Annotated in this window: 74 protein-coding genes and 1 pseudogene (1 of these 75 running past the window's edge); 74 read left to right on the top strand and 1 reads right to left on the bottom strand. The window is 33.9% G+C overall.

What is annotated here, in order from left to right:
• The 57 genes and pseudogenes from LIX58_RS00375 to LIX58_RS00095 form a co-directional block, all read left to right on the top strand.
• Positions 1-29: the final stretch of a helix-turn-helix domain-containing protein gene (locus tag LIX58_RS00375; protein ID WP_226385983.1), read on the top strand. 703 nt of this gene lie to the left of the window's left edge; 29 of the gene's 732 nt are visible here — the last part of the coding sequence; its start codon lies off the left edge, out of view; the stop codon is at positions 27-29.
• A 30-nt stretch (positions 30-59) separates the two neighbouring features.
• Positions 60-827 carry an ATP-binding protein gene (locus tag LIX58_RS00370; RefSeq protein WP_413470810.1) on the top strand — a complete coding sequence of 256 codons (768 nt, stop codon included), beginning with the start codon at positions 60-62 and terminating at the stop codon, positions 825-827.
• On the top strand, positions 824-988 hold the full coding sequence (locus LIX58_RS00365; protein WP_226385982.1) for a hypothetical protein: 165 nt from the start codon (positions 824-826) through the stop codon (positions 986-988). The genes LIX58_RS00370 and LIX58_RS00365 overlap by 4 nt, the downstream gene beginning before the upstream one ends.
• A complete protein-coding gene (locus LIX58_RS00360; protein ID WP_107641304.1) occupies positions 978-1,220 on the top strand; it encodes a hypothetical protein in 243 nt (80 codons plus the stop codon). Before LIX58_RS00365 ends, LIX58_RS00360 begins: the two co-directional genes overlap by 11 nt.
• Positions 1,221-1,230: 10 nt before the next feature.
• Positions 1,231-1,635, top strand: a complete 405-nt coding sequence (locus LIX58_RS00355; protein WP_226385981.1) for a RusA family crossover junction endodeoxyribonuclease — start codon at positions 1,231-1,233, stop codon at positions 1,633-1,635.
• On the top strand, positions 1,635-1,829 hold the full coding sequence (locus LIX58_RS00350; RefSeq protein ID WP_126565298.1) for a hypothetical protein: 195 nt from the start codon (positions 1,635-1,637) through the stop codon (positions 1,827-1,829). The genes LIX58_RS00355 and LIX58_RS00350 overlap by 1 nt, the downstream gene beginning before the upstream one ends.
• 4 nt (positions 1,830-1,833) lie before the next feature.
• Complete coding sequence (locus tag LIX58_RS00345) at positions 1,834-2,004, top strand: hypothetical protein (RefSeq protein ID WP_168210209.1); 171 nt, start codon at positions 1,834-1,836, stop codon at positions 2,002-2,004.
• Positions 1,979-2,230 (top strand): hypothetical protein, encoded by a 252-nt coding sequence (locus tag LIX58_RS00340; protein ID WP_053027753.1) that lies wholly within the window; start codon positions 1,979-1,981, stop codon positions 2,228-2,230. The genes LIX58_RS00345 and LIX58_RS00340 overlap by 26 nt, the downstream gene beginning before the upstream one ends.
• 4 nt (positions 2,231-2,234) lie before the next feature.
• On the top strand, positions 2,235-2,699 hold the full coding sequence (locus LIX58_RS00335; RefSeq protein ID WP_413470798.1) for a DUF3310 domain-containing protein: 465 nt from the start codon (positions 2,235-2,237) through the stop codon (positions 2,697-2,699).
• 1 nt (position 2,700) lies between these two features.
• A complete protein-coding gene (locus LIX58_RS00330; RefSeq protein ID WP_226385980.1) occupies positions 2,701-3,003 on the top strand; it encodes a hypothetical protein in 303 nt (100 codons plus the stop codon).
• A gap of 2 nt (positions 3,004-3,005) precedes the next feature.
• Positions 3,006-3,470: a nucleoside 2-deoxyribosyltransferase gene (locus LIX58_RS00325; RefSeq protein ID WP_226385979.1), complete on the top strand. Its 465-nt coding sequence runs from the start codon at positions 3,006-3,008 to the stop codon at positions 3,468-3,470.
• Positions 3,467-3,664, top strand: a complete 198-nt coding sequence (locus LIX58_RS00320; protein ID WP_226385978.1) for a hypothetical protein — start codon at positions 3,467-3,469, stop codon at positions 3,662-3,664. The genes LIX58_RS00325 and LIX58_RS00320 overlap by 4 nt, the downstream gene beginning before the upstream one ends.
• Positions 3,651-4,058 carry a hypothetical protein gene (locus tag LIX58_RS00315; protein WP_226385977.1) on the top strand — a complete coding sequence of 136 codons (408 nt, stop codon included), beginning with the start codon at positions 3,651-3,653 and terminating at the stop codon, positions 4,056-4,058. Before LIX58_RS00320 ends, LIX58_RS00315 begins: the two co-directional genes overlap by 14 nt.
• Positions 4,058-4,426 (top strand): hypothetical protein, encoded by a 369-nt coding sequence (locus LIX58_RS00310; RefSeq protein ID WP_226385976.1) that lies wholly within the window; start codon positions 4,058-4,060, stop codon positions 4,424-4,426. Before LIX58_RS00315 ends, LIX58_RS00310 begins: the two co-directional genes overlap by 1 nt.
• Positions 4,419-4,595, top strand: a complete 177-nt coding sequence (locus LIX58_RS00305; protein WP_017175567.1) for a hypothetical protein — start codon at positions 4,419-4,421, stop codon at positions 4,593-4,595. Before LIX58_RS00310 ends, LIX58_RS00305 begins: the two co-directional genes overlap by 8 nt.
• Positions 4,596-4,943 (top strand): MazG-like family protein, encoded by a 348-nt coding sequence (locus LIX58_RS00300; RefSeq protein WP_226385975.1) that lies wholly within the window; start codon positions 4,596-4,598, stop codon positions 4,941-4,943.
• Complete coding sequence (locus tag LIX58_RS00295; RefSeq protein WP_226385974.1) at positions 4,936-5,763, top strand: hypothetical protein; 828 nt, start codon at positions 4,936-4,938, stop codon at positions 5,761-5,763. The genes LIX58_RS00300 and LIX58_RS00295 overlap by 8 nt, the downstream gene beginning before the upstream one ends.
• A 5-nt stretch (positions 5,764-5,768) precedes the next feature.
• The gene (rinB, locus tag LIX58_RS00290; RefSeq protein WP_226385973.1) at positions 5,769-5,939 is read left to right on the top strand and encodes a transcriptional activator RinB; all 171 of its coding nucleotides are present in this window, start codon (positions 5,769-5,771) and stop codon (positions 5,937-5,939) included.
• Positions 5,940-6,013: 74 nt separating this feature from the next.
• The gene (locus tag LIX58_RS00285) at positions 6,014-6,433 is read left to right on the top strand and encodes a transcriptional regulator (protein WP_037570310.1); all 420 of its coding nucleotides are present in this window, start codon (positions 6,014-6,016) and stop codon (positions 6,431-6,433) included.
• Positions 6,434-6,652: 219 nt separating this feature from the next.
• Positions 6,653-7,120 (top strand): terminase small subunit, encoded by a 468-nt coding sequence (locus LIX58_RS00280; protein ID WP_226385972.1) that lies wholly within the window; start codon positions 6,653-6,655, stop codon positions 7,118-7,120.
• Positions 7,107-8,387 carry a PBSX family phage terminase large subunit gene (locus tag LIX58_RS00275; RefSeq protein WP_226385971.1) on the top strand — a complete coding sequence of 427 codons (1,281 nt, stop codon included), beginning with the start codon at positions 7,107-7,109 and terminating at the stop codon, positions 8,385-8,387. Before LIX58_RS00280 ends, LIX58_RS00275 begins: the two co-directional genes overlap by 14 nt.
• 13 nt (positions 8,388-8,400) lie before the next feature.
• Positions 8,401-9,897, top strand: coding sequence for a phage portal protein (locus tag LIX58_RS00270; protein WP_226385970.1), 1,497 nt, complete (start codon positions 8,401-8,403; stop codon positions 9,895-9,897).
• A gap of 6 nt (positions 9,898-9,903) precedes the next feature.
• Positions 9,904-10,854, top strand: coding sequence for a minor capsid protein (locus tag LIX58_RS00265; RefSeq protein ID WP_226385969.1), 951 nt, complete (start codon positions 9,904-9,906; stop codon positions 10,852-10,854).
• Entirely contained in the window at positions 10,851-11,030 is a 180-nt protein-coding gene (locus LIX58_RS00260; RefSeq protein ID WP_226385968.1) for a hypothetical protein, read from the top strand. Before LIX58_RS00265 ends, LIX58_RS00260 begins: the two co-directional genes overlap by 4 nt.
• A gap of 13 nt (positions 11,031-11,043) precedes the next feature.
• On the top strand, positions 11,044-11,322 hold the full coding sequence (locus LIX58_RS00255) for a hypothetical protein (protein WP_226385967.1): 279 nt from the start codon (positions 11,044-11,046) through the stop codon (positions 11,320-11,322).
• Complete coding sequence (locus LIX58_RS00250) at positions 11,323-11,472, top strand: hypothetical protein (RefSeq protein WP_180525245.1); 150 nt, start codon at positions 11,323-11,325, stop codon at positions 11,470-11,472.
• Between the two features lie 169 nt (positions 11,473-11,641).
• Positions 11,642-12,253: a DUF4355 domain-containing protein gene (locus LIX58_RS00245; RefSeq protein WP_226385966.1), complete on the top strand. Its 612-nt coding sequence runs from the start codon at positions 11,642-11,644 to the stop codon at positions 12,251-12,253.
• Positions 12,254-12,268: 15 nt separating this feature from the next.
• A complete protein-coding gene (locus LIX58_RS00240; protein WP_226385965.1) occupies positions 12,269-13,210 on the top strand; it encodes a phage major capsid protein in 942 nt (313 codons plus the stop codon).
• A gap of 22 nt (positions 13,211-13,232) precedes the next feature.
• On the top strand, positions 13,233-13,502 hold the full coding sequence (locus LIX58_RS00235) for a hypothetical protein (protein ID WP_103366860.1): 270 nt from the start codon (positions 13,233-13,235) through the stop codon (positions 13,500-13,502).
• 1 nt (position 13,503) lies between these two features.
• Positions 13,504-13,833: a phage head-tail connector protein gene (locus tag LIX58_RS00230; RefSeq protein WP_226385964.1), complete on the top strand. Its 330-nt coding sequence runs from the start codon at positions 13,504-13,506 to the stop codon at positions 13,831-13,833.
• On the top strand, positions 13,830-14,132 hold the full coding sequence (locus LIX58_RS00225; protein WP_174694738.1) for a hypothetical protein: 303 nt from the start codon (positions 13,830-13,832) through the stop codon (positions 14,130-14,132). Before LIX58_RS00230 ends, LIX58_RS00225 begins: the two co-directional genes overlap by 4 nt.
• On the top strand, positions 14,132-14,488 hold the full coding sequence (locus LIX58_RS00220; RefSeq protein WP_053028459.1) for an HK97-gp10 family putative phage morphogenesis protein: 357 nt from the start codon (positions 14,132-14,134) through the stop codon (positions 14,486-14,488). Before LIX58_RS00225 ends, LIX58_RS00220 begins: the two co-directional genes overlap by 1 nt.
• 10 nt (positions 14,489-14,498) lie before the next feature.
• Positions 14,499-14,888, top strand: coding sequence for a hypothetical protein (locus tag LIX58_RS00215; RefSeq protein WP_226385963.1), 390 nt, complete (start codon positions 14,499-14,501; stop codon positions 14,886-14,888).
• Between the two features lie 46 nt (positions 14,889-14,934).
• Positions 14,935-15,480: a phage major tail protein, TP901-1 family gene (locus tag LIX58_RS00210; protein WP_053019812.1), complete on the top strand. Its 546-nt coding sequence runs from the start codon at positions 14,935-14,937 to the stop codon at positions 15,478-15,480.
• Positions 15,481-15,545: 65 nt separating this feature from the next.
• Entirely contained in the window at positions 15,546-15,911 is a 366-nt protein-coding gene (locus LIX58_RS00205) for a tail assembly chaperone (RefSeq protein ID WP_196306352.1), read from the top strand.
• Positions 15,912-15,952: 41 nt separating this feature from the next.
• Positions 15,953-16,309 (top strand): hypothetical protein, encoded by a 357-nt coding sequence (locus LIX58_RS00200; protein ID WP_226385962.1) that lies wholly within the window; start codon positions 15,953-15,955, stop codon positions 16,307-16,309.
• Between the two features lie 4 nt (positions 16,310-16,313).
• Positions 16,314-20,087 carry a phage tail protein gene (locus LIX58_RS00195; protein WP_226385961.1) on the top strand — a complete coding sequence of 1,258 codons (3,774 nt, stop codon included), beginning with the start codon at positions 16,314-16,316 and terminating at the stop codon, positions 20,085-20,087.
• 12 nt (positions 20,088-20,099) lie between these two features.
• On the top strand, positions 20,100-21,047 hold the full coding sequence (locus LIX58_RS00190; RefSeq protein WP_226385960.1) for a phage tail domain-containing protein: 948 nt from the start codon (positions 20,100-20,102) through the stop codon (positions 21,045-21,047).
• 10 nt (positions 21,048-21,057) lie between these two features.
• On the top strand, positions 21,058-22,392 hold the full coding sequence (locus tag LIX58_RS00185) for a phage tail protein (protein ID WP_226385959.1): 1,335 nt from the start codon (positions 21,058-21,060) through the stop codon (positions 22,390-22,392).
• Positions 22,385-24,259 (top strand): M14 family metallopeptidase, encoded by a 1,875-nt coding sequence (locus LIX58_RS00180; RefSeq protein WP_226385958.1) that lies wholly within the window; start codon positions 22,385-22,387, stop codon positions 24,257-24,259. The genes LIX58_RS00185 and LIX58_RS00180 overlap by 8 nt, the downstream gene beginning before the upstream one ends.
• 11 nt (positions 24,260-24,270) lie before the next feature.
• Positions 24,271-25,509, top strand: coding sequence for a BppU family phage baseplate upper protein (locus tag LIX58_RS00175; RefSeq protein WP_226385957.1), 1,239 nt, complete (start codon positions 24,271-24,273; stop codon positions 25,507-25,509).
• 17 nt (positions 25,510-25,526) lie between these two features.
• A complete protein-coding gene (locus LIX58_RS00170; protein ID WP_154837979.1) occupies positions 25,527-25,943 on the top strand; it encodes a hypothetical protein in 417 nt (138 codons plus the stop codon).
• Complete coding sequence (locus LIX58_RS00165) at positions 25,930-26,322, top strand: hypothetical protein (protein ID WP_154837977.1); 393 nt, start codon at positions 25,930-25,932, stop codon at positions 26,320-26,322. Before LIX58_RS00170 ends, LIX58_RS00165 begins: the two co-directional genes overlap by 14 nt.
• Positions 26,323-26,372: 50 nt before the next feature.
• Positions 26,373-28,331, top strand: a complete 1,959-nt coding sequence (locus LIX58_RS00160; protein WP_226385956.1) for a glucosaminidase domain-containing protein — start codon at positions 26,373-26,375, stop codon at positions 28,329-28,331.
• 57 nt (positions 28,332-28,388) lie between these two features.
• Complete coding sequence (locus tag LIX58_RS00155) at positions 28,389-31,001, top strand: SGNH/GDSL hydrolase family protein (protein ID WP_226385955.1); 2,613 nt, start codon at positions 28,389-28,391, stop codon at positions 30,999-31,001.
• A gap of 54 nt (positions 31,002-31,055) precedes the next feature.
• Complete coding sequence (locus LIX58_RS00150) at positions 31,056-31,541, top strand: phage holin (protein WP_226385954.1); 486 nt, start codon at positions 31,056-31,058, stop codon at positions 31,539-31,541.
• On the top strand, positions 31,519-33,000 hold the full coding sequence (locus LIX58_RS00145; protein WP_226385953.1) for an SH3 domain-containing protein: 1,482 nt from the start codon (positions 31,519-31,521) through the stop codon (positions 32,998-33,000). The genes LIX58_RS00150 and LIX58_RS00145 overlap by 23 nt, the downstream gene beginning before the upstream one ends.
• Positions 33,001-33,538: 538 nt before the next feature.
• Positions 33,539-33,697: pseudogene (locus LIX58_RS00140) on the top strand (DNA-binding protein); the annotation flags it as partial.
• 836 nt (positions 33,698-34,533) lie between these two features.
• Positions 34,534-34,668, top strand: a complete 135-nt coding sequence (locus LIX58_RS00135; RefSeq protein ID WP_103297428.1) for a beta-class phenol-soluble modulin — start codon at positions 34,534-34,536, stop codon at positions 34,666-34,668.
• Positions 34,669-34,708: 40 nt separating this feature from the next.
• Positions 34,709-34,843: a beta-class phenol-soluble modulin gene (locus LIX58_RS00130; RefSeq protein WP_126565413.1), complete on the top strand. Its 135-nt coding sequence runs from the start codon at positions 34,709-34,711 to the stop codon at positions 34,841-34,843.
• Between the two features lie 70 nt (positions 34,844-34,913).
• A complete protein-coding gene (locus tag LIX58_RS00125) occupies positions 34,914-35,048 on the top strand; it encodes a beta-class phenol-soluble modulin (RefSeq protein ID WP_154837853.1) in 135 nt (44 codons plus the stop codon).
• 63 nt (positions 35,049-35,111) lie between these two features.
• Positions 35,112-35,246, top strand: a complete 135-nt coding sequence (locus LIX58_RS00120; protein WP_126565415.1) for a beta-class phenol-soluble modulin — start codon at positions 35,112-35,114, stop codon at positions 35,244-35,246.
• A gap of 62 nt (positions 35,247-35,308) precedes the next feature.
• The gene (locus tag LIX58_RS00115) at positions 35,309-35,443 is read left to right on the top strand and encodes a beta-class phenol-soluble modulin (RefSeq protein ID WP_135789018.1); all 135 of its coding nucleotides are present in this window, start codon (positions 35,309-35,311) and stop codon (positions 35,441-35,443) included.
• A gap of 67 nt (positions 35,444-35,510) precedes the next feature.
• A complete protein-coding gene (locus LIX58_RS00110; RefSeq protein WP_126566450.1) occupies positions 35,511-35,645 on the top strand; it encodes a beta-class phenol-soluble modulin in 135 nt (44 codons plus the stop codon).
• A 67-nt stretch (positions 35,646-35,712) separates the two neighbouring features.
• Positions 35,713-35,847: a beta-class phenol-soluble modulin gene (locus LIX58_RS00105; RefSeq protein WP_103330025.1), complete on the top strand. Its 135-nt coding sequence runs from the start codon at positions 35,713-35,715 to the stop codon at positions 35,845-35,847.
• Between the two features lie 65 nt (positions 35,848-35,912).
• Entirely contained in the window at positions 35,913-36,047 is a 135-nt protein-coding gene (locus LIX58_RS00100) for a beta-class phenol-soluble modulin (RefSeq protein ID WP_103330025.1), read from the top strand.
• Between the two features lie 138 nt (positions 36,048-36,185).
• A complete protein-coding gene (locus LIX58_RS00095) occupies positions 36,186-36,881 on the top strand; it encodes a YjjG family noncanonical pyrimidine nucleotidase (protein ID WP_154837849.1) in 696 nt (231 codons plus the stop codon).
• Between the two features lie 106 nt (positions 36,882-36,987).
• Here the strand turns inward: LIX58_RS00095 and LIX58_RS00090 are convergent, their stop codons facing one another.
• Positions 36,988-37,437 carry an N-acetyltransferase gene (locus tag LIX58_RS00090; RefSeq protein ID WP_126566455.1) on the bottom strand — a complete coding sequence of 150 codons (450 nt, stop codon included), beginning with the start codon at positions 37,435-37,437 and terminating at the stop codon, positions 36,988-36,990.
• 193 nt (positions 37,438-37,630) lie between these two features.
• Between LIX58_RS00090 and bshC the strand changes: the two genes are divergently transcribed.
• From bshC to ileS, 17 genes are all read left to right on the top strand, one after another.
• Entirely contained in the window at positions 37,631-39,244 is a 1,614-nt protein-coding gene (bshC, locus tag LIX58_RS00085) for a bacillithiol biosynthesis cysteine-adding enzyme BshC (RefSeq protein WP_154837845.1), read from the top strand.
• A gap of 141 nt (positions 39,245-39,385) precedes the next feature.
• Positions 39,386-39,817: a division/cell wall cluster transcriptional repressor MraZ gene (gene mraZ / locus LIX58_RS00080; protein WP_103298734.1), complete on the top strand. Its 432-nt coding sequence runs from the start codon at positions 39,386-39,388 to the stop codon at positions 39,815-39,817.
• A 14-nt stretch (positions 39,818-39,831) separates the two neighbouring features.
• A complete protein-coding gene (gene rsmH, locus LIX58_RS00075) occupies positions 39,832-40,767 on the top strand; it encodes a 16S rRNA (cytosine(1402)-N(4))-methyltransferase RsmH (RefSeq protein WP_154837843.1) in 936 nt (311 codons plus the stop codon).
• 13 nt (positions 40,768-40,780) lie between these two features.
• Positions 40,781-41,182 carry a cell division protein FtsL gene (gene ftsL / locus LIX58_RS00070; protein WP_126566466.1) on the top strand — a complete coding sequence of 134 codons (402 nt, stop codon included), beginning with the start codon at positions 40,781-40,783 and terminating at the stop codon, positions 41,180-41,182.
• A complete protein-coding gene (locus LIX58_RS00065) occupies positions 41,163-43,454 on the top strand; it encodes a penicillin-binding protein (protein ID WP_126566469.1) in 2,292 nt (763 codons plus the stop codon). Before ftsL ends, LIX58_RS00065 begins: the two co-directional genes overlap by 20 nt.
• 274 nt (positions 43,455-43,728) lie before the next feature.
• On the top strand, positions 43,729-44,694 hold the full coding sequence (gene mraY, locus LIX58_RS00060) for a phospho-N-acetylmuramoyl-pentapeptide-transferase (RefSeq protein ID WP_154837841.1): 966 nt from the start codon (positions 43,729-43,731) through the stop codon (positions 44,692-44,694).
• A gap of 1 nt (position 44,695) precedes the next feature.
• Entirely contained in the window at positions 44,696-46,045 is a 1,350-nt protein-coding gene (gene murD, locus LIX58_RS00055) for a UDP-N-acetylmuramoyl-L-alanine--D-glutamate ligase (RefSeq protein WP_126566474.1), read from the top strand.
• 15 nt (positions 46,046-46,060) lie between these two features.
• Positions 46,061-47,317: a cell division protein FtsQ/DivIB gene (locus LIX58_RS00050; RefSeq protein ID WP_226385952.1), complete on the top strand. Its 1,257-nt coding sequence runs from the start codon at positions 46,061-46,063 to the stop codon at positions 47,315-47,317.
• 103 nt (positions 47,318-47,420) lie between these two features.
• The gene (gene ftsA, locus LIX58_RS00045; protein ID WP_154837839.1) at positions 47,421-48,854 is read left to right on the top strand and encodes a cell division protein FtsA; all 1,434 of its coding nucleotides are present in this window, start codon (positions 47,421-47,423) and stop codon (positions 48,852-48,854) included.
• 29 nt (positions 48,855-48,883) lie between these two features.
• A complete protein-coding gene (ftsZ, locus tag LIX58_RS00040) occupies positions 48,884-50,065 on the top strand; it encodes a cell division protein FtsZ (RefSeq protein ID WP_126566481.1) in 1,182 nt (393 codons plus the stop codon).
• 256 nt (positions 50,066-50,321) lie between these two features.
• Positions 50,322-51,116, top strand: a complete 795-nt coding sequence (pgeF, locus tag LIX58_RS00035) for a peptidoglycan editing factor PgeF (RefSeq protein WP_126566483.1) — start codon at positions 50,322-50,324, stop codon at positions 51,114-51,116.
• A 179-nt stretch (positions 51,117-51,295) separates the two neighbouring features.
• Entirely contained in the window at positions 51,296-51,964 is a 669-nt protein-coding gene (locus LIX58_RS00030) for a YggS family pyridoxal phosphate-dependent enzyme (protein WP_126566486.1), read from the top strand.
• An 11-nt stretch (positions 51,965-51,975) separates the two neighbouring features.
• Positions 51,976-52,560 carry a cell division protein SepF gene (locus LIX58_RS00025; protein ID WP_126566488.1) on the top strand — a complete coding sequence of 195 codons (585 nt, stop codon included), beginning with the start codon at positions 51,976-51,978 and terminating at the stop codon, positions 52,558-52,560.
• 12 nt (positions 52,561-52,572) lie between these two features.
• Positions 52,573-52,869, top strand: a complete 297-nt coding sequence (locus LIX58_RS00020) for a YggT family protein (protein ID WP_126566491.1) — start codon at positions 52,573-52,575, stop codon at positions 52,867-52,869.
• Positions 52,870-52,986: 117 nt separating this feature from the next.
• A complete protein-coding gene (locus tag LIX58_RS00015) occupies positions 52,987-53,760 on the top strand; it encodes an RNA-binding protein (RefSeq protein ID WP_413470809.1) in 774 nt (257 codons plus the stop codon).
• 56 nt (positions 53,761-53,816) lie between these two features.
• A complete protein-coding gene (locus LIX58_RS00010; protein WP_126566495.1) occupies positions 53,817-54,479 on the top strand; it encodes a DivIVA domain-containing protein in 663 nt (220 codons plus the stop codon).
• A 227-nt stretch (positions 54,480-54,706) separates the two neighbouring features.
• A complete protein-coding gene (gene ileS / locus LIX58_RS00005) occupies positions 54,707-57,457 on the top strand; it encodes an isoleucine--tRNA ligase (RefSeq protein ID WP_154837831.1) in 2,751 nt (916 codons plus the stop codon).
• The last annotated feature ends 214 nt before the right edge of the window (positions 57,458-57,671 follow it).

Raw genomic sequence — 57,671 nt, 5'->3', positions numbered from 1 at the left:
CTGTGAACATGGGCAACGTGCCGTTTTAAAGGAGTGATAACGTGCAATCATTTAGCGATATAGCTAGACCAACTAGCTTTAAAAGTAAATTAGTTAAACAAGAGTATGGTTTGAAATGTGAAAGTTGTGGTCGTAAGTACGATTATTACGAATTTGATAACGGTCAAGTAGTTAAAGACGGTTGCGATTGCGAGATGATCGCACTAGCTAAACAATCGACTGAAAACTATCACAAGAAGCAACGACGTAGAAAAGCAGAGCGTATATTCAACCAATCTATTATGAATGAAGATTTAAAAAATGCGTCATTTGATAACTATGAACCTACTAATCAACAACTAGAATACGCTAAGCAGTTATGTAAACGATACGCAGATAACTTCAACCTAGATAATAAACAATCGTTACTAATACAAGGTTCATTTGGCACAGGCAAATCGCACCTATCAATGAGTGTCGTCAAAGAAGTTAAATCCAAAGGTTACACAGTCCTTTATATGAACGTACCACAACTGATTTCAACGATAAAAAACACTTACAGCAATCAATCAAGCATGACTGAACAGGAACTAGCAAGAATAGTAAGCGATGTTGATTTAATGGTATTCGACGACTACGGCATCAACATGAACGATTTTGCTACCAGCAAGATGTTCGAGTTAGTCGAAAGTAGAGTAGGCAAGCACAACATCTTTACTACCAACCTAGACGAAAAGGAAATGGCTAGGAATAAAGATTTACAACGAATATTTAGCAGAATAATGAGTAACACAACGCTAATCAAAATGGACGGTCAAGATTACAGAACTAGGGGGCTGAAATTTTGATTACATTAGACGACATCAAACTTAATCTTGAGTGTTCAGATGTGTATGCTCAGAAACTCGTAGAATACGCACAGGGCGACCAAGACAAGTTGGAGGATATATACTTCCAGAAACTTGCAGAACGTCGTGTAAGGAAGGGTGTGGTCGAATATGGGACTTAGAGAAAATCAACCTAACGCATATAGCCTATATGAAAGCGACGGTTGGGAAATGCTTAGGGTTCTGCCTAGAGATGACGGTACTTTCTATCTCGCTAATAAAGGTGGAATGAGTGATAAGCATTTTAAAGCATCTGTAACTAAAGATGAGTTAGCAAAGATGAAACGAAAACATAAATTATTTAGAAAAGAAGAATTACAACAGCAGACAACAATAGATGAATTCTTATTCTAGGAGTGACAACGTGCAGATAGAAATTAACTTTAACGAAACGTATGAGGCACCTATTGGCTCGCCTCGTCCACGTTTCAGAAATACAGGTAGATATGTTCAAACGTACATGCCAACGTCATATACAGCGCATAAGAAGTTTATACAGAGCCAGTTACCTAAAAAGATGTTGAATACGCAACTTAAGGTATCGCTTTACTTTTATTTTAAACCACCTAAGAGTTGGTCGAAAAATCAGAAACTAATAGCGATAGGTCAGTACAAACGTACTAAGCCAGATATAGACAACTTAATCAAGACTGTGTTAGATGCAGCAAACGATCATCTATGGAAAGACGATAACCAAATCGTTGAAATACACAGTTTTAAGCAATATGCAGAGGAACCGAAAATTATTTTAGAAGTGGAGGAAGTGTAATGCAGGAAGAAACACTAAAACTCACATTCGATTTAACTGTGGAAGTGGAACAACCTATTTGGATAAATAATCATGCAGATAGAGAAAACTATATCGAACATTACTCTGATAGATATAAAAATGACCCTTACAATTTACTCGATAATATCAAAAACATTACTGACGTTAGTGTCAGTTACGCAGATTGGAAGTGACACCATGATAAAAGTGAATTTAAACGGTAAACGTTACAGATTGTGTGATGTGTACAAATATTTTGATGTATCAGATAGTACGGTTCGTAAGAGATATGACGAAGGATTGCGTGGTCCAGAATTAATACATGGTAAGGGAGTATATCAATATGGTGCAGATGTACGAAAGAAATGAAAAGCAATTAACGGCTAAGCAGTTGTATGAGATACAGCAAGCTGAACTTAGACACGAAAGAGCGTTGAAACGTAAACGTAGAGAAGAACGTATTGCTAGGGCTAAACGTGCAGAGCGTGAAGTGGCTAAACACAGAGTGAATACTAGGTATTTTAAAAATCTAGTACAAAACAATCTTATGGTTAAAGTCAAAACAGATCAATACGGCAATGTTCAGAGGGGGTAACGGAATGGAAAATGTAAGAATAATTGATTTGAAAGTAGATAATATTGTTCAGTTCCAAGCAACATTTAAAGGTGTTACGGCTATGCAAACGGCCATAGTCAATCGTGTGTATGCAAAAGAAAAAGGTTTGAAAACAGTTTGGTATGCAGAGGTAGAGAATGCAGGTGGTTATAAATTCACACTTACAGATAACGATGACTTTGTGAGAGTTGATGAGCCATTCACACGTAAGGTGGATATGAAGGAAGGACAAGACGTAGTAAATAAACCAAAGCATTACACTTACGGAGATATTGAAGTCATTGATTACATTGAACAAGTAACTAAGAATTACAAACCAGAATTAGCGTTTGCGATTGGTAACGCAATCAAATATATCAGTCGTGCTAATCATAAGAATGGTGAAGAAGATTTAGATAAAGCACGTTGGTATTTAAATCGTGCATTTGAGAAATGGGAGGCAGAATAGAATGGCATATGATGTAGATTTTTGGTATATCTCACAAAACGCTTGTGAAATAACTTCAACATTTACTCCGTTTTCTGAAGGCGAAGAAGAATGTATTTATATGGACAACGAAGATTTCTTTGCAATGGTCGATCAATATAGTGATGCCACTATGATGTATGAAGCTTGGAGAACATTAAGAAGTCAATTAGAAGGAGAAAGTAAACAAAAAATGTTAGAGATCGAAGACAATTTAGGAATTGATGTAGATAAGGAATTAAAAAATATATATGAAAGGTCAATGGAATGGCGAATGGAGGACTAATAATGATCTATTTAGGTGGTGACATGCTAAGTATAGGACAACAAATGCGTCGTGAGTGGGAGAAGCAAGAGTTACAACGATTAGGCTTTAAAGTCTACGCACCACATGACGACAAAGACATAAACGATAAAGCGAATGCTAATCAAGATAAATTAGCAGAACGCATTGTGTTTAATGACACATTAGGCATGGAAACTAGCAGTATTATGATATTCGACTACTTACCTCATGCACAAGGGACAATTTGCGAAATGGGGTACGCACAGCGCCTTAAAAAAGAAAGTGAGAAGGATATTAAGATTTATGTTCAATGCACTGACATTAGACAAGGGACAGGACATATTTCGGAAGAACAAGATCGTGCAGAGTTCAGTATCAATCAATATGTGTATGGCGTAATCATAGATATTACAGACGGTAGAGGTATCCAAACATTTGATGAGATATGTGAGGAGTTAGTCTCATGATACTTAGCGATACAATCAACCAACGCTATCGCTATGCTACACAAGGCAAGACACCTACACAGATACAACAGGAATTACGCAAGCTAGGTGTCAACGGCTTTGTGGTTAAGGTAGCAGGAAGTAGAGTGACGATGTTGGTAAGTGAGAACGATATTAAAAGGAATAGGGAGTGTGTAAGGAATGACAAAGATTAAACGTAAGGTAGAGATGACATTACCAGAATTAATTGAGTGGGCGTGGGAGAATGAAGTTAGTGATAAGGCTTTTTATAGCAATCTTGATGGTGGTTCTGTGTATTTCGATAAAATTCAAAATTTGTCGATAGAGTATGAAATTGCTATAAATGAAACTTTCACAGTAGAAGTTGAAGAAGATATTACGGAAGAAACTCAAATATATAGACTTTTAGAATTAAGAGATAGTTTTAAATTTAAAGATGGTGGTTGGAAGGATTTAAATATATTGAAATCTTATATCTATAGTAATCGCTCTATTTCAGAAGTTAAAAATGAACATAGCGTTGCTATTTACATCTTAAACGATGATATGACGATAACTTTACTGTGGAAGGACGGTGCTATGGTGTAATGACAGTAACATTATCACAAAAAAGTTATGACGCATTGCTTGATGACCTCGAAAGATTGCGCAAGTGCAATATAGATTTGGAAGAAAAATTGAATAAAGAGATTAAATTAAGTTATGAAATAGAAGGTAATTTATATGATGTATCAAAAGAACGTGACAAGATAATCAATGATATGGCAGAAGTGAAAAGAAAGGCAGAGGCGTGGGATAAGTTAAAGGAATACGTATTAGACAGAAATGAGGCCTTTAGTGATAGAAAAGATTATGCACAAAGTCCACAACAATTTGAATACTTTGAAAACTTATCAACTGCATTTAAAGTTATAAAAACTAAAATGAACGATTTGGAGCGTAGTAGCGATGAGTAACGAATATAGAGAGCAACAAATCATCAAACATGCTTTGCAATATTATATTCAACGTCCTAACGCTAGTGAGTTAGATAAAAAACGTGAACAAAAAGTGTTGGATAAAGTTACTGATGAAGTAAAGAGAATGCAAAAACAATGGGATATACCTACTAAGGAGGAACAATAAATGAACACATTAGGACAATCAAAAACAGAAAACTTTGGCAGTTTAGATCAATTAGTAGAACAAGTACAACAATGGAGTATTGATAAAGATTTACACAAAGGTAATTCAGATAGACAAGCACTTAAATTCTATGAAGAAGCAGGCGAAGTTGCAGCAGCATTATCTCGTGGGCAAATGGATGCATTAAAAGACGGTATAGGCGATACAGTCGTTACATTAATTATTTTGGCACAACAACATGATATGACGTTACAGGAGTGTTTACAGTATGCATATGATGAGATAAAAGATAGAACTGGCCGTACTGTGAACGGTACATTTATTAAGGCAAGTGATTTGAATGGTTAGAGTACATTCAAATGTTGATGACTTTCCTTTAGCTGAAACGCCTACAAAAATGAAAGTTAATATTTTAGGACAAGTTTTTGGGAAATTAAAACCAGTTGAAAGGATTGTAAAAATAAGACCTAATGGTAAAAAAGTAATCTGTTACGATTGCGAATGTGAATGTGGTAACACCGTACTATTTCCTATGCAATATTTAACATCCGGAAGAAGAAAAGATTGCGGTTGTGTTAAACGAATTGTTCATTTAGATATTGTAGATAAAATATCTAAAGGCAAAGATTACCACAAGAATTATAGACGTGAATATACAAAAACTGAGTTTGGTTTTTTGAATAAATTATACTATGCAATGGCGTCAAGAAACAGAGAAAAAGGGTTTGGAGAATTACCGTTCAGCGTGCAAGAATTTACTACAAAATTTATTAAACATTATTCGTTTGTGAAGCTATTCGAAAATTATAAAAATAGTGGGTTTGATAGAGGTTTAGCGCCGAGTATAGATAGAATTAACCCTAATTTAGGTTATTTTTATGAAAATATGCAATTTGTTACTTCTAAAGAAAATGCAGAAAAAGGATTGCAAGAGTTTAAATTAGTTAAAAGTAGACCTATATCTATGTACGATTATAAAACTAAAGAGTTGATTATGAAATTTGATTGTGTAAAAGACGCTGTAACATACACAGGTTTACAACAAGGAAATATAAGTAAAGTTTTAAATGGCAATAGAAATAAAACGGGTGGTTATTATTTTGAATATGATCAGAAAGAAGATAGCGATGTACTAACTAAAATTAAACAAATGCTAGGTAAGGAGTGAACGTAATGATTAAACGTACACTAAAAATATGGTTCATCATCGCAATATACGAACTAAGTAAATATATAACTAACGAACTTATCGTTAAGTTGCAGAGCGAAGACGATATTGATACTGCACCTTCAGATTACGCTTTAAATGGTGATCAAGCAGATTTGAATGGAGTAAGACGATGACAGGTTGGATAGTATTGATACCTATTGCCTATCTCATTTGGATAATAGTTAAAAGCAAAATGGAGGAATGAATTTTGACGTTAAGACGATCTACACAGATTTATTTAGAAAGCGAATTAAGTAATTACAAGTATATTGATAAAGATATCGCGCGTGTACGTGAAGAAGTACTTAATCCATGGCAACCTACTGATACAAATATCGGTGGAGAACACGTACACAGTAATATAAGCGTTACAGAGATTAAAGCGACTAGAGTAGTTAATGATAGACGTTTATCACAATTAGCCAGAATGAAATCTGCTATTGAAGTAGTATATCATTCCAGTACGCCGGAAGTTCAAAAGTTAATGGAACTATATTACTTCAAAAAACCTAGAACGTTAAATCTTACAGGTGTAGCACAAGAGATATGCGTTAGTAAGTCGACTGCGTATGATTTAAGAAAAGATTTATTAACTCGTTTAGCTGATGAGTTAGGGATTATTCATTAAGTTTGGAAAAGTTCTGGAAAAATAACGTCAACTTAACCTATATAATGATATTGTGGCTACGGAAATAGTCATAACATACTCCTTTCTATATAGTTACGTGGGAAAGTCTTCCTAAGCTTTTCAAATATTGATGCCTATCTGAGAGAACACTCAGGTAGGTTTTTTGTTGTATAAAAAATAAATTAAATGAGCTTATCGTGAGAGTTGGTGATATATGAGATGAAATTAACCAAAAAACAAGAGATGTTTGTCGAAGAATATATTATTGATCTAAATGCTACACAAGCAGCAATTAGAGCAGGATATAGTAAGAAGACAGCTGGGCAAATCGGAGAGCAAAACTTGAAAAAACTTGAAATTCAACAAGCTATTAACGAAAAGCTCGCTGAAAAGAAAGAAAAGCTTATTATGAAACAAGATGAGATACTTGAACGACTAACTCAACAAGGTAGACGTGAAGCAACTGATTATCAAGTAGTAATTACTGAGAAACCAGTAACGAATGAAAAAGGTGATGTAGTTGCTATTGAGAAGTTACCAGAGATAGTTGAAGTACCTACCCAAAACAAAGATGTGATTAAAGCGTTGGAAACATTAGGTAAATATTATGTTATGTGGACTGATAAGCAAGAAGTTACTCAACGCAATATAGAAATTAACATAGGTGATTACAATGACGAACCTTAAACTTAATTTTAATCACCCAGAAAAAGTATTCAACAAGAATATATTTGAGATATTAACGAACTACGAAAATTTCACTGAAGTACATTATGGTGGAGGTTCAAGTGGTAAGTCACATGGTGTTATTCAAAAAGTGGTACTTAAAGCATTAATGAAGTGGCCTATTCCTAGACGTATGTTGTGGTTAAGAAAAGTACAATCGACAATCAAAGATAGTTTATTTGAAGATGTTAAGAGCTGCTTAATTGATTACGGTATATGGGATATGTGCCAATGGAATAAAACTGATAATAAAGTAGTGCTGCCTAATGGTGCTACATTCTTATTCAAAGGTTTAGATAACCCAGAGAAGATTAAATCAATTAAAGGTATTTCAGACATCGTTATGGAGGAGGCGTCAGAATTTACATTGAATGACTATACACAACTAACATTGCGTTTAAGAGAACGTAAACATGATTTTAAACAGATATTCTTGATGTTCAACCCAGTATCTAAATTGAATTGGGTATATAAATATTTCTTTGAGCATGGCGAAGATATGGAAGGCGTTATGATACGCCAATCTAGTTATAAGGATAATAAGTTTTTAGATAAAATCACTCGTGAAAACTTAGAGTTATTAGCTAAACGCAATCCAGCTTATTACAAAATATATGCGTTAGGACAATTCGCTACTTTAGATAAATTAGTATTCCCTAAGTATGATAAACGATTACTCAATAAAGATGAGTTAAGACATTTACCTTCGTACTTCGGACTTGATTTTGGATATGTGAATGATCCTAGTGCTTTTGTTCATGTAAAAATAGATAAAGAAAATAAGAAGCTATATATCATTGAAGAATATGTTAAGACTGGAATGTTAAATGATGAAATTGCTAAAACAATAAAGCAATTAGGTTACGCTAAAGAAGAAATTACTGCCGATAGCGCAGAACAAAAAAGTATTCAAGAAATTAAAAAACTAGGTATTGAACGTATTAAGCCTACAAGAAAAGGTAAAGGCTCGGTTGTTCAAGGGCTTCAATTCTTAATGCAGTTCGACATAATAATAGATGAACGTTGCTTCAAAACTATTGAAGAATTTGATAACTACACATGGCAAAAGGATAAAAATACAGACGAATATCTGAATGAGCCAGTAGATACTTACAATCATTGTATAGATGCACTCCGCTATTCAGTAGAACGTTTTTATAAACCACAAACAAATAAACGTTCAAATATTAGAAAAAGTATTAGCGCTATTAAATCAATGGGCTTATAAGGAGGGATAACGCTTGTTAAAAGTAAATGAATTCGAAAGAGATGCGGAATACCGACAACATCGAGATAAGATATATAGACGTGACGCAGTAGAAACATATCGTTACGACGGTACATTAAGCGAGATACTAGATGATTATGATTTCATCAGTGAATGTATTAGTCATCACTTAGATGCACAAGTACCTAGATTACAAATGCTTGACGATTACTATCAAGGACTTAACTACAACATCATGCGTAATCGCAGACGTAGAGAAAGACACTTAGCAGATAATCGTGCAGCACATGATTTTGCATCATACATCGCAGACTTTATTAATGGTTATTGCTTTGGTCATGCAATACAAGTACAAACAGAAGATGAAAGTACACAAGAGAAGATTAACGGACTACATAAGCTAAACGACATCGACACGCATAACCGTTCAATTGGATTAGACTTATCTATCTTTGGTCGCGCTTATGAGTACATTATCCGTAATCAAGATGATGAAGTGAGATTATATAAATCTGATCCACGTAATACATTTGTGATTTACGATAATACGATTGAACAGAATAGTTTGATTGCGGTTAGGTACTGGCAAACGTCAACAAGAGAATATGATGACACAGATATTTACAATGTAGACATCATTACACCTAATGCGACTAATTTCTTTATTGCGAATAAATCCACTAATTTGAAATTGCAAGAACGTAGACCAGCAGAACCACACTCATTCGGCAAAGTGACAATCACAGAGTTTAGCAATAATGAAAAGCGTCGTGGAGACTTTGAGAAAGTTATTCCACTTATCGATTTATATGATAATGCACAATCAGATACAGCTAACTATATGAGTGATTTAAACGATGCGATGTTACTTGTTATCGGAAACATGGAACTTGATAGCAATACTGCGCAATTACAAAAAGACGCTAATGTATTCCACCTAGTCCCGCCAGAATATACAACAATGGATGAGAGAACGACTGAAGGTAATGTGGATGCTAGATACATCTACAAAGAATACGATGTAAATGGTGTTGAGTCTTATAAAGACAGAATTAGTCGTAACATTCATATGTTCACTAATACTCCAGATATGAGCGACGAGAATTTTGCTGGTCAGACCTCTGGTGAGGCCATGAAATATAAGTTATTCGGACTAGAACAACGTACTGCAATCAAAGAAGGTTTATTCCGAAAAGGCTTGCGTAGACGTTACAAGTTAATCGGTCAGATTATGAGTATCAATCGTGAATTAGATAAAGATGCTATTCAAGATTTAACATTCACGTTTACTCGTAACATTCCTAAATCAGTGAAAGATGAAATGGATATGTACTTACAAGCAGGTGGGGAAATCAGTCAACAATCATTGATGTCTCTTGTATCGTTCATTGATAACCCACAACAAGAAATGGAACGTATCGAGAATGAAGAAGATATCCAACTTCAAAAATCAGATGAACGAATGTACAACTTAGAGGGTATGGATAATCAAACCAATATTAAGGAGTGATAGTCCATGACCTACTGGGAAGATAGAGCAAAGGAAATCATTGATGAAGAAAGTAAATCGGATTATGAGATTGCTAAAGAAATACAACGTATTGTCGATGAAATGAACGCTGATATCGAAGATGAGATTAATCGTTTTTACGCAAGATATGCAATTAACGAAGGTGTTTCTTTCATCGAAGCTAAGAAGAAAATTGACGCAGTAGATGTACAACAATTCTCTCAAAAAGCTAAAGAATATGTAGAAAACAAAGACTTTAGCGAGAAAGCAAATCAAGAATTGAAAGCCTACAATACTAAGATGTATGTAAGTAGAGAGAAACTACTACAAGCACAACTAGGACTGATTGTTACTTATGCTTATGCTCAGATAGAACAATCTATGTATAACTACATGGAGAGTGCTTATTACAGAGCATTAAAGCAACAAGCAGGTATCTTAGGAGAAACACTCCAAGTATCTATCAATGATGTTAAAACAATCGTATTCACACCGTTTGAAGGGCATAAATGGAGTACAAGACTTTGGTCAGATATGGACGTGGTAAGACGACACGTACAAAAGACCACACGTCATGTATTATTACGTGGCAGACACCCTTATGAGTTTGTGAAAGACTTGCGCAAAGATACAGGGGCAACAACTTACAACATGAAACGCCTATTACTTACAGAAACTGCTAGAGTTCAAACAGAAGCGTCTAAACGTCATATGCTAGACCAGCATGGAGAAGATGCGGAGTACGAGTTTGTAGCAAAAATGGATAGCAAGACTACGAAAACATGTAGGAGTTTGAATGATAAAACATTTAAAGTAAAAGACATGGTTCCGGGTGTAAATGCTCCACCTATGCACCCATTTTGTCGTAGTGCGGTCGTTCCACACGTTGATGAAAATAGGCGTGATAAATTCTTCGAAGAACGTAAAGGTAAATATTTTGGAGGTGTGGTTAAATGAGTAATCAAGAACAATATTTAAAAGAAATTACCAATGAGTTGAAGTTGATTAGAAAACAATTAGAAAAGACGAATGACAATAATACTGTGAAAATTGGAATGGATGTTAGTCTTAAAGATTTAACAACTATTGTGAATGAGGTCAATGCGTCTAGAGATGCTAAATTTACACTTTAGGAGTGATTAAATAATGGGACAGTTTACTACTGAAGCTTTAATTGGTTCGAAGTATTTATATCAATCATTAGCAAATAAAGGCATTCAATTGATATCAGGTGAACATTTCAATCAATTAAACGACTACGTAAAACATGAAACTTTTTATCAATGCGGAAATTGCGGAAGTCTAAATGTAGAAGTAATTAGAATGACAGTGCCAAAAGGTTATGTAGGTCACCAAAGAGAATGTGCAGATTGCGGCACATATGAAATATGCGAATTTGTGAACGAAGAAAAAGGTGATGATTAGATGTTAAAAGCACTCGAACGTATCGCTGACGCTTTAGAACACATTCATGTAGAACTGAAGCGTCTGAATGATACAAATCCTAGTAACCAAGCACAAGCGAAACCTAAGCAAGATAAAAAGAAATCATTCGAGCCAAAGAATTTTATTTAAACTATGACCTAAGTAAGTCATTAAACTGCTAATAACGCAATCAACTGGATTAATACAATGTAATAAACATAGATATCAGCACACTTTATTGGGCTTAAACGCACTATAATGGGTGCTTTTTTTATGCGTAAAATCATTCGTGTTAAGACTGTTTGAAAGGACGATATAAATGAATGAAATTAAACGATTAAAGCTAAATTTACAGCATTTTTCTGAAGATAATCCCAATGATCCTGAAGGAAAAGATAAACAAAGTGGAAATGACCAAGGCGATGATGACAAAAAAGTTTTTGAATTAACTCAAAATGAGTTAGATAGTCAAAAGCATAAAGCTGTGAATAAAGCACTAGCAAATCAAGAAAAGAAATTTGAACAAAGATTAAAAGAAGCTGTTGAAAATGCACGTTCCGAAGGTGAAAGCTATGCCAAATTAACTCAAAAAGAAAAAGAAGAAAAAGCATTATCAGAACGTGAAAAAGCAATTGCTCAACGTGAAAAAGCACAAGCACTTAAAGAACTCAAATCTGATGTAGTTGATGACTTGAAAGAACAAGAACTTCCTACATCATTTGCTGATGCACTCATCAAAATTGAGGATAACGAAGAAATTAAAGACGTTATTCGACAAATCAAAAAAGACTTTGATAGTGCTGTTGGAGAAAAAGTCAAAGAAGCTACTCGTCAATCTACTCCAAGCAATCAAAGTAGTAGTTTTGGCAATCAACAAACAAGTGGCAAGTCATTTGAAGAACTTGCTAATAAATATCGAATTATAAAATAACGGAGGTTTTAATTTATGGCAGATGTAAAAGTACAAACGTTTAATCCAGATAACGTTATGATGCATGAAATGAAAGATGGTACGTTATTAAACGATTTTAACGAACCTATTTTATTAGATGTATTACAAAACTCAAAAGTGATGCAGTTAGGTAAATATCAAGATATGGGTGGTAAATCAGAAAAGGAATTCACTTATTGGGCAGATAAGCCGGGCGCTTACTGGGTAGGTGAAGGTCGTAAAATTCAAACTACTAAGCCTAGCATTGTAAGTGCTAAAATGCGTTCACACAAATTAGGTGTTATTGTCTTAGCTTCTCGAGAATTTTTAAACTACACTTACTCACAATTCTTTGAAAAGATGAAACCGCAAATTGCTGAGCAGTTCTACAAGAAGTTTGACGAAGCAGTTTTACTCAATGTTGATAATCCATTCACTCAATCAGTAGAACAATCAGTAACTACCGCTGGTAACGTTGTGAACGGTCCTATCAACTTAGAAAACGTATTAGCTTTAGAAGATGAGTTGTTAGAACATGATGTAGAAGCTAATGCTTTTGTATCTAAAACTCAAAACCGTACAGCTTTACGTGGTGTGCGTGACGAAAACACTAATGAAAGTTACTATGATTGTTCAACTAATACATTAGACGGAATTCCTGTCGTTGATTTAAAATCGGATGAAATCAAAAAAGGTGATTTATACGCTGGGGACTTTAATAAAATGTTCTACGGCATTCCATACAATATGAATTATGAAATTTCTACACATGCACAATTATCTACTATTCAAAACGAAGATGGTAGTCCAGTAAACTTATTCGAACAAGAATTAATCGCTTTACGTGTGACTATGGACGTTGCATTCCACATTGCAGACGATAACGCATTCGCTAAATTAACTGAAGGTGCAGCTACTAACCCTGAAACAGCTACACCACAACCTGAAACTGTCTAATTAATCTAAGGAGGTCTGACACATGGCTTATTCATACGAAGTAGTACGACCATTTGTAGATGCAGAGGATAACAAGCCTTATGAAGTTGGCGACATTTATCCTACTGATATTACAGATGAACGTATTACTCAATTACTACATGCTGATAACAAATTCAATAAACAATATATTAAATTAGTTGTAGATGATAAGAATACGAAAGCAGAATTAATTGAAATCGCACAAAAACATGGTATTGAAGTATCTGAAAAAGATACGAAAGCAGACATCTTAGACACATTGGAGGGATAGTATGGCTACATTAGAGAATGTTAAGCTATTACTCTCAATTAAAGATGACTTACAAGATAAACTGCTTATACGAATTATAGATAACACTGAAAAGCGTTTGATTAGCTTACTTCCCGTTGGCAATGATGAAGTTCCAGATAGATTGGAATACATCGTCGAAGAAGTAGCAGTCAAGCGCTTTAATCGTGTTGGCGCAGAAGGTATGACGCAGGAAAGCGTAGATGGGCGTTCTAATACGTTTCAAGCAAACGACTTTGACGAATATATGGATGTAATAGATCAATATACGCCACGAAACTCAGATAAACGTGGGGCAGGTATTTTCTATTGAGATATAACAAGAGAGTCGTGTTTGCTAAAGAAACGAAAGGAAAGTACAACCCTAAAACAAACAGAACTGAAACATACAAAAAGCGCTACGATGCAATACCATGTAATATCAGTCCGCTAAGTCCACAAAAAACAGTGGTGCAATACGGAGACATCAACAAAGACATCAATATCATACGTTTAAACGGTCATTTTGAGCCTACTGCGACGCATGCTTATATTAACGATACTAAGTATCAGATAACCAAAAGAATTGATTATGAACACGATACAGTGTTCTATATCGAGGAGGTTAAGTAATGCGTTTCGGTGGTGGAGATTTAGACGACTTAATCAGAGATTTTGACCGAATGAACAATACTATTGATGACAATGTAGATGAAGTGTTGCACGAGAATGCGGTGAAATTTAGTACAGACACAGTTAAAACTGCTAAAGAAGTAATGAACAAAGGTTATTGGACTGGTAACTTAGCTAGAATGGTTGAAGATGCTAAAGAAGGACATCTTAAATATGGTATCACTTCTAAAGCTGGTTATTCATCTTTCCTTGAATACGGAACCAGATACATGGAACCAGAAACGTTTATGTTCCCAGTCTACCAAGAGTTCACGAAAAAAGTCAGAGCAGACCTCGAAAGATTAATTAACGGTTAGGAGGTATGCGATGAAACAATCAGTGAATTTGCAATTGTTCAATTATCTTTATACAAGGTTTGAAGAACTTGGCGTGCCTATCATTCGCACAAGCGAACTCAATCAAGAATTACCTTATCCTTTCATTGCTATTCAGAGTATTAGAGATGATATACGTCGTTTAACTTTTGACAGTTACAGTGGTAATCCTACTGCAATTATCCATATTTGGTGTACGGAAGATGATAAAGGTAAGAATGATGAGTTATACATTCAAGTTCAATCTATTCTACTAGATGAGATACAACTAGACGGATATACATTGACACTCCCACAAATTAGTGTGAATGAGAGTACAGAACAAGAAACCAATCAAACGTTGTCACATACAACTATAAGTGTAGAGTACGCAAGTCATTAAATTGGCTTGCGTTTTTTAATACAAAAATTTAGGAGGTATTCAACCTATGCCAACAAAACAAGGTACTGATGAATTAGTTTTAATTCGTAAATTAGGTGATAGAAAAGATGCTAACAAAGTAATGTTAGTCACTGAATTAGAACGTGAAACTGAAAAAGACAGAGATACAGAAGCTACATTTGATGGCTCAGTTAACTCTGGTGGTACATTAGAGTCTACTGTAACGATTAATTGCTACATGGATCAAAAAGACACTTTATGCGATGAAATTGAGGACGCTACGGAAGACGATACACCATATGAATTATGGGTAATCAATAAGCGTGTTCAAAATAGCGAAGGTAAGTACAAAGCTGAATATAGACAAGGTTACTGGAATAGTATCACTCGTACTAATGAAGCAGACGGTATTGCTGAATTTGAAACAGAGTTTGGCGTTTATCTTAAAAAACAACGTGGTTATGCTACATTACCGCAAGCAATCGAAGCAAACAAAGCTGCTTATGGCTTCCACGATACTGTTGCATCTGATCCAGCAGACGACGGTTTGGCTGAAAGTATTCCACAACCAACAGAAGTTGAAACTGTATAAACATGAGGGGCAATATCCCCTCTTTTTTATTTGCGCAAATAAAAAATAAGTGAGGTATTTAAATTATGAATGTTAAATTTAAAGATAAAGAATTAGAATTATCATTCGGATTAGGTTTCTTAAACAAAATTGATAAAGAGTTAGGTTTAGAAGTAGAACAAATGACTATCGGTCAAGGTTTAAATATGTTAGTCCCTAACTTATCTAACGGGAATGTAGTTGCATTAGCTAAAGTAATTAAAGCAGCAACTGCACATCACAAAAAGAAACCGCAAACTGATGAAGAACTAGAAACTGTCTTAGAAGATATTGCAGAAAATGAAGGTATTGATACTTTCTGTGAGCAAATCATTGAGGAATTGGGAAAGAGACCTTTAACCCAAAACCTAGTGCCAGACGAATACAAACAAGACAAGAAAAGCAAGAAGTAAATAATGATGTACTGACATTTGATAGAGTAGTTGTCGTTTGCATGAGTAAGTTGAAGATATACGACTTACACAAAATAGAAATGATGACGCTCAGAGAGTTTAACTATCGCATGTATGCACTTGAATATGAGCAACTTGATAAAGACATGGATATGTATAAACTCGCCTTTGCTATACGTGACGCTCAAGCGGAGCAGAAAAAACGTGGTGGCAAAAAGGGAGAAACTGAGTACAGGTTTAGAAGTGCTAACGACATTATGGACTACGAAGAAAACGTCAAACGTCTTAATAGAGGAGAACCTCTCAAATTTGGTTCAGACTCCAAACAAGAAGTTAATGCACCATCTGATTTGCTCAAATTAATTGCAAATCATAACAATTCTTTAAGAAAGGAGTGATAACGTGGCAGAAGCTAATTATAGTATTAAAGCGCAAATTGAGGCGAATACACGTAAGTTTAAAAGCGCTATTCAATCAGCTAAGAAAGTGGCTCAAAACTTCAAGAAAACACAAGAATCAATCAAGGATACTAAATTAGATGGCGACTCATCTGGTGTAATGAAAGCAGTTAAAGCTGCAAGAGATGCAGTAAAAGGCTTTGATAACACTCATGCTGATGCTGAACTTGACGCAGATATTTCTGATGTTAGAGACAAAGTCGCACAAGCTAAGACATTAGTTGAAAAATTTGATGCTTATCGTGGTGATGCAGAGTTAGACGCTGACGTATCTAAAGCTACTGCAAACATTAAGAAAGTACAGAAGTATTTAGATATGTACGAGAATTCTGATGCAGAAGCAGATGCAGACGTAAATATTAGAAAAGCTATTACACATATTTCTGAGTTACAACATAACCTAGATGGTATCGACGGTAGCAAGTATTCAGCTGTTTTAGATGCAGATGCAACTAGAGCAAGAGAATCAATCAAATTAGCTAAGAAACAACTTAACGACTTCGCTCATCAAAAAGCTAAAGCTAATCTTGAAGTTGATAGCGCAGGGGCTATTGCTCACATAAAAGCGTTTAAAGCTATGCTACGTTCTATCCCTAACCGACATCGCACTCGGCTTGATGTAGATGGAAATCCAGCAATGGCTTTCTTTAAACAACTACACAAAGGTTTAGAAGATTACAGTAATTCATTAGATAGCTTAGCAAATGATATTAGATCATTTGGAACAGTATTCGGTAATATGATTAAAGGCTCGTTACTTTCTAATATTTCGTTACTCGTTCCGGCAATCGCAAGCGTAGTTCCTGCATTAATGGCAGTATTAAATGCATTAGGTGTAGTTGCTGGTGGTGCGCTAGGTGTAGCTGGTGCATTTGGTGTAGCTGGCGCAGGTGCAGTAGCATTTGGTGCTATGGGCATCAGTGCTTTAAAAATGTTATCAGACGGTACATTAGAAGCAACTAGAGAAACTGAACGTTACGAGGCTTCATTAGAAAGTTTAAAAGGTGCATGGGCAGACCTTATTAAACAAAATCAAGCACAAATCTTTAATACATTAGCAAATAGTATTGATACTGCTAAAGTTGCGTTAGCTGGACTTACACCATTTATCAACGGTGTATCTAAAGGAATGGAACAAGCAAGTGCTAAAATGCTTAATTGGGCTAAAAACTCACAAGTAGCACAGAAGTTCTTCGAGATGATGGGTACAACTGGCGTAAGAATATTTAATAATATGTTAGATGCTGCCGGCTCATTTGGTAGCGGCTTAGTCAGTGTACTTACACAAATAGCACCATTAGCCGAGTGGGTATCACAAGGCTTTAAAAAAATGGGACAGGCATTTAACGAATGGGCGCAATCAGTTGAAGGGCAAAATGCGATTAAGTCATTCATTGAATATACTAAACAGAATTTGCCTTTAATAGGTCAGATATTCGGCTCAACATTTAGAGGTATATTCAACTTAATGAAGGCATTCGCACCTAATACTCATCTTGTATTACAAGGATTAGCAGATATGGCTAAGCAATTTGAAGAATGGAGTTCAACGATTGCAGAAAGTGACGGCTTCAAGAAGTTTATTGAATACGTTCAAGAAAATGGACCTAAACTCATTCAATTAATAGGCAATATCATCAATATTCTTATCAATGTCGGTGTAGCTATGGCTCCGTTAGCATCTTTAGTGTTAGATGTAGCGTTAGCTATTACCAAGTTTATAGGGAAACTAACAGAAGCTAGTCCGATTATTGGTATGATTGTAGGAATCGTAGCGACGTTAGCTGGAATATTAATGGCATTAGCACCAGCGTTCATTTTTGTAACTCAAGTAATTATCCCTCTTATTACTACATTCGGTGGTTTGAGTGGAATAATTAGCGTTGTCATGGGCGCTATAGAATTTTTAGGTGGCGTACTTGCAGCGTTATCTGGCCCAGTAGGCATAGCAATAGCAGCAGTAGTAGCAGTAATCGCTGTATTTGTTGCTTTGTGGAAATCATCAGAAGTAGTTAGAGATGCTGTTAAAAATGCGTGGGATGCTATATCCGGAGCAGTTGGAGATGCAGTTAAAGCAGTAATCAACTTCTTTAAAGATTTACTAGGTCAAATGGATTACGTTAAAGGTGCTGTCGACTCGTTAGGTTCAATGTGGGACGGTTTCGTTACTATTGTTGAAGGTGCTATCAAATTGCTGTCGCCTTTATTTGAGTCAACATTTAACGCGATAGTAAACACTGTAAAAATAGCTTGGGAAATTATTAAAGCAGTTATTACAGTAGCGATGCATGTGATAGTAGGTACGATCACTGTTTTACTTCAAATTTTGACTGGCGATTGGCAAGGCGCATGGCAAACGCTCCAACAAGTGGGACAAGCTATTTGGGACGCTATTGTACAAGCAGCGATAAATATCTTTAATATATTAAAAGATGTTTTAACTCAATCATGGCAAGCAACAGTAGATATGTTCTCGGCTATATTCGGACCATTAGCAGAAATAGCATCGAACATATGGAATGCGATTGTACAAGCTGTTTTAACAGTAGTTGTTCAATTGGGCGTATTCCTAATGAATATATGGACTAGTATCGTAACGGTAGCACAAACTATGTGGACTACATTGATTGCAGTTGCTCAAACAGTTTGGACTGCAATAGTGACTGCGATTACAACAATAGTTTCAATGTTAGGTACATTTTTATCAACAATTTGGACTGGTATCGTGACAGTCGCTACTACAATTTGGACTACTTTAGTCACAGTTGCTCAAACGATCTGGACTATGTTAGTTACTGTTATTACAACTGTTGTTCAATCAATATTAACAGTAGTTACAACAATATGGACTACATTATTATCTGTTACTTCAGCTATCATGGGCGCTATTGCTAGTGTTATTTCTTCAATCTGGAGTTCAATTGTAAGTATCATCAGTTCTATCGTTTCATCTATTGTAAGTTTTGTATCAAGTGGTTGGTCAACACTTATGAGTATAACTTCATCAATCATGAGTTCTATTTCTAGTGTTGTATCAAGCATTTGGTCATCAATTGTTAGTTTTGTTTCAAATGCTGTTTCAAACGTGGTCAACTTCGTGCGAAATGGTTGGAACAATATGCTATCTGCAATCACAAGCGCAATGAGCGCTATTGTTAATGCAGTAATAAGTGGTATGTCAAATGTTGTTAGTTCTGTAAGAAATGGCGTATCTAATGCTGTAAATGCTGCTCGTAGCTTTATAGGTCATATGGTTTCTGTTGGTCGCGACTTAATCATGGGGCTTATAAACGGTATAAAAGCTATGGCAGGACAAGTTGCATCTGCTGCAAAAAATGTAGTAATGGGTGCAGTTAATGCTGCTAAAAGCGCTTTACACATCGGTTCACCTTCTAAGTTGTTTAAACAATACGGTGTTTGGACTATGGAAGGTTTAGGTATCGGAATTAATAAAGAAGGTAAAAACGTTGTGAGTGGTATGGGTAGCATGGCTAACTCAATCACAGACGCATTTAATAGCAACTTAGCAATTCCAGATATAACTGCTAACATGAAGAAAGTAAACGCTAATATGAACGCTCAGGTGCAACATACACACAACATCAAAACAAACCCGTCACAACGTGTAGTACGTATTGAAATGGGCGTAGACAATGACGCACTAACAACTATTGTCAACGAACAAAACGCATATCGTGATTCAACATTCACATTCTAAGGAGGTCGTTCAATGGATTTAGAAATCAAAAAACAAAACGGAGAAAAATACACATTGGGCGACTTCGGTTTTGTCGTCGATGATGTGATTATTGAAAGTATGGAAATAGAAGATAATTACGAAACAAAAGAAAATACAAGTGGTCGTATTCTTTTGAGTAGTCAATATCGTAAACGTAAAATAAATGTCAAATGTCATGTAAATTCAACGAAATTGAATGATAACGCAAGATTAAGGGACGAGTTCTATAACTTAACTAATTCCACAGAAGAAGTATGGATAAGAGAGTTAAGAAGAACCGTCCCTTTAAATTATCGTTTTATTGAGCCTTTAGAAGATGACTATCAAGAAATAAGCGAATATAACAATCTTGTGTTAGATCATGAAGAATTCAACGACAATTACTATGTAAACGGTAAGCAATATAAAGTTAAAAATGCTGATGTTATCGTTCCAGAAGAAAATGGTAAAAAAATCAGTTTTGACTTAGTGTTTGAAACAACTGAAATTCCATTTGCTGAAAGTATTGGTACTTCTATTGACTTAGAAAAACGTCCAGATAGCGAGTTATGGTCTAACGACATGCTCATTCCTTTTGATGAGCAAGATGCATCACGTATATATTCTTTTACAAATATTTGGAATAATGTCATTTACTATCACGGTACTGCTGACAACGACCAATTCAACATGTATAAAAAAGTGACAATCATATTAGGTGAAGATACAGAAAACTTCGAGTTTACAATGAGTCATTCAGACCTTATGACGATTCGCAATATTAAAATGAAAAAAGGTGACAAGATTGTTTATGACGGTGTTCAGACATTCAAAAACGGTACGCCATTAAGTTATGAAGTATCTGGATCACAACCGAAGTTCCGTCATGGTTGGAATGAATTTGAGTTTAATCAACAAGTAAAGTCAGTCAAGTTCGATATGAAATTTTATTACAAGTAGGTGTTGCAAATTGCCAATATTAATAAGTCCTAAACGTGGTCGTGGCAAGTTTGTCAACACCACTACAAATTGGACTGATAAAAACAGTTCAGAAGCAGTATTACAGTTTGAGTTACTTGAAGATGCTTACAATTATGAAGTTGTAAGAGCAATAGATAAGCGTTGGAGAGTATCAAGGGTTGAAGGTCCAGATGATGAAAAAGAATACTTAACTTTCTTGATTGACCGTCAAGCGCATGGTACGAAACAGCGTGTGACGGTTTCTTGTCGTTATAAGCCGATAGATACCATTAAGCGACGTAGAATCTACGCACCTATCAATGGAAGTTTTACTCCTAAGAAGTTCTTAGATATAGCCTTTGGTCCTACTGATTTAGAGTACAAATTAACTGAAAGTAAGTTACCTTCATCAGACTTTGAAAATGCTGGAGAAGGTGAAACAGTTGAAGAACTTATCAAAAAAGCAATGTCACATTGGGATTTAGAATTTTACATTGATTTTGATAAGAAAACTAAAAAATACACTTTCGTTTTCACTCCTTACAATCAAAAAGAAGTCGATTACATCATAGATGATGAAATTAATGCGAAAAATATCAAAGTAGAAGAAGATACAGGCGATATGGCGACATATTGTGTCGGCTATGGTGACTATACAGATGAGCAAGGTATTACTGGTGCTGGTTTGATTATGAAGTTCGAACATCCGGATATGAAAGATATCGGCAAATACGAAGCAGAGCCTATCAAAGATGGTCGTATTAAAGACGAGGAGTTAATGAAAGCAAAGTTACAGAAACGTATAGATGACTCAATCAAACGTTCTATTAGCTTAGACTTTATCGTCTTAAAAAAATACTATCCAAACGCTAAGCCTAGAGTTGGCGATTTAGTTAAGATACGCAATTCTGTATTAGGACTAAACGAGATAGTACGTATTGTTGAAGTTAAGACAAAACGAGATATAAATAATGAAATTGTTAAACAAGAGGTAGTATTAGGTGAATACAGACGTTATGACAGATACATGAATCGTGTTAATGTCGCAGCTAATGCTATTGGTGGCTTAGGTGGTGGCGCATTTGTTAGAGATTACCGTTCAACTAGCGCCAAAACATCAAGTGTCTTAGCTACAACAATCGAAATGCGAAATGAAGGTAACGCTTCCGCTGATAAAGCTGGGTTAATGTCGCCAGAAGATAAGAAAAAGCTAGATTCTATTGATACATCTTCAAAATTAACTGCTAAGAAAGTAGATGGAACAATTATAGATTTAAGTAATAAAGAGTTAACCATTGATGAAAATGGAAATCTAAAAATTAAGGAGGTCAGCGATAATGCGTAAGACAATTTACACAAGTCTCGAAAATATATTTGGTGCTAGACACGTAAGAGAATTAGAACTTAATTTTATTTCTACACGTGACATGGTAACTTACGTGGAAGATCAATTACATCGACATAATTTTGTTGATAACGAAGCGCATCAATCACATCAAATTAAACATACATTTGCTGACGGTTCGACTAGAAGTGTAAAAGACTCTATAAACTGGCTAGATGCTAGAATGAGAGCATTTTTAGTACCTACACTCGCTAATGACCAACAAGAAATCATTGATGCAAGAGCAAGTATAGACGGTAAAGTATCTAAAACATTAGGTGCTAGATTGGGGCGTGATTTCAATTCTATAAGAAATGATTTAGATAAGGAATTGAATATTGCAGCTGATAGTTCGTACCTTTGGACTCCACCATATATTAAAGGTGCTATGCGTGGCGAAAACGAAGCGCCATTACACAATGAACCGACAGAAAATCTAAAAGTTTTTTACGATAAGTTTGTAGATAATGAATATTGTCGTAAAACTTATGTTGGTAAGGACCAGTCGGGAGAGTACAGTGTTTATTCATATACATTTGAGCCACAACATTATTCAAAAACGTTACTTTTAACAAGTTGCATTCACGGTAACGAATACAGCGCATTTTACGCTAATAGTCGTTTCTTAGATTTAGTAGTAAATAAATGGCATACTGATCCACATTTAGCTTATATACGTAAAAATGTGCGTATTGTGTGTGTTCCTATTGTTAATCCACATGGATTTGCTAACGATAATCGAGAAAATTCCAATAACGTAGACCTTAATCGTAACTTTGATTATAACTGGAAAGCTGGTAAAGGAACTAATCCAACTGGTAAAAACTTTAAAGGTAGAGCGCCATTTAGTGAACAAGAATCAAAAAATATGAAAAAGTTAGTCGAAGGACTAAATCATATTACTGCGCATGTTGATTGTCATAACATTGTTTCCCAAGTATCAGATTATTGTTTATTCTATCCAAGATTTTCTAACCAAGACCACAATATTATGACTCAATTCATGCAAGATGTGAGCAATCATGGAGATTTAGTTACTTGGGGTTCTAGTACATTGTCATCATTCTCTAACTGGGTAGGTATTAAGAAAAATATCACTTCTTATTTACCAGAAATTTATGAAGGACGTGCTGGTAAACCTCGTGGTGCAGAAGAAATGTGGCGTAGCGTTAATTTCTTAGGTAATATTATCATTCGTTTAATGCAGACGAATAATAGTGGGCAAGGTAGAACGTCGAATGAAGCGTTCGCTAAATCGTTTGTATATAGCGATAGATATAACAACAAAGGCGTACCTACATTCAGCCTTGTCGCTACAAATAAGTGGCAACGAATGTTAATGACGCAACAACGGTTTATGATTACAGCAAATGGCATTGTTGAGATGAACGGATCTATTACAGTAGAAGTTGATAGAGATACTACATTCGGAGTAAATCCAATGGTTGTTCAAAACTATCACCCGTTTAGTGGTAATGGTAAATCTGATGAACGTCAATTGTTCAAAACTGAACATAAGTTGCCTAAAGGTATTCATACGATACCTATTAATGCGATTGCACCAGTGCAAATGTCTAGTGTTACACCAAGTGATGTAAATAGAACAGCAGAAGTTATGTGTCCTGTTGAAGTTAGACGTTCGGAAGGTGTCTGTCATATTAAACAACTTGTTCAAAATATTAAATTTACACCAACAGGCTCTCACAATGCATTTCAAGCCTTCACATCAACTGGATATGGCAACCAAAAAGAAAAAACATTCAAGCAAATCTATCCTAACTATGAATCGGCTTATGATGTGCGTAATGAAATTATTACTAAAAAATAGGAGGGTAAGATATGGGTTTAATGGATAAAGATGGTATTTATAAAAACGCTAAATTGATAGCAAGTGACACACCTTATTTAAAACCATTAAGCGATGAACAAATTGTTTTTTACAACTTAGATGTCAATACTGCTATCCTCACTTTTCAAGTCAAAAAAGATAAGTACCCTTTACAAGTTAGCAGTTTAAATAGTGATATTGATTTATATGTAGAGTCAGAAAATGGTTCACACACTTCTTTGACTAAAGTAGAATACATTGATTCGCTAAATGGTATCGTTCGATTTGTTATTGATAGAGACTTTTTAAAGGCTTCTACTGATACGTGGGTTAACGGTCAAGTAAGAGTTAAAGCAGTTGGTAGACCAGATACTGTTATTCTTAATGAGTTTAGGTTTTATGTTAAAGATGCATTGATTAATAAAATTGGTGCAGATATTAAAGTAAGATATATTCGTCAAATCGATGATTTAATTGAAGAAGCTGAAAAGAGATTGATTGCTGCGTCTGCTGGTATTGAAAACGTTGAAAGTATTCAATTGAGTTTTAACTCATTTATCAGTGAACAAAAGCAAGATTTAGAAAAAATTGTAACTGATACTGAAAGAAGAACGAATAATTTGGTTGATTCTGCACAAAAAGACATTAATTCAGCAATTCAAAATATGCGTGATGAAGCCGATACTATTCGAAAAAATTTAAGTGATGAAACAGCTGGTGCAGTAACTAAACCAGATTTAGACACTACACTTTCTAATTATGTAACTACGGTTGATTTTAACAACGCTTTAAACAATAAAGCAGATAAAGGTGAAGTAACACCGTCGAACTTACCAGATAATTTTAATGAACTAATCAATCAAGCAGTCACAAATAGAATTAGCGAGTTAAATCAAAATAAACCGTTATTTGAAGATGACGGTCAAGTGAGAGAAATACTTAATCCAGATTTATCTACAATGGACTTTGTTGATACTTCTGGATATTTTTATGCAGTTGGTCCACTCCATACGCCTGATGGTAATGACACAGAAGGCATGTTACAAATCTTAGCTTATGGTAATTACACAAAAGTTATTTACTCACCTAACGAAACAAACGCTATTTACCTTCGTTCAAAATTAGATCAAGTAGGCAATAATTGGACTGATTGGCTCAATATCGGTAGCGAAGTAGAGATTGGTACTAATGATAGCAACGATGAAGAAAGTGATGTAGACACTTCGATAGATAGTACAGAAACAACTTAATAAAGAAGGTGTGGTTATTGAAATATAATTTTAATGAAGTTATCAATTTTATTCTTTTGTTAGGGTTAGGTGCTTTTACTTTTGCGAGAGGTTTCTTTTTCACAAAAGAGCAAGGAACCGTTTTAGGCGATAGTGAATTTTATATCGCTTTGCACCATATCATGCCTATATGGATTTGGGGGCTTATTATTATGGGGGCTAGCCTAGTCTTAATGATTGCAGCTTTCTTTCTACCTAGACAAAGTACGAATAATATCTGTAATTACTTGTTAGTAGTTGGAGGGTTTAGTTGTTCGATACTCTACTTTTTAATGACATCAGCAAGTATTTACAACGCTATCAATTGGTTATCTACTATTCAATTTAGTATCTTATCAGCTATCTGTTTTGTGATTGGTTTTATCGGAGGTGCTGATATCTATGGCAGAAGATAGATACGTCACATATAAAGAATGGCGCATCTCAAGAGAAGATATTCTAGGAAAAATCAAAGATGGTGATGACGAAAATTTAAGACACATCAACGAGTTAAAAGAAAAAATTGTCGAGGGTAACGTTTATCAAAGACAATCTTTTGAAGTGCAAAAAGATACAAATGAGCATATAAAGCAATTAAACGATACTAACAGTAAACAATGGGACGCAATCAAAGAAATTAAGTTTGTCGTCAAAAATCATGAAGACGAAATCGAGAAATTAGAAGGTACAATCTCAGAAAAACAGAAGAATAGTGTACAGATTACTGTGGCTCTCATAGGCACTGCTGGAACAATCATAGTCGGTGCCTTTGGACTAGCACAGTATTTCTTTTAAGTCGGCACATTTGTGTCGGCTTTTTATTATACAAAAAAGAAGGTGGATAAATGGCAATTTTACCTTCAAGTGGTAAGCCGACTGCATCACAAGTAGCAAGTTGGGCAAAGTGGTTAGCGAGAAACCGTAAAGGTGTAAATGTTGATGGTATGTTTGGTTATCAATGTTGGGATTTACCTAACTATATTTTCAATAGATATTGGGGCTTTAGAACGTGGGGTAATGCTAATGCGATGGCTTATAGGAATCAATACCCTTCTGGTTTTAAAATATATGCTAATACTCCTAGTTTTGTTCCTAAGCCGGGTGACATTGCAGTATATACAGGCGGAATATACGGACATACTAATGTTGTTGTTGGGCCTTCAACAACTACTTATTTTACAGCAGTAGACCAAAACTGGAATCCGGTTAGTGCTGCGTATGGTAGTAGAGCATTATTGGTTAAGCACAGCTATTCTGATGGTCCGGGTGGCGTTAGGTACTTTGTCCGACCACCTTATAAGGCAGAACCAAAACCTAAGCCGAAGCCGAAACCTAGTACACCGCCTAAAGATACGAGTACAACACCTAGCAAACCAACTCCTAAACCTACTGAGGCGGAAGAAGCTAAAGAAGTAAAAACTATACTAAAAAATGTAAAAGAAATTAAATTTACTATCGATGATATAGAAACGAACTATCCTACGTTTATTCCTCACAGAATAGCAAAAGGTAAAGACAGAGGTCGTTCCCCTAAAAAAGTGTTGATACGTGACGCTGGAACAATGTGTAGTGTGCTTGATTTATACACAACAAGAAGAAAATATATTCGAAATGCAGAGTTGCCACATTACTACATTGATAGAAATTACATTTGGCAACCTAGATATGAACAAATAGAAGTTCCTAGCGCACCAGATAGCTTAGTAATTGAAGTCTGTGGCGATTATTCAGACAGTCAAAGTGATTTTATTCTAAATGAAATACACGCAATGATATATCTAGTTGGCCGAATGAAATTCCACAGTATCCCTATGAAAAAATCATCGTTCATAATTGAAAGTGAATATTGGCGCACTATTTTAGAACATGGCGCTTGGGACACAGTAACTAAAGGTCAGCCGAGTAAAAAAGTTGAAGATAAGACAATAGAGGCATTAATCAATCTATATCAAAATAGAGAAAAATTACTCAATGATATTCCATCAGATAAAATAACTAAACGTAAGATTAAAGTTGAAGTGCCAAAAGATGATGAAACTACTTCAAGTAGTGATAATAAAACATCTACAAATACATCAACGACTAAACCAAAAACTACAAAATCAGCCAAGAAAAAAGCGTCTACTGTTACAGTTGTTTATAGTAAATATACCTACAATAATGCGCTGAATATCCAAATGGCTAAGGCACCACAAGTTAACTATGGTAGTGGTTGGTATAACGCAAGTCGTAGCGCTACATCATCAGCTATGAATAATGCAACGATATGGAACAATAGTAAAACGCGTTATCAAATGTTGAATCTTGGTAAGTATCAAGGTATTCCGATTAGTAAGTTAAATCAAATATTGAAAGGTAAAGGTTCATTATCTGGACAAGGACAAGCTTTTGCAGATGGTTGTAAGAAATACAATATTAATGAGATTTATTTAATAGCTCATGCGTTTTTAGAAAGTGGCTATGGTACATCAAATTTTGCAAGTGGACGATACGGAATTTACAACTACTTTGGTATAAACGCGGTTGATTGGGCGCCAAACAAAGCGATTGATTATGCAAGAGCAGAAGGTTGGACGACACCTTACAAAGGTATTGTTGGTGGTGCTAAGTTTGTCAGAAAAGGATATATCAATAACGGTCAACAAACATTATATAGAATGCGTTGGAATCCTCAGTCGCCGGGTAACCATCAATATGCAACGGATATTAACTGGTGTAAGCATCAAGCGAACACTATTTATAACTTGTATTCACAAATCGGTATGAAAGGCAAATACTTCATACGAGATAGATATAAATCTTAATTTACAGGACTATGTGCTGACAGCATATAGTCCTAATTTTATGAAAGAGGTGTCAAAATGGCAGATATTTATAAAACGAAAGAAATTGAAACAAATATTAATGAACGTGGTGTCAATCTAGGTAACATAGATGTGACACTATATACAATGGATAAAGGTAGCGCTGCGTTCAAGGTTTATTTAAAACGTGAAGTGAATTATGGCAATGAAAAGGTATATGATTCCGTTAATTTGTATACAACTGATATGACACCTAGAATTGATATTGTTGCAGCAGACGGTTCTGTATTTTCTAATGAGCCAATTGATATCGTTATACCTGAAAATGGTGTTATTCAATATATTGTTAGCGACTATGTTATTCGTCATGCTGGTAAAATGGACGTTTACATCTATTTAGAAAACAAAAGTGAAAGCGTAGAAGTCGCTAATTTCTATTTTTATATTGAAGAAGATGGAGTAGCACGACGATTAGGCAAAGAAATTACAGGTGATCGTTTAGACGATATTGTTAAAAACGTTATGAGTGGTCAATTAATGGAATTATTAAGTGAAGATTATAGAGAGCAATTAAATAGAGAAATTAAATCATTTTTAAAAGACAATAATAAAGACTTTAATCTGCGTTTTGAAGATTTAACTCGTGAAGAAAAAGATGAATTGATGAAGAATATCACTAATCAAGGTTTAGCTGATTTTAAAATCGCAGATAATAGTATTACAGGTGTTAAAGTCGCTAGAAATACATTGTTACCTGAAAATACCGCTTTTATCAAAACGGGAAAAAACATTTTCAGATTGCAAGAAGCAATCCAAAATAAAGTTGTCAGTTATACGACAGGTAAAGTAAGTGACTCTCAATCTTTCGCTACAAGCCAATTTGAGCCAATCTCTCCCGGTACACAGTACACTCAAAATATCCCAGAGGTTGTAGCATTTTATGATATTAATAAAAAGTTTATAAGCGGTATGAGTAGGGATAGTAATTCAAAACCTAGAACATTCATAACACCTGCTAACGCTTATTACCTAAGAACATCTCCTACAACACCAACTGCTATCCAAAAATATCAAATCGAACTTGGAAATCAATCTACAACGTTTGAGGATTATTATAGACGCATTGACTATTTAAAAACGGATATAAAAAATGAATCAGTCGATAATGATAAATTAGTTAACGGAACAATCACTTTAGACAAATTAAAATTTGTTAATAAATCAATTAATTTATTTGATAAAAATTCTGCAACAATCGGAAATTATATCCAACCTACTACCGGTGTTCTATTTACTAATTCAGCTTACTATGCAAGTGACTTCATAAATATTGAAGGTATATCAAAAATTACAAAAACAAATAACCAAAACTTGTATGCTTTCTACGATAAAAATAAAAATTATATTTCAAATAAAGCGGATGCAATTCAAACAATAGTGGTACCTAACAACGCTACTTATATTAGATATGCTGGTAAAACAAGTGATATTAACAAGGATATGCTAGTCGCTGGCGAAGAACTTCCTTCAAGTTATGTACCTTATGCTCTCTATATACCAAAAAGATATTTAGAAGGCGGCAGTGATACAGCTAGAGCAATAGATGGATTCAGTAACGAAACATCGGACAGTTATGGTAAACAGTTCTTAAAAACATATACATCTGATTTTAGTAAACAACTCAACAAAAAAGTCGAAGAAAAAGCAGAAATCGCAATTATTGGAGACAGTTGGGTACAAGGGGGCGAATTTAGAGCTGGAGATCGTTTGACTGTGCCTTTAAAAGATCGTTTACTAAAAACTTATGAAGATGGTGGTATTGGTTTTATTGGACTTGCCAATAATCATTTAGGTAACGGCTTAGTAAATGTAACTTTAAACGGTAACTGGACGGAATATGATGCGCATATGGATATTGGACCACAAGCAAAAGGTTTAGACACGGCTATGGTGGAAAGTTCAACTGCAGGTGATAGTATTAAAGTTCAATTTTATGAAGAATTAGACTTCTACGAAGTACACACATTAAACAATGGTACATGGCGCTATAATATTGATGGTGGCGAATGGAAAACTGTAGACGCATCAAAACAAGAAGTTACGCCAATCAATATGACTTTAGGCAAACATACAATTAATATTGAGATTGTAAATGGTAAAGTTACATTTATAGGATCATATGCATATAAAGGTAAAAGAGGCATTGTTATTCATAAAATCGGTAATGGTGGTTTAAAAGGTAGCCACATGACAGCGACAGATAGAGATAACTATATTAAGCAAATTAAACGTTGTCGTGCAAATACATTTGGTATTTTGTTAGGTACAAATGATATGTCAGCTAATGTACCTATTGAAGATTACAAAAAAGATTTGAAAGAAATCATCTCGCGTATTAAAACTGCCAAGCCTTTAGCAAGTATCTTTTTAGTTGCGCCAAGTGGTAACCAATACGATGGTAATAAACTTCACACTATGGAAGATTATAGTAATGCACAATTAGATTTAGCTAAAGAATTAAACATAGCACACGTGAGTTTATATAGAAATTTAGGCGATTTTAACACAACAAATTCGAATGGCTTAATGTATAAAGATGGTGTACATCCAAATGAAAATGGTGGTTTTGCTATCTCTAACGTAGTTTACGATAGATTGTTAAGATTATAAATTTTTAGCTGACCTTTTTAGGTCGGCTTTTTATTTTGAATAAGGAGTGGGAAGATGAAAATAAATTGGAAGAATAGATTTAAAAATGGTACTACTTTATCAGGTTTAATTAGTTTATTACTTTTACTTATAAAACAAGTAACCGAGATGTTTGGAGTTGATTTATCTCAACAACTTGCACAGATAAGTGATGTTATTGCCACAATCTTATTAATCTTAGCTGGTTTAGGTTTAATTACTAACCCTAACACAAAAGGCTTATCTGATGCTGGCATTGATTTAGAATTAAACAAACCACGTAATCAGGATACGCATCCAGTAGAATTTAAAAATAGTGAAAAAGGGACAGTTGTACCTAATGCACTCACACCTAAAGAATACGATACATCAGAAGATTTCACAGATGATACAGATGAAGTCACTCCAGATTATTCAACAGGTGGAGGCTCGCTTGATGATGTGTCAGAAGAAGAACAAGATAACTCATCAGATAAAGCACTAGTGGAGGTTGATAGTGATGAAAACACAAGCAGAGATTAATAAACGGTTAGACGCTTATAGAAAAGGCACAGTTGATAGTCCATATAGAGTTAAAGTTTGGACGAGTTACGATAACCGTTTCTACCCAATGGAACCAGGATGTATCGATGTAGACAAAAGTTTCCATGCTCAATGTGTTGATGAAACAATCGACTATATTTTGTGGCTTACTGATAATGAGTTTAGAATTAGAGGGGACGCAAAAGATGCAATCAACCCTAAAAAGAATAAGTTGCCAGAAGGATGGAAAATTGTTTTAAACAGACCTTCAACAGTTCCTAGAAAAGGTTGGATAGCTGTTTTTACTGATGGAACTTATTGGGAGTACGGTCATATCGGTATTGTTTATGATGGTGGTAATACAAGTCGTTTTCAAATTTTAGAGCAAAATTGGAATGGCTGGGCTAACAAAAAACCTAGCTTACGTTGGGATAATTATTATGGTTTAACTCATTTTATTGTTCCACCAGTAGCTAAAGAAAATAAAATTGTTTCATCAAGCAAACAACAAGCACCTAAACAAAAGATTAAAAAAGCATCTACTAAAAAAGAATTACCTAAAATCACTAAACACATCACTGGTTATAGTATGGACAAGCGAGGATATAACCCTAAAGGTGTAGTTTTACACAACGACGCAGGAGGCATGAATTATAAACAATATTACAACAACTTAGTTAATGCTAACTATGACCGTTTAGCTCGTGGTATCGCTCATGCTTATGTTGATAGAACAGGCATTTGGGAGGCAATAGATGAAAGTCGTATTGCATGGCATGTAGCAGATGGCACTCGTCCTGGAAGTGGTAATCATGACTTTTACGGTATCGAAATAGATCAATCATTACGTGCGAGTGATAAAGAATTTTTAGAGAATGAACAAGCTGGTTTCCAATTTGCAGCAGAGAAACTTAAAAAGTGGGGCTTGCCAGCAAACAGAAATACTGTGCGTTTGCATAATGAATTTAGTCAAACAAGTTGTCCTCATAGAAGTATGGTGCTTCATACTGGTTTAGACCCTTTGTATCACTCAATTACTGAACATGCACGACTAAAACTTAAAGACTACTTTATTAAGCAAATTAGAGCATATATGAATGGTAAGAAACCAACTTCTAAAGTGGTTGTAAGCAAACCAGGTAGTGCTTCTACTCCAGCTACACGTAAAGACGCTAATGGTTATATGGAAAACCCACACGGAACGTTATATAAAGAAGAATATGCTACATTTACTGCAAATGCTAATATCATCACTCGTTACGTTGGACCATTTACAAATCTGCCTCAAGCTGGCGTTTTAAGAGTAGATCAAACAATCATATATGATGAAGTGATGAAACAAGACGGTTATATCTGGGTAGGTTACACTGCATATAATGGCAAACGTATTTATTTACCCGTTAGAACATGGAACAGAGAAACAGATAGTGTAGGTAAATTATGGGGAGTAATCAGTTAGATATGTTATAATAAAAAACCGATTTTCATTTTATTCATTGGGGCAAGTTTAGTGCTTGTCCCTATTTTTTATGCTATAATTTAATCATTCTCGGTAACCATTCCGATTTAGTGGAGGCCTTGCTTGCATTTAGCAGTAAGTAACTGACCACTCATTTGATAGACGTCTAGTAACCGTATCTTAATAGGTACGGTTATTTTTTTGTGCCTAAAAATAATTATGACAAAATGCATAAAAAGTATTGTGTTATGCCATAATGCATAGTATAATATATTTAGGAGGTAAGGAAATGAGGATAAAAATAAAAGCACCCAAAAGCTTCAAGTGTTCAATTAAAATAAATTTGGCAGTTATACAAATTGAACTAGCTTTTGAGTACTAAATGATTGAGGGGGTTCGCCCCTCTTCAATATAAAATATAACACAATCCTCATTTTAAATATATGAAAATAAATATTAGAAAATCTACAAAAAAAGAATTTGTAACTGGTTTAATAGCGTGGGCAATAATAATTTCTATATTATGGGTGGTATTCAAATGAGAGAGATAATACAAAATCTATTAGATAGTGAATTAAGTAGTTTGCATATAGCAAAACAAACAGGTGTGACGCAAAGCACTATATATAGAATAAGAACGAAGTCACGATCATTGGATAATTTATCATTAAAAAATGCTGAACTTTTATATCAATTTGAAATGGAGAGAATGAAAATGAACGAATTAACTTATGTAGTAGATATGAATAAACAGGATAAAGCAATCGAAATAATCACTAACGAACACGGTAGTTTTTACTTATATGAAGTCAGTCTAGAATGGTTAAAAGATACAGATTACATTTTAGACTTAATTAAAAATGAAGATTTAAATAGTAAGTTTACTGGCGAAGAAATTGAAGAACCTACTCAATTTGAATATACATTACAGGAAGTAAAAGACTTTTTAGAATAAAACAAAACCGGGATAAATTCCCGGTTATTTTTGTGTCGAAAGTGTCAAGCGCGTGTCAAAATAGTTCTATTTAGTTCAGTTTTGTTCGAAAGATAATTCGATATAAATGCGATAAATAAGCGTTTTTCTAGCTAGTTCTATATTTATAAAAATCCCTCCCAGGACGCTAAAAAACTCCGCAACCTATATGGTTGTGGAGTTTTTTGTTTATTTAAATAGTTGAACCTCATAATTTTAATTTTAAATTCCTTCTATATGCATATTCTCTCTTGTTTTTAATTCTCAAACTTTCCTATTAAGTCGACAAATAATAATTTCAAGACAAAAAAGATAATAGTTATTTGTAAGCGCTTTCTAACTTGTGTGTATTAAGCATACATATTTGCATCCCTAACTGTCTAATTTGAAACACAAAAGAAACAGTTTTGATGTGAAAGTTTCAAGTTAAGAAAAAATATGCCATAAGTTGTACATACCCTTTATAGTATAAGTATCAAAACGATAGCTAAACAAAAACAAAGCAACAACCTAGTAATCGTTTTATAAATTTACCAACAACTTTCTAAGGAGTGTATAAAATGGAAGGTTTATTCAACTCAATTAAAGATACAGTAACAGCAGGCATTAACAGTGACTGGAGCAAGTTAGGTACAAGCATTGTAGGTATCGTAGAAAACGGTGTAGGTTTACTAAGCAAATACTTAGGTTTTTAATAAATAAATTACTATATAGAACACAAAGGAGATCATTAACATGGAAAAATTATTCGACGCAATTAGAGGTACAGTAGACGCAGGAATCAATCATGATTGGACAAAATTAGGTACAAACATCGTAGGTATCGTAGAAAACGGCGTAAGCATTTTAGGTAAATACTTAGGTTTCTAATTTAACCTTACTATTCATATATCACTAAATATTTTCAAAAAATATAAATTAAAGAAATGGAGAGATTATAATGCAAAAATTAGCAGAAGCAATCGCAAACACAGTACAAGCAGGTCAAGGACATGACTGGAGTAAATTAGGTACAAGCATCGTAGGTATCGTAGAAAATGGCATAAGCGTATTAGGTAAATTATTCGGATTCTAATAAAAACTGAATGTTCATCAATCACTTAGTTAAAAAATAATAATAACGAATGGAGCGATTCACATGTCAAAATTAGTAGAAGCAATTTCAAACGCAGTACAAGCAGGTCAAGCACACGATTGGGCTAAATTAGGTACAAGCATTGTAGGTATCGTAGAAAACGGTGTAGGTTTCTTAGGAAAAATCTTCGGTTTCTAATGAAAACTGAATGTTCATCAATCAAATTAGTTAATAAATAAAAAAAGAATGGAGCGATTCACATGTCAAAATTAGTAGAAGCAATTTCAAGCGCAGTACAAGCAGGTCAAGCACACGATTGGGCTAAATTAGGTACAAGCATCGTAGGTATCGTAGAAAACGGTGTAGGTTTCTTAGGAAAAATCTTCGGTTTCTAATAAGCACTAAACATTCATAAAAACTTAGTTTTCAAAATATATAAAATAATGGAATGGAGAGATTATAATGCAAAAATTAGCAGAAGCAATCGCAAACACAGTACAAGCAGGTCAAGGACATGACTGGGCTAAATTAGGCACAAACATCGTAGGTATCGTAGAAAATGGTGTAGGTGTACTAGGAAAATTATTCGGTTTCTAATAAGCACTAAACATTTATAAAAACTTAGTTTTCAAAAAATAAAAAATAACGGAATGGAGAGATTATAATGCAAAAATTAGCAGAAGCAATCGCAAACGCAGTACAAGCAGGTCAAGGACACGACTGGGCTAAATTAGGCACAAGCATCGTAGGTATCGTAGAAAACGGTGTAGGCGCACTAGGAAAAATCTTCGGTTTCTAATAAGCACTAAACATTCATAAAAGTTTAATTTTCAAAACAAAAAATAATGGAATGGAGAGATTATAATGCAAAAATTAGCAGAAGCAATCGCAAACGCAGTACAAGCAGGTCAAGGACACGACTGGGCTAAATTAGGTACAAGCATCGTAGGCATCGTAGAAAACGGTGTAGGTGCACTAGGTAAAATTTTCGGTTTCTAATAGATGAATATTAATGATTGACCAGGGCAAGCGCTCTGGTCTTTTTTTGTGTGTATTATTTGTTTGTTACAAAAATTTGTTAAAATATATCTTATAAAGAAAATTCTATTTATACAAAATTGATTAAGGATGTTAAATATGAAATATAATACGATATTGTTAGACTTTGATGATACGCTTGTTGATTTTTATGATGCAGAAGATAAGGCGTTTCACAATATGGCGAAATTTTACAATCATTATCCTACAGAAAAAGACTTTCAATTTTTTAAAAAAGTTAATCAAGCGCATTGGGAAGCTTTTCAAAAAAATGAATTAACTAAAGAAGAAGTGCTTTCACATCGTTTTATCGAATACTTTGGTCACTATGGCATAGAAGTGGATGGAAAAGAAGCAGATATTAGATTTAGAGATGAGTTAGCTAAAGCACCAGTGAAATATTTCGACTTGGCTTTAGAAACGATTGATCGTTTAGCTCAAATATGCGATTTATATATAGTGACTAATGGTGTAACTGATACTCAGAAACGTCGAATTGCGCAATTAGATTTTAAAGATGTATTTGCGGGTGTATTTATTTCGGAAGAAACAGGTTACCAAAAACCGATGCCTGAATTTTTTGATTATGTATATGAACGTATTGGAAAAGATAAAAAAGATTATTCATTAATCGTAGGAGATTCCTTAACATCTGATGTGTTAGGTGGAAAAAATGCTGGTATAGCAACTTGTTGGTTTAATTATAGAGATAAAAATAATGATTCTGATATTAAACCAGATTACGAAATCAAGAATTTAAGTGAATTAGTAGAAATTGTGGAAAAAGAAGAGTAAGTAAAAGGGCGGATTAGAAATTGAATGGTTTTAACTTCTAATCCGCTCTAATTTAACTAAAGGATAGCATTTCAAGATAAAAAATAATTTAAATGAGTTTAATTTGCTATTTATTGTCAGGTGACCAAACTAGCACATCATGGCCTTCTGGATTTTTAGCATTTACATCTTCGAATTCGTGATTAATAAAAAATTGTTTAGAGTCTTGACGAGCAATAGCTTTTATTGGCGTATTGAATGATTTAGCGAAATCAATTAATTCTTTCGCATAACCACGATTTTTATAATTCTCTAATACTTCTAATTTCCATAATAATAAATAATCATCATATTCTGGGAAATAGCTTTCTTCTACGTCGCCTTTTTTTAATAAAGCCATGCGAGCGACTAAATTTTCACCATTAAAAATGCCATAAAATGGTGATTCTGAACTTGCATCGATCATTTGACCTTTTAACTCTTCAACCATATATAAGTCTTTGTTGCCAAACTCTCTAAATGCTTCGAATAGTTCATCTGTTTTATAATTAATTTCTAGATGTTTAACTTCGCTCATGTTCAATCTCCCCTTTGTTCTTTTTATCTATTATAACGTATATATTGTGTAAATTTCATTTATTTATGGATTAATTATTAAAATAGTAAGACAAATTATAAAAGAAACTTTAAATATTTAAGCCGTTAAATTGTCAGATAAGGATATAATCTTTATACTATATGAGTAATAGCTATGTTGAAGGAGTATGGATATGGACTGTCAAGTAACATATTTTAAAGAAAAAGATTCGTTTATTACAAGATTGAAAAATAGCGATGAACAATTATTAAAATTTTATCAATATAACCCTAATGAGAAGGCAAGTTTTGATGAGCGTATGAAACAGCCTAGTAATGGCAGGGAACAGCAATTAAGTCAAATCATTGCTTCATATATGGAAGATCTTAAACTTTCAGAGGCGCAACAACGACATCTTAAAGCATTATCTGACGGCGCTAAAGTTGTGATTGGCGGTCAACAGGCGGGACTATTTGGTGGTCCGTTGTATACCTTCCATAAAATTCTTTCGATAGTAACTTTAAGTCATCAATTAAGTCAAACGTATGATAAAACAGTGGTGCCAGTATTTTGGATTGCTGGAGAAGATCATGATTTCGATGAAGTGAATCATACATATGTTTTCAATGCAAAAGAGGCTCAATTGCGCAAAGTGAAATATCATACAATGACGCCACCAGAATCTAATGTTTCACGTTATTCGCCTGATAAAGAAGCACTAGTTGATGCGTTAAAAAGCTTTTTCAAAGAATTAAAAGAAACTGAGCATACAAAGTTGCTTTATTCACTTTGTTTAAACATTATTGAACAATATGAGTCTTGGACAGATATGTTCAAAGCTTTACTTAATGAAGTTTTTAAAGAATATGGCGTATTGTTTATTGATGCACAATATAAAGAATTAAGAGAACTTGAGAAGCCTATTTTAAAAGAAATGATTGAACAACATGAAAAGATTGATCATGCATTTAGAAATACACAAGCGCAAACGACGCAATCTGGCTTGAACCAAATGATACAGACGGACACGAATGTGCATCTCTTCCTTCATGAAGATAATATGAGACAGTTATTATCTAAAGATGGAGATCATTTCAAATTAAGTAAATCTGAAATAGAGTATTCTAAAGAAGAAATATTGAAATTAGTCGACACAGAACCACACCGTTTTTCAAATAATGTAGTGACGAGACCGGTTATGGAGGAATGGCTCTTTAATACGGTAGCATTTATTGGGGGACCAAGTGAAATTAAATACTGGGCTGAGCTCAATGAGGTGTTTAAGTTATTAAAAATAGAGATGCCAATTGTAATGCCTCGTTTAAAAATGACATATATGACACAAAGAACTGATAAATTATTGAATCAATATCAGTTAGATGTGCAACAAGTGATTGAAAATGGCATAGAAGAGGATAGAACAAAATTTGTTCGTGAAAAAGCGTCCGAGTCATTTATTCAACAAGTTGAAAAACTTAAAGAAGATCATGCTAGAATATATCAACATTTATTAGATGAAGTAAAAGATAATCAGAATAATATTAATTTAGTTGAAAAAAATAGTGAAATTCACAATGCTCAATATGATTATCTGCTTCAACGTTATTTACTCAACATTGAACGTGAAAATGATATTAGCATGAGACATTTTAGAGAACTTGAATACGTATTACATCCAATGGGCGGATTACAAGAAAGAATATGGAATCCACTACAAATTATGAATGAATTTGGGATAGATGTGTTCAGTCCCTCCACTTATCCACCACTTGAATATACATTTAATCAAATCATTGTAAAACCTTGATTTTATAGAGAAATGCCTATTTTATCCCTGTGATAAAATAGGCATTTTTTTGTCGAAAAAAGGAATTTTAAGATATTTTACATAATTAGTGGAGGATAGTGGTGAGATGTGGTAAATTATAAATAAGGTGAGGTGATAATAATGTTCATGGGAGAGTACGAGCATCAACTAGATGCGAAAGGTCGTATGATTATTCCTGCAAAGTTTAGATACGACTTAAGTGAACGATTTATTATCACACGAGGCCTTGATAAATGTTTGTTTGGTTACACACTTGAAGAATGGCAACAGATTGAAGAGAAAATGAAAACCTTACCTATGACAAAAAAAGACGCACGTAAGTTTATGCGTATGTTCTTCTCTGGTGCAATCGAAGTGGAGCTAGATAAACAAGGGCGTATTAATATTCCGCAGAATTTGAGGAAGTACGCTAATTTAACTAAAGAATGTACAGTAATAGGCGTTTCCAATCGAATTGAGATTTGGGATCGAGAAACATGGAATGATTTCTATGATGAATCTGAAGAAAGTTTCGAAGATATTGCTGAAGATTTAATAGATTTTGATTTTTAATGGAGGAATTTACCGTGTTTCATCATGTAAGCGTTATGCTAAAAGAGACAATTGATTATTTAGACATCAAAGAAGATGGCATATATGTAGACTGTACGCTTGGTGGTGCCGGTCATGCACTCTATTTATTAAATCAATTAAACGATGACGGTAGGTTAATTGCAATTGATCAAGATACAAATGCTTTAGAGAATGCTAAAGAAGTATTGAAAGATCATCTACACAAAGTCACGTTTGTACATAGTAATTTTAGAGAATTGACTGACATTTTAAAAAACTTAAACATTGAAAAAGTAGATGGCATCTATTATGATTTGGGCGTTTCAAGTCCACAATTAGATGTCCCTGAAAGAGGATTTAGTTATCATCACGATGCTAAACTCGATATGCGTATGGATCAAACACAAGCGTTAAGTGCTTATGAGGTCGTGAATGAATGGTCTTATGAAGCGCTTGTTAAGATTTTTTATCGTTATGGTGAAGAGAAATTTTCAAAACAAATAGCGAGACGTATTGAAGCACATCGTGAACAACAACCGATTGAAACAACATTAGAGCTTGTAGATATTATTAAAGAAGGTATTCCAGCCAAAGCTCGTAGAAAAGGTGGTCATCCTGCAAAACGTGTATTTCAAGCGATTCGTATTGCAGTGAATGATGAATTATCTGCATTTGAAGATTCGATTGAACAAGCAATTGAATTAGTCAATGTAGGAGGTAGAATTTCAGTAATTACTTTCCATTCGTTGGAAGATAGATTGTGTAAGCAGATGTTCCAAGAATATGAGAAAGGACCTGACGTACCTCGAGGGTTACCAATTATTCCTGAAGAGTATACACCTAAATTAAAAAGAGTAAATCGCAAGCCCATCACTGCTACAGAAGCAGATTTAGATGAGAATAATAGAGCGCGTAGTGCAAAATTACGTGTCGCAGAAATATTAAAATGAGGAGTAATTGAAGATGGCTGTAGAAAAAATATATGAACCATATGAAGAAGTCCAGCACACAAGCATACCGAAACAACAACCACAATCTGAACCTCAGACCCGCACGGTTACCAAAAAGGTGGTTGTTCAACTTACAAGGTTTGAGAAGTTTTTATACATAACACTAGTTACTGCTATTGCTGTTATTGCAATCTATCTGCTATCTTTAAAAATGGATGCGTATGATACAAATGGTAAAATAGCAGATTTAGATCAAAGAATTGAACAACAATCTAGTGAAAATAGTGCAATAAAATCTGAAATTAAGAAAAACTCTTCTTATGAACGCATTTACAATGAAGCTAAACAACAAGGTATGAGCCTAAAGAACGATAATGTAAAGGTAGTGCGTACTAATGGCGAAGCGAAAAATTAAAATTAGAAAAAATAAATTAGGAGCAGTCCTCCTTGTTGGTATATTCGGACTGCTCTTTTTTATATTGGTTTTAAGATACTCTTATATCATGTTAACTGGACATTCCGATGGACAAAATTTGATTATGCGTGCCAACGAAACTTATCTTGTTAAAAATCAGGAACAACCTGAAAGAGGTAAGATTTATGATAGAAATGGCAAGATACTAGCTGAAGATGTTGAGAGATTTAAAGTAGTGGCAGTCGTAGATAAGAGCGCAGGCGAAAATGGAGATAAACCTCGCTACGTGAAGGATAAAAAGAAAACAGCAGAGCAATTATCTAAAGTTATCGATATGAAGCCTTCGGAAATTGAAAAACGTTTAAATCAAAAAAAGGCATTCCAAGTTGAATTTGGACAAAAAGGAACGAATTTAACATATCAAGATAAACAAAAATTAGAGAAAATGAATTTACCAGGTATTTTATTATATCCTGAGACAGAAAGATTTTATCCAAATGGTAATTTCGCTTCTCATTTAATTGGAATGGCGCAAAAAAATCCAGATACTGGCGCATTAAATGGTGCTTTAGGTGTAGAAAAAATCTTTAATAGCTATTTAAACGGTCAGAAAGGCTCGTTATCTTATATTCAAGATATATGGGGATATATAGCTCCTAATTCTAAACATGAGAAAGCACCTAAACGTGGCGATGATGTGCATTTAACACTTGATTCTAATATTCAGGTGTTTGTAGAAGAAGCTTTAGATGACATGGTTAAGCAATATGCACCTAAAGATTTATTTGCTGTAGTAATGGATGCTAAAACAGGTGAAATCTTAGCTTATAGTCAGCGACCTACATTTAACCCAGAAACGGGTAAAGATTTTGGTAAGAAATGGGCAAATGATTTATATCAAAATACTTATGAACCAGGGTCAACATTTAAATCATTTGGTTTAGCGGCAGCAATTCAAGAAGGTAAATTTAAACCTAATGAAAAATACGAATCTGGTCATCGTGATATTATGGGTTCTCGCATTTCTGACTGGAATAAAACAGGTTGGGGCGAAATTCCTATGTCATTAGGTTTCACATACTCTTCTAATACGTTAATGATGCATTTACAAGATTTAGTTGGCGCCGATAAGATGAAATCTTGGTATGAAAAATTTGGTTTCGGTCAATCAACAGAGGGTATGTTTGATGGCGAAGCGACAGGAAATATCGGATGGTCAAACGAATTGCAACAAAAAACATCTGCTTTCGGTCAATCAACAACTGTAACACCTGTTCAAATGTTACAAGCCCAATCTTCATTCTTTAATAAAGGTAATATGTTGAAACCTTGGTTTGTTCAAAGTATCGACAATCCAATTTCTAAAAAGACATTCTATAAAGGTGAAAAGAAAATTGCAGGTAAACCAATTTCTGCAGATACAGCAAGTAAAGTTGAAACTGAGTTAGATAAAGTAGTTAACAGTAAGAAGAGTCATGCTATTAACTATCGTGTGGATGGCTATGATATTGAAGGTAAGACGGGTACTGCACAAGTTGCCGACCAAAATGGCGGAGGTTACGTCAAAGGTGCTAACCCTTACTTTGTAAGCTTTATCGGCGATGCACCTAAGAAAAATCCACGTGTTATCGTTTATGCAGGTATGAGCTTAGCGCAGAAAAACGATGAAGAGGCTTATCAATTAGGTGTAAGTAAAGCATTTAAACCAATTATGGAAAATACTTTAAAATATCTAAATGTTGGTTCTAATAAAGATAAAACTAAATCTGCTCAATATAGTAAGGTGCCAAATGTTTCAGGACAAAGTGTTCAAAAAGCAGAAGATAGTATTAAATCTCAAAACTTACAACCTGTAGTTATTGGCAACGGTGATAATATTAAATCTCAATCTGTGAATGCCAATACGAAGCTATTACCTAATAGTAAAGTAATGTTATTGACTGATGGAGATATTACGATGCCGAATATGAAAGACTGGACAAAAGATGATGTCCTTACTTTCCAAGAATTGACAGGCATCAATGTTACGACGAATGGCAATGGTTTTGTCACAAAACAATCTGTTTCAAATGGTACTACGTTGAAAAATAATAGTAAGATTGAAGTAGAATTATCTCCTGAGGATCCAGATGATTCCTCTAGTACGTCAAGTGACGATACTTCAAATTCGGATAGTAACAGTTCTAATAACAACGATTCTAATAATAAAAATGACAGTAGTTCGTCTTCGGACAATGACAATCAATCGTCATCTGAAAGTGATTCAAACTAAAATAGAATGAAGTATGAATATTATAAGTTAGGAAAATAATAGAAGAAGTTGAAATAAATAAAAATACCTCAGTTTACATTCGAAATAGAAACTAAGGTATTAAGTTAAAAACTTTAATTCAATTTCAACAGTACTTCTTTTTTCCTAAACTTATTTTCATACATAAACTATGTGAAGTTTTTTCGAAAATTGATAAACTTAAGATGATTAAATACTAAAACTAGAAATTTATACTTAATTTCGTAAAAATTTAATATACATAAAGGAGAATATCATGCTTTTTATACTTGCGATTATCGCACTACTTATCACCTTCATATTGGTACCGGTATTGATCCCAACGCTCAAACGAATGAAATTTGGTCAAAGTATACGTGAGGAAGGGCCACAAAGTCATATGAAAAAAACAGGTACACCTACAATGGGTGGGCTAACATTCCTCATTAGTATTATCATAACTTCTATTATAGCTATATTTTTTGTTGACAATTCTAACCCAATTATCTTGTTATTATTTGTAACAATAGGATTTGGTTTAATTGGTTTTATTGATGATTACATCATTGTAGTTAAGAAAAATAATCAAGGCTTAACGAGTAAACAAAAATTCTTAGCTCAAATTGCTATTGCTATTATTTTCTTCATTCTTAGTGATGTCTTTCATTTAATTGAATTCTCAACAAACCTTAATATTCCATTTACAAATATAAGTATTCCTTTATCATTTGCATATATTATATTCATTGTCTTTTGGCAAGTTGGATTTTCAAATGCAGTTAACTTAACTGATGGTTTAGATGGCTTAGCAACTGGTTTATCAATCATTGGTTTTACAATGTATGCAATTATGAGTTTTGTTTTAGATTCACCTGCAATTGGTGCATTTTGTATCATTATGATTTTCGCATTATTAGGTTTCTTACCTTATAATTTAAACCCAGCTAAAGTATTTATGGGGGACACAGGAAGCTTAGCGTTAGGTGGTATATTTGCAACTGTTTCAATTATGTTAAATCAAGAATTATCACTACTTCTAATTGGATTAGTATTTGTAGTCGAAACATTATCAGTGATGCTACAAGTTGCTTCATACAAGTTAACGAAGAAACGTATCTTCAAAATGAGTCCTATTCATCATCACTTTGAATTAAGTGGTTGGGGCGAATGGAAAGTTGTTACAGTATTTTGGACAGTAGGTTTAATTTCAGGATTAATCGGATTATGGATAGGAGTGCATTAAGATGCTAAATTATACAGGATTAGAAAATAAAGAAGTTCTTGTAGTAGGATTAGCAAAAAGTGGCTATGAAGCAGCAAAGTTGTTAGTCAAACTAGGCGCCAAAGTCACAGTAAATGATGGTAAGGATTTATCTCAAGATCCTCATGCTAAAGATTTAGAAACTTTAGGAGTGAAAATTGTTGACGGCGGTCATCCAGTTTCATTATTAGATAACCATCCCATCATTGTAAAAAATCCAGGTATTCCATATACAGTTTCAATCATTAAAGCAGCAGAAGAACGTGGGTTAAAAATTTTAACTGAAGTGGAGTTAAGTTATTTAATTTCAGAAGCGCCAATTATTGCTGTTACTGGTACAAATGGTAAGACAACTACGACTTCTTTAATTGGAGATATGTTTAGTAAAAGTAGACTTACAGGCCGTTTATCTGGAAATATAGGTTATGTAGCTTCAAAAGTAGCTCAAGAAACAACCCCAGAAGAATATTTAATTACTGAATTATCATCATTCCAATTATTGGGCATTGAAACATACCGACCTCATATTGCAATTATTACTAATATATATTCAGCACATTTAGATTATCATGAGTCACTTGAGAACTATCAAAATGCTAAAAAAAGAATTTATAAAAATCAAACTGAAGATGATTATTTAATTTGTAATTATCATCAACGTCATCTTATTGAATCTGAAAGTTTAAAAGCTAAAACGTTATACTTCTCAACACAACAAGAAGTTGAAGGCATTTATATTAAAAATAACTTTATTATCTACAAAGGTATTAGAATTATTAATATTGATGACTTAGTTTTACCAGGACAACACAACTTAGAAAATATTTTAGCTGCGGTATTAGCTGCTATCTTAGCTGGCGTACCAATTAAAGCAATTGTTGATAGTTTAACTACGTTCTCTGGTATTGACCACAGATTACAATATATTGGTACAAATCGAACAAATAAATACTACAATGACTCAAAAGCAACAAATACTTTAGCGACACAATTTGCTTTAAATTCATTTAAACAACCTATCATTTGGTTATGTGGTGGTTTAGATCGTGGTAATGAATTTGATGAGCTTATTCCTTACATGAAAAACGTTAGAGTAATGGTTGTCTTTGGTGAAACACAAGAAAAATTTGCTAAATTAGGTAATAGTCAAGGTAAACTTGTTATAAAAGCTACTGACGTCGAAGATGCAGTGAAAAAAGTGCAAGATGTCATTGAACCTAATGATGTCGTTTTATTATCTCCAGCTTGTGCAAGTTGGGATCAATATAACACTTTTGAAGAACGTGGAGAACGATTTATTGAAAGCTTCCGTGCACACTTACCGTCTTACTAAAGGGTGTGAAAATTCGTGGATGAACGTAAAAATAATAGAAATACTAAAGTGAGGTCTATCAAGGATTCAATTGAACGAAAAAATCGTGAATTAAAAGATAAAGAGATTGAAGATACAGAAGACAGTCAATTTAATCAATCATCTAATTCTGAAAAGAAAGATAGACCTAGCGTATCGCAAGATAGTAATAATGAGGACTATCACAAAGAAGAACTAAAGAAAGAACCCCAAGAAAATCACAAACAAAAAGAAAGTAATCGTCATACTGGCGCTAAAAAAGAAAGTCAATTTCAAGCTTTTAAAACAAAAGCGACTGAGTTATTTTCTAATACACATAAAAAGCGTGAGAAAAGAAATAGCAACACGACTCATCAAAAGCACAAAGAAGATAAATATGCGCACATGACGTTACAAGAAAAACGTGAGCAACAAAGAATCGATCGATATAAACGACAAAAGAGAATTCAATATATTATTCTAACGTCATTAATATTATTAATTCTTTTATTTTTAATATATATGTTTACGCCATTAAGTAGAATCTCTCACATCAATATTAGTGGCAATAAAAATTTGAGTAATCAACAAGTTGAAAACGCCCTAGATGTTAAACCAGGTTCTCGTATGTATACTTATAGTAAACGAAAAGGGATTAATAATTTAGAACAAAATCCCTTAGTGAAGAATGTAGAGATAAAAAAACATTTGCCTAATACGTTAAATGTTCATGTAACTGAAAACAATGTAGTTGGTATAGTAAAAGATAAAAATAAATATACTCCAATTATTGAAGGCAATAAAGAATTGAAAGGCTATAAAGGTGACATTGCTGGAAGTGGACCTATCTTAGATGGCTTTAAAGGTTCAGATAAAAGTAACATGGTTAAAGCACTTTCAAATATGTCTTCAGAAGTAAGAGATATGATTTCAGAAATTAGCTATGCACCTGAAGCTAATAAGCAAAGTAGAATATTGTTATATATGAAAGATGGCATGCAAGTAGTTGCTGACTATAAAACTGTAGCGGATAAATTAAAATATTATCCACAAATGTCACAATCGCTTAATAAAGATGACTCAGGTAACCTTCAAACTCAAGGTTATATCGATTTATCTGTAGGCGCGTCATTTATTCCATATAACGAAAGTAGTTCCAATAATTCTAAATCTAATCAAGATTTACAACAAAAAACGCAAGAAGAAATCGATGCTAAAAATGAATTACAAAACGCATTGAATAAAATTAACGAACAATCAGACTCAAGTAATTAAAAAATTTCGATATTAATATACGTTTATAGTTCACAAGCCAATCGACGTATTGTAAACTAAATATAGTGTATTTTAATAGTAATTTGTCAGGAGGTGCCTATCTATGGAGGAACATTACTATGTAAGCATAGATATTGGTTCATCAAGTGTTAAAACAATAGTAGGCGAAAAATTTCACAATGGTATAAATGTGATAGGTACAGGACAAACCTACACTAGTGGTATTAAGAACGGATTGATTGATGATTTTGATATTGCTAAACAAGCAATTAAAGATACAATTAAAAAAGCTTCTATCGCCTCAGGTGTAGATATAAAAGAAGTTTTCTTAAAGTTACCTATCATTGGTACTGAAGTGTACGATGAAGCAAATGAAATTGATTTTTATGAAGATACTGAAATAAATGGAACGCACATTGAAGATGTGTTAGAAGGTATCAGACAAAAAAATGAAGTTCCAGATACAGATGTAATTGATGTTTTCCCAATTCGATTTATTGTAGATGGTGATAATGAAGTTTCTGATCCTAAAGAATTAATTGCTAGACATTCTTTAAGAGTAGAAGCAGGCGTTATTGCAATTCACAAATCTATATTAATAAATATGATTAAATGCGTTGAATCATGTGGCGTTGACGTGTTAGATGTTTATTCTGATGCTTACAACTATGGTTCAATTCTTACAGCTACTGAGAAAGAATTAGGCGCATGTGTAATTGATATTGGTGAAGATTTAACTCAAATCGCTTTCTACGAGCGAGGCGAATTAGTTGATGCTGATTCTATCGAACTCGCTGGTCGTGACATTACAGACGACATTGCTGAAGAGTTAAACACTACATATGAAACAGCTGAAAAGGTTAAACATCAATATGGACACGCATTTACTGATTCAGCGTCTGACCAAGATGTATTTACTGTTGATCAAGTAGATAGCGATGAATTAGTAGAATATACTCAAAAAGATTTAAGCGCTATTATTGAAAGAACAATGCAAGATATCTTTGATGAAGTATTCGATGTGTTAGTTGATTTAGGTTTAACAAAAGTGAACGGTGGTTTCATTGTTACTGGTGGTTCTTCAAATTTACTCGGTGTTAAAGAGTTATTAAATACAATGGTAAATGAGAAAATAAGAATCCATACACCATCTCAAATGGGTATTAGAAAACCTGAATTTACTTCAGCTATTTCTACAATATCTAGTAGTATCACTTTTGATGAATTATTAGATTATGTTACAATGAATTATCAAGACAATGATGAATTTGAAGAAGAAGTTATCGAAAATAATGACAGAGATAATGCTTCTAAATCTGGCGGTTTTGACTGGTTTAAACGTAAGTCAAACAAAAATGAAGATACTTATGAAGAAGACTACCACGAACCACAAGAAAGAGTGGAAAGAACAGAACAACATGATAAGTATGATAGCCATGATGAACATCAAGATGTAGAACACCACTATGATGAACATGAAAGACCTGAAAAAGAAGAAAGCAAATTTAAAAAACTTATGAAATCTCTATTTGAATGATTGGCCATTAAGACTAGGAGGAAATATAAATGTTAGAATTTGAACAAGGATTTAATCATATGGCGACTTTAAAAGTCATCGGTGTAGGTGGTGGCGGTAACAACGCTGTTAACCGCATGATTGACCACGGTATGAATAATGTTGAATTTATTGCAATTAATACAGATGGACAAGCTTTAAACTTATCTAAAGCTGAATCTAAAATCCAAATTGGTGAAAAATTAACACGTGGACTTGGTGCAGGAGCTAACCCAGAAATTGGTAAAAAAGCTGCTGAAGAATCTCGTGAACAAATCGAAGATGCTATCCAAGGTGCGGACATGGTATTCGTAACTGCTGGTATGGGTGGCGGTACTGGTACAGGTGCTGCTCCAGTTGTTGCTAAGATCGCTAAAGAAATGGGCGCTTTAACTGTTGGTGTTGTAACTCGTCCATTTGGTTTCGAAGGTCGTAAACGTTCTACGCAAGCTGCTGCAGGTGTAGAAGCGATGAAAGCTGCTGTTGATACATTAATCGTAATCCCTAATGACCGTTTATTAGATATCGTTGATAAATCTACACCAATGATGGAAGCGTTTAAAGAAGCAGATAACGTATTACGTCAAGGTGTACAAGGTATCTCTGATTTAATTGCTGTATCTGGTGAAGTAAACTTAGACTTTGCTGACGTTAAAACAATTATGTCTAATCAAGGTTCAGCATTAATGGGTATCGGTGTATCTTCAGGTGAAAACAGAGCCGTCGAAGCTGCTAAAAAAGCTATTTCATCTCCATTACTTGAAACATCAATCGTTGGTGCGCAAGGTGTGTTAATGAATATTACTGGTGGAGAATCATTATCACTTTTCGAAGCTCAAGAAGCTGCAGATATCGTACAAGATGCTGCTGATGAAGATGTAAACATGATCTTCGGTACTGTAATCAACCCTGAATTACAAGACGAAATCGTGGTAACAGTTATTGCTACTGGTTTCGAAGATAAACCAACATCACAAGGCCGTAAAGCTTCAAACACAGGCTTTGGTTCAAGTGTAAGTGCTACAGGCCCATCAACACAAAGTGCACCTAAAGAAGACTCATTCTCTCATAGTTCTTCAAGTTCACGTGCATCTGAAAGTGTAAACGAAAGAAGTCATTCAACTAAAGATGACGATATTCCTAGCTTTATCAGAAATAGAGAAGAAAGACGTTCTAGAAGAACTAGACGTTAATTCATAAATTATCAGGTTAGAATATTATAATATGAAGCATAGAAGTCATTAATAAATTATTATTATTGATTTATCTATGTAGCTATATTAGTTGGAGTAGAACTGGAAATTCTTTAAAGAATTCTGTTCTACTCTTTTTCATATACTTTAAAATAAAGTGAAGATTGTTATATAATAAATTTATATTCATATTTAGAGTAAAGTTAATACAGTCAAACGTATATATAAAGATAACTTTTATAAGGTGGTTATTCATGTGTCTGAGCAATTTATTAAATATCCTCATTATTTGAACTACGAAGCTGAAGATTTAAAAAATGTAACACTGGGCTTTACGACGCGCGATGGGGGTTATAGTTTATATCCAGAGCATTCATTTAATATGGCACGATACATAGATGATAATCAAGATAACGTCACACAACATCAAGAGATTTTAGCTAAAGCTATCGGATATCCAAGAAATGAATGGATTTTCCCTATTCAGACCCATGAAGATAAGATTGCATATGTTACTCAACAACATCAAGGTACAAATATTGAACAACTTAGCGATCAACTCCACGGTATCGACGGTCTATATTCTTATGATTCTAACGTGTTATTAACGATGTGCTATGCAGACTGTGTACCTATATATTTTTATAGCGAGAAACATCACTTTATAGGATTAGCGCATGCTGGATGGAGAGGAACATATAGTCAAATAGTAGTTAAAATGTTAAATCATGTTGATTTTAATTACAAAGATTTAAAAGTTGTTATTGGTCCTTCAACTTCAATGAGTTATGAAATTAATGATGATATTAAATCTAAATTTGAAACTTTACCAATTGATAGCACTCAATATATTGAAACACGTGACAAAGATCGTCATGGCATTGATTTAAAACGTGCCAATGCTCTTTTACTAGAAGATAAAGGTGTGCCTAAAGATAATATTTATATTACTGATTATGCCACTTCAGAAGATTTATCAATGTTCTTTTCTTATCGAATTGAAAAGGGGCAAACGGGAAGAATGATGGGATTTATTGGTCAAAAATACTAATTTATTATTTATCTAACGTCATATGGGAACTTAACTGCAAATAAGTAAAGGCTTATAGACTGCTAGGGAATTGCTTATTCATAACTCTGCTAAAAACATTTAACTATATGACGTAGATGTAATGAAGAATTTATCTATATTTTGCAATTTTTAGTCTATAATTCGAGGTTGATATTTAAATGGAAGTAAAACAAAATTTAGAAACAATTAAAAATGAAATTAATGAACATATTGACAAAAGTGAGACATCTATTGTACCTGACGTGATTGCGGTTACAAAATATGTTACAATAGACCGAGCTAAAGAAGCATATGAAGCAGGTTTACGTCACTTTGGAGAGAATCGCTTAGAAGGCTTTCTTGAGAAGAAAGCAGCGTTACCTGATGATGTCACTATGCATTTTATTGGCTCTTTACAATCGAGAAAAGTCAAAGAAGTTATTAACGAAGTAGATTATCTTCATGCGCTAGATCGTTTAAGTCTTGCTAAAGAAATTAATAAAAGAGCAGAACATGTTATTTCATGCTTTGTACAAGTCAATGTTTCAGGTGAAGAAAGTAAGCATGGTATTGCTTTAGATGAAGTTAATGATTTTATTCAACAACTTCAACAGTATAGTAATATCAAAGTTGTTGGTTTAATGACTATGGCGCCTTACACTGAAGATAATGACTATATTCGTCAATTATTTAAACAATTAAGATTAAAACGTAACGAAATTAAAAACCTTAAATTAGATTATGCACCTTGTGAGTTCTTATCTATGGGAATGAGTAATGATTACCAAATTGCCGTAGAAGAAGGTGCTTCATTTATCAGAATAGGGACTAAACTTGTCGGAGAATAGGAGTGAGCCCCGTGGCTATTAAAGATTTATTTAATAATTTCTTTCTAATGGAAGATGAAGAAGAAGTAGAAAGTCCTGAAGAACGTCAACAACGTGTCGTTCAAAGGGAAGAAACGCAAAATAATGCTCAACAAAAACAAACATCAGAGCGACCACAAACACAACAAAATAATCTAAAGACAGTACCTCAAAAGAAAACATCACGAAATTATAACACAGAGGAAAGGAAGAATCGTATGAACAATACGCCTACTAAATCGAACTCTAAAAACGTAGTAACAATGAACCAATCTGCACAAGGCTATTCTACATATGAAAGTTCAAAAATGTGTTTATTCGAACCTCGTGTTTTCTCAGATACACAAGATATTGCAGATGAATTAAAAAATCGTCGTGCTACTTTAGTTAATTTACAACGCATTGATAAAGTTTCAGCTAAGCGTATTATTGACTTCTTGAGTGGTACTGTATATGCAATTGGTGGAGATATCCAACGTGTTGGTACAGATATTTTCCTTTGCACACCAGATAATGTAGAGGTTGCTGGAAGTATTACTGATCATATCGAACAAATGGAAGCACATCATTACGAGTAAGGAGAATAGCCTATGGACGTCAGCCTATTAGCTAATATATTTAACTTTATACTTGTGCTAGTTAAAATATACTATTTTGGTATGATTATTTATTTTTTCACCTCATGGGTGCCAAGTATAAGAGAATCTAAATTTGGCGACATTTTATCTAAAATTTATGAGCCATTTTTAGAGCCGTTTAGAAGAATTATCCCCCCAATTGGTATGATTGATATTTCATCACTTGTAGCATTATTTGTATTAATATTATTCCAATGGGGCTTACAAAGTATTTTTACTATGATTTTAAATTATTTAATAATGAAATAAATTTTTTGAAGAGGCTAGGGCATTCATTTGTCTTAGCCTCCTATCATGTTTAGACTTAAGCTCATAGTTAATATAATAGTAAATTCATTTTCCGAAAATAAAAAAAGGGAGGTAACTATCATCGACATATATCAACACTTTAGAAATGAAGAGCATCCTTTAATTGATCAATTAATCGATAAATGTGATCAGGTGAATCAACAATATGCGCCAGTATTAACAAACTTTTTAGATCCTAGAGGACAATATATTCTGCAGGTAGTCGTAGGAAGTTTCGAAGATATGCATGTGCAATTTTATGGTGGCCCTCATTCAGAGAGAAAAAGAGCTGTTATTGCGCCAAGTTATTATGAACCTACCGAAGAAGATTATGAAATAACGTTAATTCAAATTGATTATCCTGAAAAATTTGTCACACTTCAACATCAACATGTATTGGGAACATTGATGTCTTTAGGTATTGAAAGAGAACAAGTTGGCGATATTGTAGTAGGAGAAACAATTCAATTCGTTTTGACAAAACAATTAGAATCATATATTATGACAGAATTAACAAAGATTAAAGGTGCGTCAGTTAAACTTAATTCTATTCCATTTAAAGATATGATACAATCAGTAGAGAATTGGAAGAGTCATGGTAGTACAGTTAGCGCATTAAGATTAGATGTTGTTTTAAAAGAAATGATTCATAAATCAAGAGCTATAGCGAAACAACTTATTGAGAAAAAACGCGTGAAAGTGAATCACACTATTATCGATTCTCCAGATTTCCAAGTACAAATCAATGATTTATTATCCATTCAAGGTTTTGGGCGAGCTCAAATTACCGATGTGGATGGTCGCACGAAAAAAGATAAAATTCATATTACTTACCAAACATTATTTAAATAACGGTATAAGATTTGGAATACATGTTTATAAAAAGTCCGATTTGAGGAGGATATAAGATGCCTTTTACACCAAATGAAATTAAAAATAAAGAATTTACAAAAGTAAAAAATGGTTTAGAACCTGCTGAAGTAAGTGATTATTTAACTCAATTAAGCAATGAAATTGAACGTTTAAAAGAAGAAAAAAAACAACTTGAAAAAGTAGTTGAAGAGAGAGATACTAATATTAAATCTTATCAACAAGTTCATCAATCTGTAAGTGATGCTTTAGTTCAAGCACAACAAGCAGGTGAGCAAGTTAAAGTGGCTGCGAACAAAGAAGCAGAAGCTACAATTGCCAAAGCACAAGCTCAAGCAGATGTAATTGTAAATCATGCGATTGAAAAAGCACGTCATTTATCGTTCCAAACTGAGGACATGAAACGTCAATCTAAAGTTTTCCGTTCTCGTTTCCGTATGCTTGTTGAAGCTCAATTGGATTTATTAAAAAATGATGATTGGGATTATTTATTAAATTACGATATAGATGCTGAACAAGTAACTCAAGAAAATTTTCAGCATTTAAATAAACAAGATATTACACCTGAAGAACAACTTAATGCACAAAATCAACAAACCGATAATACAAATGTTGATACATCAGCTACTTCAACACATACTAGCGAATCTGCTACTTCTACGACAAGTATAAGTAATAGTGAGTCAACATCTACTAAATAATATTAAGTGAATTAAGTCAGACACGTGAGAAATAGTTATCTTTTCACAGCGAGCTAGGATATGGTGAGAGCCTAGTAAAAGCGTATTTCTTATATCACTGACTTGTGATATTAAAATATGTAATTTGAGAGAACTCTAAGTTGAGTTAATAAGGGTGGTACCGCGGAATCTCCGTCCCTGTTAATTGAACTTAGAGTTCTTATTTATATTTAAGGAGTGAAACAAATATGAACTATAAAGATACTTTATTAATGCCTAAGACAGATTTTCCAATGCGTGGGGGACTTCCTACTAAAGAACCTCAAATTCAAGAAAAATGGGAAGCTGAAGATCATTATCAAAAAGCGTTAGATAAAAATAAAGGAAATCAAACATATATTCTTCATGATGGCCCTCCATATGCGAATGGTAATCTTCATATGGGACATGCGTTAAATAAAATCATCAAAGATATCATTGTTCGTTACAAAACAATGCAAGGTTTCTATGCACCATATGTTCCAGGTTGGGATACTCATGGTTTACCAATTGAACAAGCATTAACTAAAAAAGGTGTAGACCGCAAAAAAATGTCTATCGCTGAATTTAGAGAAAAATGTAAAGAATTTGCGTTAGAACAAGTTGAGTTACAAAAACAAGACTTTAAACGTTTAGGTGTGCGTGGAGATTTTAATAATCCTTATATCACGTTAAAACCTGAATACGAAGCAGCTCAAATTCGTTTGTTCGGTGAAATGGCTGATAAAGGCCTTATTTATAAGGGTAAAAAGCCAGTATACTGGTCACCATCAAGTGAATCATCATTAGCAGAAGCTGAAATTGAATACCATGATAAACGTTCAGCATCAATCTATGTGGCATTTGATGTCAAAGATTCAAAAGGCGTTGTTGATGAAGATGCTCAATTTATCATTTGGACTACTACTCCATGGACAATTCCATCAAACGTCGCTATTACAGTTCATCCAGAACTTAAATACGGCCAATACAATGTGAATGGTAAAAAATATATTATCGCTCAAGCTTTAGCTGAATCTGTTTCAGAAGCATTAGGATGGGATAAAGATGCTATTCAACTAGAAAAAGAATTTACAGGTAAAGAATTAGAATATGTTGAAGCACAACATCCGTTCTTAGATCGTGTATCATTAGTCATTAACGGTGACCACGTTACAACTGATGCAGGTACTGGCTGTGTTCATACTGCTCCTGGACATGGGGAAGATGACTATGTTGTAGGTCAAAAATATGACTTACCGGTAATTAGTCCTTTAGATGGTAAAGGTGTCTTCACTGAAGAAGGTGGACAATTTGAAGGAATGTTCTATGATAAAGCGAATAAAGCAGTTACGGACTTATTAACTGAAAAAGAAGCTTTATTAAAATTAGATTTTATTACCCATAGTTACCCACATGACTGGCGTACTAAAAAACCTGTTATTTTCCGTGCTACACCGCAATGGTTCGCATCAATTAGTAAAGTAAGACAAGATATTTTAGATGCGATTGAAGATACTGAATTTAAAGTAGACTGGGGTAAAACACGTATTTATAACATGATTCGTGACCGTGGCGAATGGGTTATCTCTCGTCAACGTGTATGGGGTGTACCATTACCAGTATTCTATGCTGAAAATGGCGACATCATCATGACTAAAGAAACAGTTAATCATGTAGCAGACCTTTTCGCGGAACATGGTTCAAACGTGTGGTTTGAAAGAGAAGCAAAAGATTTATTACCAGAAGGATTTACTCACCCAGGAAGTCCAAATGGTGAATTTACTAAAGAAACAGACATTATGGACGTATGGTTTGATTCTGGTTCTTCTCATAGAGGTGTATTAGAAAATCGTCCAGAATTAAGTTTCCCAGCTGATTTATACTTTGAAGGTAGTGACCAATATCGTGGTTGGTTTAACTCATCAATCACAACTGCAGTTGCAACAAGAGGTCAAGCACCATATAAATTCTTATTATCTCACGGTTTCGTAATGGACGGAGAAGGTAAGAAAATGAGTAAATCTCTTGGTAACGTTATTGTGCCAGACCAAGTAGTAAAACAAAAAGGTGCTGACATTGCACGTCTATGGGTAAGTAGTACTGACTATTTAGCTGACGTGCGTATCTCAGATGAAATTTTAAAACAAACATCTGATGTATATCGTAAAATCAGAAACACATTAAGATTTATGTTAGGAAACATTAATGATTTCAATCCTGATACAGATGCTGTACCTGAAGCGGAATTATTAGAAGTAGATCATTATTTATTAAATCGTTTACGCGAATTTACAGCTAGCACTATTAATCATTATGATAACTTCGATTACTTAAATATTTATCAAGAAGTTCAAAACTTTATTAACGTTGAATTAAGTAATTTCTATTTAGATTATGGTAAAGATATTCTTTACATTGAAGAGAAAAATGCGCATAAACGTCGTAGCATGCAAACTGTGTTATATCAAATTTTAGTTGATATGACTAAATTATTAGCGCCAATCTTAGTACACACTGCTGAAGAAGTATGGTCTCATACGCCACACGTTAAAGAAGAAAGCGTACATTTAGCTAATATGCCTGAAGTAGTCGAAGTTGACCAAGCACTATTAGATAAATGGAACCAATTTATGGCTTTACGTGATGACGTGAACCGTGCGTTAGAAGCGGCTCGTAATAATAAAGTCATCGGTAAATCATTAGAAGCTAAACTCTTCATCGGTAATAATGAGAACTTTAAAGCAGCTGAATTCTTACAACAATTTGCTGATTTACAACAATTATTTATTGTTTCTCAAGTTGAAGTTGCTGATTCAATTGAAAATGCAGAATCATACCAACACGGCGATGTACGTATTGAACATGCCAGCGGTGAAAAATGTGAAAGATGTTGGAACTATAGTGAAGAATTAGGTTCAGTAGGTGAACTTGAAAACTTATGTCCACGATGCCAAGAAGTTGTTAAAACATTGGTTTAATGTTTACTATAAACTTTAAATACTAATTGAAAAGTCATATTTGTGATTGAACATATCATAAATATGACTTTTTTATATAATTATTTAGGCTCTATAATAAATTGGACTGATGACTAAAAATCATCAGTCAAATTTTTATGTTTTGAATACAAAAATAGCGCAATTACCTCTATAATTATTAGCTACCACACCAAATAAAAAAGAAAGGTAATGC

This window comes from Staphylococcus sp. Marseille-Q1834 (genome assembly GCF_916858875.1).
Classification (GTDB): domain Bacteria; phylum Bacillota; class Bacilli; order Staphylococcales; family Staphylococcaceae; genus Staphylococcus; species Staphylococcus pragensis.
This window is presented reverse-complemented; position numbering and strand designations above follow the sequence as displayed.

Excerpts from the sequence above, each read along its gene's own strand:
- LIX58_RS00115 (WP_135789018.1), top strand. The coding sequence starts at position 35,309 with ATGTCAAAATTAGTAGAAGCAATTTCAAGCGCAGTACAAGCAGGTCAA.
- LIX58_RS00165 (WP_154837977.1), top strand. The coding sequence starts at position 25,930 with ATGGCAGAAGATAGATACGTCACATATAAAGAATGGCGCATCTCAAGA.
- LIX58_RS00110 (WP_126566450.1), top strand. The coding sequence starts at position 35,511 with ATGCAAAAATTAGCAGAAGCAATCGCAAACACAGTACAAGCAGGTCAA.
- LIX58_RS00155 (WP_226385955.1), top strand. The coding sequence starts at position 28,389 with ATGGCAGATATTTATAAAACGAAAGAAATTGAAACAAATATTAATGAA.
- LIX58_RS00315 (WP_226385977.1), top strand. The coding sequence starts at position 3,651 with ATGACAAAGATTAAACGTAAGGTAGAGATGACATTACCAGAATTAATT.
- LIX58_RS00090 (WP_126566455.1), bottom strand. The coding sequence starts at position 37,437 with ATGAGCGAAGTTAAACATCTAGAAATTAATTATAAAACAGATGAACTA.
- LIX58_RS00335 (WP_413470798.1), top strand. The coding sequence starts at position 2,235 with ATGGAAAATGTAAGAATAATTGATTTGAAAGTAGATAATATTGTTCAG.
- murD (WP_126566474.1), top strand. The coding sequence starts at position 44,696 with ATGCTAAATTATACAGGATTAGAAAATAAAGAAGTTCTTGTAGTAGGA.
- LIX58_RS00125 (WP_154837853.1), top strand. The coding sequence starts at position 34,914 with ATGCAAAAATTAGCAGAAGCAATCGCAAACACAGTACAAGCAGGTCAA.
- LIX58_RS00020 (WP_126566491.1), top strand. The coding sequence starts at position 52,573 with ATGGACGTCAGCCTATTAGCTAATATATTTAACTTTATACTTGTGCTA.
- ftsZ (WP_126566481.1), top strand. The coding sequence starts at position 48,884 with ATGTTAGAATTTGAACAAGGATTTAATCATATGGCGACTTTAAAAGTC.
- LIX58_RS00325 (WP_226385979.1), top strand. The coding sequence starts at position 3,006 with ATGATCTATTTAGGTGGTGACATGCTAAGTATAGGACAACAAATGCGT.
- LIX58_RS00255 (WP_226385967.1), top strand. The coding sequence starts at position 11,044 with ATGGGACAGTTTACTACTGAAGCTTTAATTGGTTCGAAGTATTTATAT.
- ftsA (WP_154837839.1), top strand. The coding sequence starts at position 47,421 with ATGGAGGAACATTACTATGTAAGCATAGATATTGGTTCATCAAGTGTT.
- LIX58_RS00190 (WP_226385960.1), top strand. The coding sequence starts at position 20,100 with ATGGATTTAGAAATCAAAAAACAAAACGGAGAAAAATACACATTGGGC.
- LIX58_RS00280 (WP_226385972.1), top strand. The coding sequence starts at position 6,653 with ATGAAATTAACCAAAAAACAAGAGATGTTTGTCGAAGAATATATTATT.
- LIX58_RS00340 (WP_053027753.1), top strand. The coding sequence starts at position 1,979 with ATGGTGCAGATGTACGAAAGAAATGAAAAGCAATTAACGGCTAAGCAG.
- bshC (WP_154837845.1), top strand. The coding sequence starts at position 37,631 with ATGGACTGTCAAGTAACATATTTTAAAGAAAAAGATTCGTTTATTACA.
- LIX58_RS00275 (WP_226385971.1), top strand. The coding sequence starts at position 7,107 with ATGACGAACCTTAAACTTAATTTTAATCACCCAGAAAAAGTATTCAAC.
- LIX58_RS00360 (WP_107641304.1), top strand. The coding sequence starts at position 978 with ATGGGACTTAGAGAAAATCAACCTAACGCATATAGCCTATATGAAAGC.
- LIX58_RS00135 (WP_103297428.1), top strand. The coding sequence starts at position 34,534 with ATGGAAGGTTTATTCAACTCAATTAAAGATACAGTAACAGCAGGCATT.
- LIX58_RS00305 (WP_017175567.1), top strand. The coding sequence starts at position 4,419 with ATGAGTAACGAATATAGAGAGCAACAAATCATCAAACATGCTTTGCAA.
- LIX58_RS00345 (WP_168210209.1), top strand. The coding sequence starts at position 1,834 with ATGATAAAAGTGAATTTAAACGGTAAACGTTACAGATTGTGTGATGTG.
- LIX58_RS00175 (WP_226385957.1), top strand. The coding sequence starts at position 24,271 with ATGGGTTTAATGGATAAAGATGGTATTTATAAAAACGCTAAATTGATA.
- LIX58_RS00265 (WP_226385969.1), top strand. The coding sequence starts at position 9,904 with ATGACCTACTGGGAAGATAGAGCAAAGGAAATCATTGATGAAGAAAGT.
- LIX58_RS00145 (WP_226385953.1), top strand. The coding sequence starts at position 31,519 with ATGAAAACACAAGCAGAGATTAATAAACGGTTAGACGCTTATAGAAAA.
- LIX58_RS00205 (WP_196306352.1), top strand. The coding sequence starts at position 15,546 with ATGAATGTTAAATTTAAAGATAAAGAATTAGAATTATCATTCGGATTA.
- LIX58_RS00065 (WP_126566469.1), top strand. The coding sequence starts at position 41,163 with ATGGCGAAGCGAAAAATTAAAATTAGAAAAAATAAATTAGGAGCAGTC.
- LIX58_RS00180 (WP_226385958.1), top strand. The coding sequence starts at position 22,385 with ATGCGTAAGACAATTTACACAAGTCTCGAAAATATATTTGGTGCTAGA.
- rinB (WP_226385973.1), top strand. The coding sequence starts at position 5,769 with ATGATTAAACGTACACTAAAAATATGGTTCATCATCGCAATATACGAA.
- ileS (WP_154837831.1), top strand. The coding sequence starts at position 54,707 with ATGAACTATAAAGATACTTTATTAATGCCTAAGACAGATTTTCCAATG.
- LIX58_RS00095 (WP_154837849.1), top strand. The coding sequence starts at position 36,186 with ATGAAATATAATACGATATTGTTAGACTTTGATGATACGCTTGTTGAT.
- LIX58_RS00295 (WP_226385974.1), top strand. The coding sequence starts at position 4,936 with ATGGTTAGAGTACATTCAAATGTTGATGACTTTCCTTTAGCTGAAACG.
- LIX58_RS00010 (WP_126566495.1), top strand. The coding sequence starts at position 53,817 with ATGCCTTTTACACCAAATGAAATTAAAAATAAAGAATTTACAAAAGTA.
- LIX58_RS00350 (WP_126565298.1), top strand. The coding sequence starts at position 1,635 with ATGCAGGAAGAAACACTAAAACTCACATTCGATTTAACTGTGGAAGTG.
- LIX58_RS00240 (WP_226385965.1), top strand. The coding sequence starts at position 12,269 with ATGGCAGATGTAAAAGTACAAACGTTTAATCCAGATAACGTTATGATG.
- LIX58_RS00150 (WP_226385954.1), top strand. The coding sequence starts at position 31,056 with ATGAAAATAAATTGGAAGAATAGATTTAAAAATGGTACTACTTTATCA.
- LIX58_RS00215 (WP_226385963.1), top strand. The coding sequence starts at position 14,499 with ATGAAACAATCAGTGAATTTGCAATTGTTCAATTATCTTTATACAAGG.
- mraY (WP_154837841.1), top strand. The coding sequence starts at position 43,729 with ATGCTTTTTATACTTGCGATTATCGCACTACTTATCACCTTCATATTG.
- LIX58_RS00120 (WP_126565415.1), top strand. The coding sequence starts at position 35,112 with ATGTCAAAATTAGTAGAAGCAATTTCAAACGCAGTACAAGCAGGTCAA.
- LIX58_RS00105 (WP_103330025.1), top strand. The coding sequence starts at position 35,713 with ATGCAAAAATTAGCAGAAGCAATCGCAAACGCAGTACAAGCAGGTCAA.
- LIX58_RS00130 (WP_126565413.1), top strand. The coding sequence starts at position 34,709 with ATGGAAAAATTATTCGACGCAATTAGAGGTACAGTAGACGCAGGAATC.
- LIX58_RS00300 (WP_226385975.1), top strand. The coding sequence starts at position 4,596 with ATGAACACATTAGGACAATCAAAAACAGAAAACTTTGGCAGTTTAGAT.
- ftsL (WP_126566466.1), top strand. The coding sequence starts at position 40,781 with ATGGCTGTAGAAAAAATATATGAACCATATGAAGAAGTCCAGCACACA.
- LIX58_RS00100 (WP_103330025.1), top strand. The coding sequence starts at position 35,913 with ATGCAAAAATTAGCAGAAGCAATCGCAAACGCAGTACAAGCAGGTCAA.
- LIX58_RS00310 (WP_226385976.1), top strand. The coding sequence starts at position 4,058 with ATGACAGTAACATTATCACAAAAAAGTTATGACGCATTGCTTGATGAC.
- LIX58_RS00030 (WP_126566486.1), top strand. The coding sequence starts at position 51,296 with ATGGAAGTAAAACAAAATTTAGAAACAATTAAAAATGAAATTAATGAA.
- mraZ (WP_103298734.1), top strand. The coding sequence starts at position 39,386 with ATGTTCATGGGAGAGTACGAGCATCAACTAGATGCGAAAGGTCGTATG.
- LIX58_RS00260 (WP_226385968.1), top strand. The coding sequence starts at position 10,851 with ATGAGTAATCAAGAACAATATTTAAAAGAAATTACCAATGAGTTGAAG.
- LIX58_RS00320 (WP_226385978.1), top strand. The coding sequence starts at position 3,467 with ATGATACTTAGCGATACAATCAACCAACGCTATCGCTATGCTACACAA.
- LIX58_RS00235 (WP_103366860.1), top strand. The coding sequence starts at position 13,233 with ATGGCTTATTCATACGAAGTAGTACGACCATTTGTAGATGCAGAGGAT.
- LIX58_RS00245 (WP_226385966.1), top strand. The coding sequence starts at position 11,642 with ATGAATGAAATTAAACGATTAAAGCTAAATTTACAGCATTTTTCTGAA.
- LIX58_RS00230 (WP_226385964.1), top strand. The coding sequence starts at position 13,504 with ATGGCTACATTAGAGAATGTTAAGCTATTACTCTCAATTAAAGATGAC.
- LIX58_RS00220 (WP_053028459.1), top strand. The coding sequence starts at position 14,132 with ATGCGTTTCGGTGGTGGAGATTTAGACGACTTAATCAGAGATTTTGAC.
- LIX58_RS00210 (WP_053019812.1), top strand. The coding sequence starts at position 14,935 with ATGCCAACAAAACAAGGTACTGATGAATTAGTTTTAATTCGTAAATTA.
- LIX58_RS00250 (WP_180525245.1), top strand. The coding sequence starts at position 11,323 with ATGTTAAAAGCACTCGAACGTATCGCTGACGCTTTAGAACACATTCAT.
- LIX58_RS00330 (WP_226385980.1), top strand. The coding sequence starts at position 2,701 with ATGGCATATGATGTAGATTTTTGGTATATCTCACAAAACGCTTGTGAA.
- LIX58_RS00160 (WP_226385956.1), top strand. The coding sequence starts at position 26,373 with ATGGCAATTTTACCTTCAAGTGGTAAGCCGACTGCATCACAAGTAGCA.
- LIX58_RS00200 (WP_226385962.1), top strand. The coding sequence starts at position 15,953 with ATGAGTAAGTTGAAGATATACGACTTACACAAAATAGAAATGATGACG.